Raw genomic sequence first — 55,172 nt, 5'->3', positions numbered from 1 at the left:
CATCCAGGAATAGCCTTTGTGCGCGCTCCACAGCGACCGGTACCCGTTGAAGAAGGAAGGTAACCGCCCCCTGCCCTGTTCACTAAGCGAGGTTTCCTGGTATACCGCATCCCTTCCCAAAACCAGTTGGGTACAGCAGCACTGTTCACCAGTTCAAGTCCCTGCTCACCAAACAGGAAATAAAAGGCTTTGGAGATCCCTTTACGGAAATTACTGTATTGCTGTACGTGCCGGTATTCATGCAAGGCCAACGTACGATGCCAGGAAAGACTGCCCAGGTCAAAACTGTTCTGCGGAGCAGTTAAATAAAACTCACTCCGCCACGGTCCCAGCCCCACATACCCATTCGAAATAGTCGTTTTCGGTTGTAATACAATGCTCACTTTCCGGATATCTTGCCCCAGCGTTTGCGTGGTTTGTTGCCCCAACCGGTGTACAATACCCGCTATGGCCGCAGCCTGTTGCCGGTAACCGTCCGGGAAAATGATACGTACCGTATCCGTATTGATCTGGTTCCAATGCGTACGCGTAGGATGACCGCCAAATTGCTGGGCCGGCAGCAATCCACTAACGAGCAGTCCCAGGGCCAACAGAAAACATCTAAGCATGTGCAGGAAATTAGCAGTATTGGGTTATGATTCCGGAAATTAAGTCTTTTTTGTACATCTTAAAGGGTATAGAGGTGACACCTTTCGTCTGCGTCGCGAAAGAAAGGTGTCACCTCTATTTCACAACAGGGTTTGAAATATGTGCTGCAGTCACAAAAAATTGGTACCGTTAAAGCCCGTGGTTCCGTATTTTTGAGTATGCTGTCTTTATTAGCATTATCCCTTGCACCTGGCATAGCCATCATCTTTTATATTTATTCCAAGGATAAATATGACCGTGAGCCGTTTGAGAACCTTTTTATCTCCTTCCTTTTAGGAGTCGTATGTACCGTGCCAGCTGCCCTCATTCAAAGAAACCTGCAACCCCAACTGGATCACCTGGTATCCCCGTTCTCTATTACCTATTACTTTATCTGGGCATTTATTTTGGTAGCTTTCAGCGAAGAAGGAAGCAAATTCCTCGTTTTGCGCTTGTACTCCTATCGCCAAAAGGCATTTAACGAGCCTTTCGATGGCATCGTATATTCCGTCATGGTCAGTATGGGCTTTGCTACCCTCGAAAATGTACTGTATGTATTCCATCACGGCTTTGCCACCGGTATACTACGTATGTTTCTCTCCGTACCAGCACATGCCTGTTTTGGCGTATTGATGGGATACCATACCGGGCTGGCAAAATTTGATCCCGAAAAGTCCGCCCTCCATTTATGGAAGGGCTTATTGCTGGCCGTATTCTTTCATGGCAGCTTTGACTTTTTCCTATTCCTGCAAAACAATCCCAATGTTACCCGGTATGTGTCAGAATCCTTATTGGTAGTGGGCGCCTTAATTTCCTATTGGATTGCCATCCGGCTATCCCTGCGTTCCATACGCCAGCACCAGGCGCTTTCAAACAGGTATTTGAAAACCCCAGAGATATACTTTAGTTTTGAAATATGAATGATGAGTTAATAATTCGCAGTGCCGGTATTGATGATCTCCCTGCAATTGGCTATCTCGCACAGCAAATATGGCCTGGTACCTACGGTTCCATCTTGTCCGCCGAACAGCTGAAGTACATGATGGACCTGATCTATAGCCCCGATTCCCTGCAACAACAAATGGTAAAACATAAGCACATTTTCCTGATAGCCGAATTAGATGAAGAGCCAGTTGGCTTTGCCTCTTATTCACCCCTGAAGGAACCTGGTGTTTATAAGCTCCATAAGCTGTACGTTCATCCCAAGACCCAGGGCAAGGGCATTGGTAAAACCTTTATTGATTTTATCATCGACCAGCTACCCGTTCCCGAAGCAACCACCTTGCGACTCAATGTAAACCGACATAATAAAGCCAGGCAGTTTTATGAAAAACTAGGCTTTGTGGTGACCAAAGAAGAGGATATTGATATTGGTCATCAATATTATATGAATGATTTTGTGATGGAAAGAAATCTCTAACCTACTTGTCCCGCATCGCAGCTTCCTTCATATTCTTAGCCAGGTCGTGACCCAGGTAACGTTCTATAATGCCATGTACAAGGTAAATGACCGGTGTCATGATAATGGCTATCAGGAACTTATACATATAGGCAGTGAGCGCCCAGGCCGTTACAGTAGCGAGGCTGAAGTCGCGGAAAAGGTAGAACGCCACAAACGTGACCACGATGCTGTCTATGAACTGCGAAGCAAGCGTACTGATCGTGGCCCGCATCCAGATGGCTTTTTCACCCGTTATTTTCTTAATCTTTTTAAAGATCATTGCATCCAGCAATTGCCCCAATAAGAAGGCCGTAATAGAACCGATAATGATGTTCATCCCCTGCCCTAATACCTGTACATAAGCAGCTTGCTGATCAGTAACCCCGGGAGAAAGTCCGCGGTAGCGCCAGCCATTATCCGGCACAGTATGGATACCCAGGTAAAAAACAATAAAAGCAAAAGCTATCAGCGCTACTGTAAGTATTGACAGGAACCGCACCCCCTTACCCCATAGTATTCATTAATAATATCCGTCATCACAAAGATCACCGGCCAGGGAATGACCCCTACAGTAAGACTGAAGGATAGCCCTTTTTCACCCAGCAGATCAATACTGGCCTTGGGAAAACCCAAAGTATCTTCCAGCGAAAATACCTTCACACCCGTTACCTCTGCCACGATAGCATTGGCAATAAAAAAGCCCCCAATATAATAAACAGGCGGGTGGGCTTATCTTTTATGATATTATGGATCATTTAAGCAAAAGGATTAGTTGAGCGATCATGAATAATACATTGGCTATTACCAGCCATGTCGGAATATGCACGGTTACAGCCTTTTTTTTTTTTGGAACAAGGCTACAATAATAAAAAAATTAATGATCACATTCAAGAACACAGAAAGGCCAATGCCCAGGATAACCACCGTGGATCCTATATGCCCCTGTTGCATGGGAGGTAAATACCGCATCAGCCAGGTAAGTAAGAAACAGATATTACAGATAAAGGCTACCCGGGAGAAAAATAATAGTTTCCGCATAGGTCAAGTTGCTGCAAAATTGCATTATTTTGCCCGATTATCGCAAAACAGCACAGACTTTAGCATTGAATAGAAGTATTAGCATTATTATCATTACTTACAATCGCCCAGCCGATTGTCTGGAATTGTTAAAGGATATCAGTCTGCTGAATTACATACAGGAAGCACTGACTGATGTAATTGTGATCAACAATGCCTCTACAGTTGATTACAGCGATATTAAAACGTTTATTGAACAAAATCCACACCTTCCTTTCCGTTACAAAGATGCTCCCTCCAACCTCGGCGTGGCCCGTGGCCGGAATTATGCGGCTGGATTTGCCCAGGGCGATCTCCTGGTATTTGTAGATGACGATGTGTTGTTAACTGATAAGGATATACTGCCCAAAATAATAGCTTCATTCGACAAAAAGCTCTCTCCAGACAGGGAAGTAGGGGCAGTCAGTTTTAAAGTATTATACCACAGCAATGGAGAAATGCAGGTCACTGCTTTTCCCCATAAGCAGTTCAATAAGTATAAAGATAAAAGCGAGTTCCTGACTTCCTACTATGTGGGTTGTGCACATGCTATTAAAAAACAGGTATGGTTACAGGCAGGTGATTATCCTGAGGACTTTTTTTATGGGATGGAAGAATACGACCTAAGCTACCGTATACTGGATGCTGGCTATGCTATCCAGTATGAAGCCTCAGTGGTGATCCTGCATAAGGAATCGCCATTGGGAAGGAAACCTGTAGCAGAGAAACTTAAAATGCAATGGGTCAATAAAAGTAAAGTAGCCTGGCGGTACCTTCCCAAACGCTACTTCTACACGACTGCGCTGCTTTGGAGCTTTGAATATCTAAAGAAGGCGGGCTTCCGTAAGGGGCTATACTTTTCGGCCTGGCGTGAAATTGCCCGCATCCCCGGGCTGAAAAACGCAGCCCTGTTTCTGACAGTACCTTGTCTTATCTAAAAAAAGTAGAAGCCAGGTTATGGTATTGAAAAATTACTCCGATTTGCTGTAAAATTGCATTATTTTGCCCTTCTGTTAACACATTCAACATGAACAAAACGCTCTGGCAACGACTAACGCCACATATCATAGCAATCGCTATTTTCTTTGTAATATCCTGTGTGTATTGCTTACCTATTTTTAAAGGTGAGGTATTGGGCGGGCATGATTCAGTAGGCTGGAAGGCTATGGCGCAACAGTCCTTTGAGTTCAAAGAAAAGCATGGTCATTTTCCGTTATGGACCAATAGCATGCTTAGCGGCATGCCTGCCTACCAGATAGCAATGGAATCCAAGTATAATATTACCATTGCACAACTTCATCACCTATTCACTTTCTTTCTGCCAGCTCCGGCCGGCCTCTTCTTTCTTTCCTGCATTGGATTTTATATTTTGTGCCTTGCCTTAGGCGTAAGAAACTGGATATCAATCCTGGGTTCAATAGCCTATGCTTTTGCTTCCTATAGTGTGATTATTGTAGCCGTGGGCCATATTACCAAATTTGCCTCCATGGGGTATGCTCCTGCTATGTTAGCAGGATTGATCCTACTATCAAAACGACAATATGTATTGGGCTTTTTGGTCACCCTTGTTTTTACGACCTGCCTTTTTACCAAAACCATATCCAGGTAGCCTATTATACTTTTCTTATCGCCGGGTTCCTGGGGCTCGCATATTTTATCCAGTCCATACTGCAAAAAACGATCAAACCCTTTCTGATCAGTATGGGTTTGGCTATTATCGCCGTAGGAATGAGTGTAGCCGCTTTTTCCATTATGCTGCTACCCACCAAGGATTATGTAAAGGAAACCATGCGGGGCGGTCGCTCAGAATTAACCCCACTGGATAAAAACAATAAATCCAAGGGTGGGCTCGACAAGGATTACGCCTTCAACTGGAGTTATGGTATTTCTGAAACATTTACTTTTATCGTTCCCCGGATATATGGAGGGAGCTCGCCAACCGTATTGGACAATCAATATGTCAACGAAATAGGCGATAACTCCAAAGTTGCACAGGTATTCGCTGAAAAACGGGCATGCCCGAAGAACAGGCCAATGAGTTTGCCAAGCAGTACTCGCCTTATTGGGGAGCCCAACCCAGCACTTCGGGTGCCGTCTATTTGGGCGCCATTATTTGCTTCTTGTTCATTGTAGGCCTGGTATTTTACCGCCAATGGCACCTGGCCTGGATCCTTGCCGCCACGTTGTTGGGTATATTACTGGCCTGGGGAAGCAATTTTAAAGCGTTTAACTACTTCCTGTTTGACCACCTGCCTTATTACAATAAATTTAGAGCACCTTCCATAGCCTTGATCATTCCGCAGTTAACAGTGCCATTATTGGCTGTATTGGGTTTAAATGAATTGTTATCCGATAAGTATGATCCTGTTGCCCGCTGGAAGAAATTCAAATGGTCCTTATATATTACCGGTGCAGTGATTGCCATACTGGCCATCATGTATACTTCCCTGGATTATACCGCGCCCAATGATAGCAAGATCGGAGAAAACCTTTCACAAGGTATGCTGCAACAATTAGCACAAGGGCAACAACCAACGCCCGAAATGCAGCAACAGGCCTCCGTTTTTGGCAGATCGGTAGTGAATGCCTTAAAAGATGACCGTCGCTCCTTGTTTGGAGGCGATCTGCTTCGGTCAGTCATATTCATATTACTCGCCGCAGGGCTCCTCGCCTATTACTTAAAGAAGAATATTTCCGCACAAATAGTGGCTATAGGCCTGGTTATTTTATCAACCATCGACCTGTTGGGGGTTGACTTACGGTATTTATCGCACAAAAACTATCACCCTGCAGATGAAAGCAGTGAATTGACGCCTACACGGGCCGATCTTCAGATAAAACAGGATACAGGTTATTTCCGTGTACTGGATCAAACCGGCGGCAATCCCTTTGTGGATTCAAGGGCTTCCTATTTCCACAATTCAGTAGGTGGCCAGCACCCTGCCCGCCTCGCGTTGTATGACGACCTTATTCAGCGCCAATTGAACAATGGCAATATGAAGGTGTACAACATGCTGAATACGAAATATTTTATCGGAACCAATCCACAAGACAGGCAACCCGTCGCCCAATTGAATCCGGAAGCATTGGGCCCTTGCTGGCTGGTTAAAACCATTAAGTATGTGAACAACGCCGATGAGGAGATGAATGCACTCGATACGTTCAATCCGAAAGATACCGTCATCATTGACAAGCGAGAGCAATCAAAAGTGCCATTTGCTCCCCAGTTTGATTCTACAGCGTCCATCAAACTGGTACAGAACCTGAATGATAAGATCACTTATGAGTTTAATGCCGCTTCCAACCAATTCGCCGTATTTAGCGAGATATATTACCCGGCCGGCTGGAAAGCCTTTGTTGATGGCAAAGAAACGCCTATCGTAAGAGTCGACTACGCATTGCGTGGATTACCCTTATCCGCAGGTAACCATGCGATCGAATTCCGCTTTGAACCAGAAGATTATGTTCTGGGAGACCGTATTTCTATGATCGTGGGTATTATTTCTATCCTGGTGTTGCTGGTGGGAACTTGGTATCTATGGAAACAATACCGAGCACCAAACCCAACAACAAAAGCATAAAATACGAAGGGGCTGCCTCACAAAGGTCAGCCCCTTAAAATTTAGAATATTTTATTCCTGCTATCTTATTTATCTCACTCTCCTACCGCAGCACTTTATAAAAATATGGCCTATTGCTTATGATGCGGGGAGCATAACTCCAAAGAATGGCAACGTTCCTACCTAATTTGGATGCCAGAGAAAGCTTGTTGAGGGGATTTTGTAACCTTACCAGGGACTCGATCAAGCCGCCTAGAAAAAATAGGGGCACTGCTACCGTATACATGAGTAAATGAAAAAGGAACCAGCCGGTCCCGAACTGCTTCCTGATACGTACAAAATTGGAAAGCATGATCTGTAATCCCTTCCTGTCGTAAAGGTTATAATATCCCTGTCCAGTTGATCCAAATGATTCATTGGCTGTTGCGCCTTGTAAATGAATTACCTTATACTGACCATAGATACAGAGTTTTCCCATTTTTCGCAAGCGGCTGCACCATTCTATTTCTTCAGCATACAGAAAAAGTCTTCGTCCAGTAATCCTGCCTTATTGATAGCCGCTTTCTTTACCATTAAAAGCCCCATTGATCCAATCTACTTCTACAGCTGATTGGGTATCGGGGATATTGGGCTTCTTTACTTTCAGCGAGTTTCCCAGCCACTTAATAAAATTGCCTATATAGGGAAGCGGCAACAGGTTATTCAAGCCGCCCCGCATGAAATAGTTGCCCGATATCTGGGGCGACCGGTCCAGGTTCAGCAATTGTACACCACAAGCTACATAGGCAGACTGCATAAACTCTTGATAGCATTCTTTTATAGCCTTGTTCTCTACAAGGGTGTCTGAATTTAATAACAGGAATACCTCCCCTTTGCCTGCCGAATACCTTCATTATTGGCACGGGCAAAACCACTATTGCTTCCCATTTGTATAAAACGCGTTTCCGGAAAACGCGCCTTGAGCATCCCTTCGCTGTTATCTGATGAGTGGTTATCTACTACAATTATTTCATAATCCCGATAACAATCATGGTCTGTTATAGATTGAATGCAATCAACTACCAGTGTAGGCGTCTTATAATTTACTATAATAATTGACAGACTCATACTGATGCCTCAAATGCTTTTGGAAGAGATATCCATTATAGATTTACTAAATGTACGTATTTACCGGTCACTTTCTGTTGACAATAAATATTGCCTGAACTTGCCGGCTCCGTTATCGAAACAGCTATCATAAGCCGCCTTGTAACTATTCAGGTGGTACTTATTATAATCCGCTTCAATGGCTTTGATCGCTTTGTAAATAGTGGCGGGTTCATAGTCGTCGATTAATATGCCCGCTTCATACGCTTCTATAAATTTAAAGGCAGGTATATTACATGCTATAACCGGAACACCCGCAGCCAGGTACATAAAAAGTTTGCCCGAAGGGGCAGACTGATAATTGAAATTACTCCTGATCAAATCCCAGCTATAAAAGCAAAAGCCAATGGCAAACTTTGACAGATAACCAATGAAATCTTCTGCAGAAAGGTAATCTTCATTGATCACGGCATTCCCCGATTGCACCAAATCCTTATAACCAGCCATTAGTTCACGCCTCGTTTGTTCATTAGCGGCCCCTTTTAATACAATTTTGTAGTCAGGGTATGCTTTCACAAAATCAAGGCATTTAAAAACAGCAAACTCCTTCACAATACTTCCAGCCCATAAGAGATAGCGTCTTTCTTCATGATTAACATGGATGTCTTTACAAAAGGGCGCATTCTGTATATAAAACGTAGGCAGGTCTTTCCCCTTAAACAAATAGTCGTACCGGCTTTTGTTTTGAATGATGACCGATTGTATTTTATCCTTGTCTATTTTTCTTAAATAACTATCATGTGGGAGGATTTCCAAAGACAGGAAGTGGCAGCGGTCCTGCACTTGTTGCGCAGCATAAAGCGGCATGATATCTACTGCTATGAGGTGGGAATAGCTTGCCTTTTCTAAGGCATTGATCAGGATATGGCTCTTTAAGCGTCTCACCAATTGAGACCGGAATTTAAACCTGAACAGGTGCTTGTCTATCCGTTTAAGCAGTGCATTTGTAAATAAGTCGATGGTCCTTGCTAATTTTCTTTTCCATTCTGGACAGGCCAGGTATACTACCCGCCTTGTTGTGTCTTTTTCTTGCCCAGAAAATTAGGCTCAAAACTAATGATGGTAACCTCGAAGTCTTTTTGTAGAAAGTCGTACAGATTTAGGATCGTTGGCTGATAAAGAATAAAATCGTCGGAGGAAACAATTAATACTTTTTCCATAAAACAACTAGGTTTTGGCCAACATCATTTCGGCCAGTTGATGAAGGGAAACAGCGGGCTGCCAACCAAGAGATAACAAGGAAGCCGGGTCTGATACCAATTGTTTGTATTCTGCTACAAAATTATCTTTGATAACCGTATGGTCCTCCCAGTTCTTTCCAACCAGGCCAAAACAGGTGTCTAACCAATCCTGGATTGAATACCCTTTGCCAGAGCTAATATTGGCCTCATATATAGCATCTTGTTGCACCAGTGTCCATATTCCATTCACTATATCTCCGGCAAAAGTCCATTCTTTGATCACGGATACATCACCAATTTCAAGTTTTTCCGTACTTCCCTGCTCAATCCTTTTTACCGCTTCTGCTATTTTTTTACTGATATGGCGTTCAGTTCTGCGTGGGCTTTCATGGTTGAAAAAAATAGCCCACATATACTTTTAATCCCAAGGTACGATAATACCTGGCTGCATAAACCGATTGGATACGGCTTACAGAATAGGCATCTCTGGCTTCAAAAGCATCCGTTTCTTTAATGGGGCGGCCCTCGTTTTTAAATTGCAGCCCACTGCCCGAAATAAATACTTTGGCTTGGGGCCATATTGTCTTTACTGCCTCCAGGATATTTAAAGTGCCTGTAGCAATGGTAGTATGATTCTCAAACAAGGCCTCATGGCGGGTAGTTGAATTGGCTGCCAGGTGAAACACATAATCCGGCTTGTGCTGCTGTATCAAGGATTTTACTGATTCAAAATCTGCCACATCCGTTTTTACCACATTTCCCTGCCGGGATACCGGAATTACTTGTAGGTTATTCTTCAATAACAATTCAGAGAGATAATAGCCATCCTGCCCATTAGCGCCAAATATAATTGCTGTCATTGTCTGAGCTATTTTATTTTCTTTACCACGAATGTCGCAAAGGAATATCGGTACTTGTCCATGAATAGGAAATCGGGATGGGGGCAGTCCCATTGAGGTTCGTCCACCAACCTGCAATCGGGCATAAACGACAATAGCCTGTTTCTTAGATCATTTTGTGTATAAAACCTGGCATCTACTTCTGGCTTGGGATCGCCGGGTTTCCAGTGGTCCTTATAATCACAGGTAATGATGGCAACCCCTCCCGGAGCCATTAGATCATGAATGCATTGAACAAAGGACTCGTCATCAGGATCATGCTCTATGACAGAAGTGGAGAAAACAATATCATACGATTGCTTTACAGTGGTAGGCTTCGTTGCATACTCCTGCAAATAGTAGTTCAAAACGGGGTCTATCTCTTCAACCTGATAGCCCATCCGGATCAACGACATAGCGGCTGTATCTTCATAGCTGCCCACACATAGGAGCTTTGGCTCTTTATAATCCTTCAAATACCGGTAAACCGTGTCAAAAACAAATCCCTGCTGTACGTTGGCCTCAGGTATTTTTTTCTGCATCGTTAAGGGCACCAACGCTTGCAGTTTATCAATAGCAGGCTTATACAAAGCCCGGGCATCATTGTCCAATATCCTGTTCAAAGGCGCCCCTGCCGGTAATACAACCGGTGTGTAGGTCTGGGTTGTATCAACAGTCAGTTTATCTTCAATGGCCTGGTTGGTGTTTCTGAGCCAGGAAAAGCCTTTGGGAGGCATGCCAAGCAGCTTACGTACCAGGTTTTTAAAATTAAGCACGTACGTGTGCAACCCTGGTTTCCCTTTCTGGCGCTCTCTTTTAAAACAGCCGCCACAATACGCTCATATTCCCATACCAGGTTGCTGGCATTCCACTCTTCCTTCAGCTTACCTAATGGCCCTACCCCATTTTCAACAATTTGCCTGATCGTATTACGGCCATAAACAATGGATGGTTCTACATTATGCAAATGCCTGAACATAACACTGTCCGAAACCACCAATGGCCTGTCTACACCTAATGCATAGTCTATCGTGCTGGATAATCCGCGCCCTTCCTTATCCTGGTAAAGGAATACATTGACAGTATTGTGCCCTAAAAATCCATTAATTGGCTGCGGGAAAAAAAAGTCATGCGTGATCTTCAACTCAATACCAGGCTTATGAATTAACCGGCGGCACTCATCGGCTATTTTCCTGGCATTACTACCTTCTTTATCACCAAAATCGGCAGAGGGGATGTTAAAACGAATAATGGCTGTATCATAATCCTGTTGTACAGCTTTCACCAATTCTTCAAATCCCTTATTGGCAGTGGCAAAACCGAAACTTCCAATAGTGGGTATCTCCGGAGCAGGAAAACGATTGGGGTATTCAACAATTAGCCTTCCTGTTTTAAATACAATGGGGTTCTTTAATAATAAAGTAGGATCAGCACCTATATGGTAATCAAAAGCGTGTTATCAACCCGGTCGGCCCAATGTTGGGTCACCTCATGCCGTATGCTGATCTGTGGTACTTTTATTTTCCTGTTCAGGGGTAACCTGAAATTGTGGACGACCTTACGGGTCAGCCAGGGCATGGTAGAGGGGTGATAATTATAAATAATGGCAACCGGTTTATGCGTATCAACAACTTGATACAAATCGGATATGCCCGAACATTCTATATAAGAAAACTTAAATTGTGTTGAACTCCTTAAAGCTTCTGCTACATTTTTCCCGAATTCATGAACACCACATTGCTTCTGCGAATGAGAAATAAACAAAACAGTTTCCATATAAAACCTTCAGTCATTAAAATAATTACACTTTCCTGCGAGTTATTTTTATAGATCTCGATCTTGGGTAATGGGAAGATCAATCCTATTCCTTTTTCAAGCGTTTCTTTCTCCCTTTCCAAAAACTCTGCTTTAAAATGCCAGGGCAACACCAGGTAATAATCGGGGTTCATAGCCCGGCTATCTGCTTCACTGATGATGGGAATATTGGTTCCCAGCGTCATAGCGCCGTATTTATCCGGGTTCCTTTCTGCTGCATAATCGATAATGGAATTGTCGATATTGCACCATTGCAAAATCGTATTGCCCTTGGTGGAGGCGCCGTATATATGTATCTTTTGCCTTCGCTTTTTAATTTCACCAACAGCGCATGCAGTTCTTCCTTTAACTTAACAATACGCTCCCAGAAAGCCTGGTAAGGTTTATCAGTATCCAGTTCCAGGTCAAACTCCTTTTGCCTGATCTCATTCAGCAATTGAATATCCTCGGGGCTATCATAAGCGATATTCGCATCGTGTGTGGCGAAACAACGGATACTGCCGCCATTGATATCATTGAAGGATATCTTAAACAGCCGCATACCCGCTTTCTTCAAAATTATTTCAAGAACAGCCAAACTATAATACTCCAGGTGTTCATGACAAATGGTATCAAAAGAGTCCAGTTGCAGCATGTCGGGCATATAAGACATTTCAAATACCCATACCCCTTTTTGTGAAAGCAATTGCTTGATGCCCTTTACAAACTCTACCGGGTTCTCCAGGTCATAAAACATGGCAATAGAAGTGATCACATCCAAAGTCTTACTGCCTAATACCTCTTCCAACTTCCTGGAAGGGAAAATATCCTGAACCACTGTGGCATCTTCATCTTTGATCTCCTGTGCTATATCCGAAGGGTCAATACCATACTTCATCACCCCTTTAGGATAAAAATTAAGCAGGGTACCGTCATTACAGCCAATATCCAAAACAATAGCATCTTTTTTTTTCTTTATGATCGGCACTACTGTATCTACTATGCCCTTAAGGTGATTGCGCATGGTATTATTCGTTCCAGAGCGATACCAATAAGCTGCATACAATATTTCGGGAGGAACAGAGTGTTCCATTTGTAACAAACCGCAGGCATTTTCGTCTTGTTCCGGATTACAGCGCACCAACGTACAAGGTATCTTACGCGTAGAGGGCATTTCCTTACCCGGTTTAATAAAGGAGCCCTGCAAATATTGAGGTCCAAGATCGATCACATTTTTTAATGACGAGGATCCGCAAACACGACAAGTGGTTCTTGTTTTAATATGCATAAAAACAATGGGTATTAGCTGTTCTTAACTTTTTAACAGGTCTATAAGCTGGTTTTTATAGAATCCACACCTAAGGCTACTGCCATTTTAAGCTTAAATGGTGTGCGAAACTAAGCATAAATAGCATTAAAATCTCATTATAGAACCCTAATTATTGAAACCTTAAAGGGCCTGCAAGGCCGGTCAATATATTGGTTCTAAACGGAATAATCAAGCAATGAAGTAAAAAAGACCTTAATACGCCCCCAGTGTCAATTTTACCCCCGTTGAAAACAATGGCATAATAAGCAAGCGGGTAGATTCCTGGTTTATCGGGAATGCCAGGAAGAGGCTCATACAATAAATACTGTATTTTTACCGCTAAACTACAGAGCAGGCAAAATAACCGGGCATTATCATGGGGCAGATACGCAAACAAGTCATTCAATCCTCTTTTTTATCATATATCGGTTTCGGAGTTGGCGCAATCAATACCTACTTTTTTACCAGACAAGGCATCTTTACTCCCGAGCAATATGGGCTTACACAGGTGATTATCAGTCTGTCACAGATACTGGCTCCCCTTGCCGGCCTGGGAATGACCGCCTTTATCAACCGCTTTTTCCCCTACTATTTTGGCCACCTGGAGCATCCTAAAAACGATATGCTCACCATCGCCATCATTTTTAGTGGTATCGGCGCCATACTTGTTTTTGGAGGGTGCATCCTGTTTGAGCCATGGATGATCGGAAACTTCAAGGCAAAATCTCCCCTGTTGGTCGAGTTTTATTACTGGGCGCTGGTTTTTGCCTTTTTCTATTTATGCTTTACCATCCTGGAAAGTTATATGGGCGCCTTGAAGAAAACCGTGCTGCCCAATTTCATGAAGGAAACAGCGTACAGGTTATGTGTTTTTGCACTCATTATATTGTACCTGTTCCAGGTGATCTCTTTCGGCGCTTTTGTAATTCTTTTTTGTTGTATTTACCTGCTCATCGTAACCATTATCGTTTCCTACCTGTTTTTTACCAAACAACTGTATATAGCTACCAGTTTTAGCCCTGTATCCAGGCGACTGAGGAAGAGTGTAAGGACCTATGTAGGCTATGTTTTTACAAGCACCGTCATTATTAATATGGCCCGCCAGGTGGATACACTTGCACTGGCAGGAAAACAAAACCTCGCTACTACAGGCATTTACTCACTGAATCAGTTTGCTGCAGCTATTTTACAGGTGCCTTTCCGGGGCTTACAGGCCATTGCCGGTCCGTTGATTGCAGAGCACTGGAAGAGTAAAAACCTTAAGGAAATTAAACGTATTTATGAGCGCTCGTCCATTAATTTGTTGTTGATTGGTAGTTTTCTTTTCATCAACATTTGGCTCAATTATGATGACGGACTCAAATTTTTGCATATAGATGGCAGGTTTGCCGACGGCAAAACTGTTTTTCTCTTGTTAGGCTTGTGCAACTTATATGAGTTGGGCACAGGTACCAATGCCATATTAATTATAACCTCTCCTGCCTGGCGGTTTGAGCTTTATGCTGGTGTAGTTTTACTGGCGCTTTCCATCCCCTTGAATATCTATATGGCTGCCCATGTAGGTATGGACGGGGTGGCATTGGCTACCGCAGGCACCCTATTTGTCTATAATAGTTGCCGGCTGGTGTTTATTAGGTATCGGTTCAACTTAACACCATTTACCATCAAAACCCTCTACGCTTTGCTGCTGGTTGCCGGTAGTTACCTGCTTACCTGGTTCTTATTGCAAAACATACATGGGCTCGTGGGTATACTGGCGCGGTCGGCCATGTTTTCCGCGCTGTTCTTTGCTGGCGTATTTTATTTCCAGCTTACCCCCGATCTGCCACAGTTTATAGCCGTGGTGAGGAAAAGGTTGAGCCGGAAAAATAACCTCCATACACAGTTATGCCCCAAATCTGCACACTTATTGTCCAAAACGACACAGTTACGAGTTGGATGAATACGGGTGCGTTTTTTTTATTATTTTGGGGCAAACACCCTAACCCTGCCCCTTCATGATGCGCTTTTCGTTTACGCTACTGCTTTTCCTGCTTTTTTATTCATTTTCCATCGGCCAGGTGGCTCGTTTTAGCACCCCCGACACGGTGTGCATCAATACGCCTGTTGATATTACGAATACAACCACCGGCGGCAGCAGTTACTTCTGGAACTTTTGCGTAGCCGATATTACCACCACGCCTGTAGGAAACAACCTGGGCAATATCAGCGGCGTCCTGGCCCAGCCTGTGTTCATGGACTATGTGTTGGTCAATAACAACTATTATGGCTTCGTGGTCAATCACCTGCCCGGTGGATTGGTGAGGCTGGATTTTGGCAACAGCCTGCTCAATACGCCCACGGCTGTCAACCTGGGTAGCTTTAACGGACTGATGTATGCAACGGGTGGATCTGAAGGCATCCGCGTCGTGCAGAACAACGGCAAGTGGTATGCCATCATCGTGGGAGGCTCCAGTGCCAACGCAACCCTCCCCAGGATATTTAAGGTCGACTTCGGCGCCAATATCACCAATCCTACGCCTGTAGCTACCGATTGGGGTAATCTTGGAAACATGGAACAGCCTGTTGATTTTGATATTTTCCAGGAAGGCAATAACTGGTATGGATTTACCATCAATGCAGTCAACAATACCCTCACCCGCTTTAACTTCACCAATAGTTTTGATAATACACCTACGGCTACCAACCTGGGCAATATCGGCGGTCTTAGTTATCCAACAGGTGTCTATACCATTAACGACAATGGCAGTTACAAGGTGTTTATAACCAACGCCGGGAATAATACCTCTTTAACCAGGCTCGATTTCGGATCCACGTTATTGAATACGCCTACAGGTGTAAACCTGGGCAATCCAGGCAATGTATTGTCTACTCCCAGAGACCTTACCATTATGCGCTCCTGTGGCCAGATAGTAGCTTTTGTGGCCAACGGCAGACCAGGTTATGGCAATATTGCCCGGCTCGATTTCAACAATGACCTTAATTCCATTCCTGTCCCCGCTTCCCTGGGCAATATCGGCAACCTCGATTTTGCACATTCCATCTCCAGGTTGTTCAGGGTAAATGAAGACATTTATGGCTTTGTGACCAACGTATCCAACCATACCATTACCCGCCTGCGTTTTCCCGGTTGCACCAATGCCAGTATCCCCAATTCTACCGCCCAAAATCCGCCACCGGTTAAATACAATGCCCCGGGTACCTATAATATTAACCTTACAGTAGATGATGGCCTGCCAACACAGACAGCTTTTTGTAAGCAGGTTGTCGTATTGCCTGGCCCGATAGCAGCACCAACTCAATTACTGACCCTCTGTAAAGGAGGACAAATCAAAATTGGAACAGCTACCAAAAATGCTTCCTATCTGTGGAATACAGGCGCCACCACCGATTCCATCAATATTACCAGCCCTGGCACTTATTGGGTAGAAAGCACCAGCTTCGATTGCAAGGCTACCGACAGCTTTAAAGTTTCCACCAGACTGGTATCGGATTTTGGCTTTCAGCAAGATGTATGCAATCCCTATTCCGTACAGTTTTTCAATGCGGGCACCGGCACAGCCGCCCCTTGGTGGGATATGGGCGATGGACAGATCATTACAGGAAGTACCAACCTGCAACACCAATACCAGGCATTGGGCAATTATACCGTACGTTTCAGTGTGGCCGATGGTACTTGTGTGGATACAGTAACCAAGGTCATAGCCGTTCAGGTGATCAAAGAAGACATTATCCTCACCCCCGATACCGTTATTTGTGATGGAGTTACCAAACAATTGAGGGCAAAGCCGGCTTTGACTTATTGCTGGTCACCCACTACCTACCTGGATAATCCAACTGCTCAAAATCCAATTACCAGTACGCCACAGGATATCACGTATTACCTCAATACCAAGATCACTGGCAATAACCTGATCACCAATGGTAATTTTTCTGCAGGCAATACAGGATTCAGTTCCGAGTATTTGTATTCAACCGGCAATAATACCATGGTTGGCGTATATGGCATCAACAGCGATCCGAATGCCTGGAATACCTGGGCCGCAAAGTGTACCGATCATACCGGCGCTAATGGCAATATGATGCTGTTTGATGGGGCTAATATTCCCGGACAAAAAGTTTGGTATTCCACCATTGCCATTACACCCAATACCAACTATGCCTTTTCCTGTTGGATACAATCCATTTACACCATCAACCCGGCCAGGTTGCAATTCTTTATTAATGGCAAGTTACTGGGCAATATTTTTAATGCCAGCTCTACAACCTGCCAGTGGCAACAATTTTATGAAACCTGGAATTCGGGCAATAGCACCACCGCCGAAATTGCGATTGTAAATCAAAATACCAATTCCCTGGGCAATGATTTTGCACTGGATGACCTGTCTTTTGCGCCTGTCTTTATTAAACAGGATAGCGTGGTTGTCAAAGTAGAGAAGCCAGTGATAAGAACAAACAACGATACCACCATCTGTAAAGAAAAGCCTGTTTACCTATCCACTACTGGAGCGGCTGTCTATAGCTGGTCGCCGGTGACCGGTTTGTCAGATCCTGCTATTGCCAATCCTATTGCGGCTCCTGCAAGCACCACCCAATACATTGTTACAGGAACTACTATTCATGGTTGCAAAGCCAAAGACACCGTGGTGATCAACACTTTTCCAAAACCTGTTATTACCAAAACAGCCGATACCCTGGTTTGCCGCAATACAACATTTCCCCTCTATATCACGGGCGGCGTTTCTTATAGTTGGTCGCCGGCTGGTCAGGTAAGTAATGCCAATACCGATCATCCCCTGGTCAGTGTAGGAACAGCAGCTATTACGTATCGCGTGGCCATCACAGACAGTTACAACTGTATTAATCTCGATTCCGTGCGTGTGGCGGTTCGCCCCTACCCGCTTTTACTGCTACCGGCAACCGGGCCATTTGCGAAGGTGGTAGCCAACCCTTGCAGGCCAGTGGTGGCGATTCCTACCAATGGGCTCCTGCCAACTTACTCAACGATCCCAGCTCACCAACCCCGGTGGCTACGCCAGCCTCCACTACCCTGTTCAGTGTGTATATGCAGGATGCCACCTGCGGTTTTGATACCACCATCAATATGCGGGTGACGGTAAATCCCAATCCCGTACTGACAGTTGAAAAAGCCAATGAGGTGAATTGTAATACACCTACCACACAGCTTAAGGTTACAGGCGCCATACGATATACCTGGAGCCCCGCCACCGGACTGGACGATCCTTCAAAAGCCAACCCTGTGGCAGCCATAGACACTACAACAACCTATGCAGTTAGCGGTACCAATCAATTTGCTTGTACTTCCACTGCTTTTGTAGAGGTTAAGGTGACCAAAGATGGTATTCCACGATTTATCACCCCCAATGCATTTACCCCCAATGGCGATGGCAACAATGATTGTTTTGGTATTAAACGATGGGGCAGCGCCATTGTACAGGAGTTCATCATCTATAACCGCTGGGGGCAAAAGGTTTTTCAGGCCAATACCCCAGGCCAATGTTGGGATGGCACTATGAGCGGTAAACCCCAGGATGCCGGCGGCTATATTTATGTGATCAGGGCAAAAACATTATGCGGCGAAGTAAGCAGGAAAGGAATGGTAATGCTGATCAGGTAATGAATGAAGGCTGGTTTAATCACATAGCTGTCTGTAAAGGAAACCGCAAGGTTACCCTCGTACCGGCAGGTTGGTGATTGATCTCCAGGTCGACTATATGGATCAATACAGGAGCTGCATTGTTTTTATTGAGCATTTCAATCCGTTTGGCCGTCAGTGTCATTCCCTTCGATTGGTATTCGATGGGCATTTCACTTTTGTACTGTCCAGCTTTTTTGCGGCCCACACCATTGTCTTCCACTTGGCAAATCAGGTATTGTTCATCCAGTCGAAAGGATACGTTGATATGTCCCTTCTTATCATGCCGGTAGCGTACCCCATGCCGGATACTATTTTCCACATAGGGTTGTAGTATCATGGGGGAATAAACCAATCAACAGTATCCATAGAGGGATCCACTACTATCCTATAGGAAAATTTGTCCTCGAATTTCGTTTTTCCAGTTCCAGGTAAGTGGTCAGGTAACTGATCTCCTCATAGATACTGATCTTAGTTTTAGAAGAAATATCGAGTGTTAACCTGATCAGCCGGGAGAATTCTGTAATGAACTTATTGGCGCCCAACAAGTCTTTATCAATAACATACTGCTGTACCGAGTTGAGGCTATTAAAGATGAAATGGGGGTTCATCTGTGCTTTAAGGGCCCGCTGTTCCAGTTCTGCCATCCGGTTATTGATCTGCAATTTTTCATCATTTTGCCTGCGCACTTTCTTAATACGCGTAGCTATAAAAAGCCAGATCAAGGCTGCGATGATCATCAGCACTAGTGCCCGGAACCATAATTTTTCCCATACCTGTTTTTCTACCCGGAATGGGATGCGGATGGTATTGCTTACCACCCCAAATTTGTTCGTAGCTGTTAATTGCAGCTCATAATCTCCCGAAGGTAGGGAGAGGTAGTTGAGTAAGGTTTCCCGGGTGCTCTGCCAGTTATCATTCAATCCCACCATACGGTACCGGTAAGTAATATCGCCTGCCGACCGGTAAGAGATGCCTACATAATCAAAGCGGATGACATTGTCTCTGGGCGCCAAAGTAAATCCTACTGTATCAGTAGGCCAACTCCTGCCGGAAACCTGTAGGTCAGTCACCCGCAATTGACAGTATGAATTCTGAGATATTTTATTGGCATCAAAGGTGGTCAATCCGGCAGGCGTGCCCACATATACTTGTGAGCCGTCTACATGAATGGCATTGATAATATCGGCAATTAGGCCATCTGCACTGGTAAAAGTCGTAATTCGGTAACGTCCGTTTTCCCATTGCAGCCTGTTAAGGCCTTTATCCGTCCCCACCCATACCTCCTTTCCGGTAATAAATATGTTGCGGCATATATCACTGGTCAATCCATCCCGTTGACGAATGTTGTATACTATCTTCCCCGCTTTATAGGCAACTATACCATTCCCATGCGTGGCTATCCATAAAGTACTGTCGGGCGCCCCTTCAATATCCGCTATCCTGCTGCGTAGTAGTACTTCCTTTTCACCCAGCCAGGTAGATTTTCCTGTACTGTCCAACTCATACAATCCCGTTAAGGTACCATTGTAGTAGATCTTATTTTGTACATATGAGCAGGTTGACCTAACTTTAAAGATAAGGTCCAGAAAATCAAGGTCTTTTGACCCCCTTAAAAGCCCGGAATGTAAACTGATCAACAATCCATTCCCGTCAATATGCATTGACTTTACATTAATTTCTGTCTTTCTCTTTGTATCTGGCCTGCTTAAGTCAATTATGCCTTGACTGGTTCCCAGCAAAATGCGTTTTGGCGATATCCTGAGAATGGAAATTATTTTGGTATTTATAGCGCCTTTTACCTCATAGTGAGGCCGGATTTTCTTTGTTTTGGTATCAATGGTGAAGAGAGATGATTGTTCTGATCCAACATAGACCAGCGAGTCAATTTTATTCACACTGAATACTGAAAGGTGATCTTTGTTATTTTTGTAAAGGTGAAGTTGCTGAACTCAAATGACCCTATCCGGAAGATTCCTGCTCCTGCAGTGAGGAACCAGTTATTCCCCTCTTTGTCCTGCAAAACAGTATTCACAGTTTTGCCCATTAAAGCATGTCTGAACACTTTGTTTTTCATTACATCATAGTAATAAGCGCCATTACTCGTACTGATGACACAAAGCGTATCATTGATCACAGAAAGGTTTGTAAAGTCAGTCGGCAATTCCAATGATTGCTGCCCCGACCTGTGGATGAATTGGATGCTATTGCCCTGCCTGTATGTAGTAAGATGCGGGGATAAGAAATTACATTGCTCCATCACCGGACCGTATGCGATTTTTTCCTTGCCAATCACCAATAACTTGAGTCAAATTCGAAAGTAAAATAATCTCTATTGGGCATTTCTGCTAAAACCGAAAAATTACCAGAAGCAGCTAAACCAGCTTTGCTGGCCCCAATAGTTTGCCCATCAAAATGCCTGATAACTTTAACCTGCTGATCTGGGCTGACAACATAAAGCGCCTTCTGATCCCTGAACAGCAAATTTCCCTTTCTGTCTTCTACAATATCTAAGATCTGGTTGACAACCGGTATTCTTTTTAATAAGGAATCGTTTTCCTGGTTATAGATCTTTCCTTTCCAATAATAACAAATAGCATTTCGGAACGGCATCATCCATACCCGGTTCTTTGAATCAACAAACAGTTTTATTATTTCATTATCAGGCAACCCATCTGCCAGGGTGAAATTCTTAAAATGGGTACCATCAAAGCGGCTCACCCCGGTTTCGGTGGCAAACCACAGGAACCCTTCTTTATCTTCCACACCATGGTATACCACAGAACCGGCCAGACCGTCTTTCACCTCATAACGGGCATAGCTGTATTCCTGGGCAACGCCAGTAAAAGAAAGGAGTAATAATAAAAGCGTAAGCCGTGGTTGGGTCATTCCTATGCTATAGAGGGTATACCATCATTAAATACCAAACCGGGCCATCAGTTCATCCTTGCGGCGGGTAGCTACTTCTATCAACGTTCCATCTTCCATTTCAATGTAACCACCCCTGCCCCGGTGGTATTTTTTAATATAGTTGAGGTTCACTATATGGGAATTATGTATACGAAAGAATACATCTTCGCTTAACATAGGTTCGTATTCCTTAATGCCTTTGGCAGAGATGACCTTCTCCATATCCTTAATATAAAAGTGGAATAACCATTTTTTGATTCACACCGTATAATGTCGGTCAGCAATACAAATACATACCCTTCTTTGGAAGGTAAGGCAATCTTTTGGATGCCCTGATTAGACCTTTTCAGGTTGTATAATAAGTTATCTATACGGGCATTTACATGCCGGGAAGCCACTTTTTCTTCGGCCTTCCCAACGGCTGCTATTAACTCATCAATATTCACCGGTTTCAGCAGGTAATCCAGGGCACTGTATTTAATGGCTTTTAGGGAGTAATTATTAAAGGCTGTAATGAATATCACCTCAAAGTTAATGGGCTTTAATTTGTCCAGCAGGTCAAACCCACTCCCATAGGGCATTTCTATATCCAGAAAACCAGGTCGGGCGCTGTTTCCTGGATCAGTTTTACGCCTTCTTCAGCATTGTCGGCTTGCCCCAATATTTGTACCTGGGGGCAAAATTCTTCAAGCATCAGTTTCAGGATGCGGTTGTTTTTGGGTTCATCGTCAATTAGTATGGCACGTATCATTTCAAAGGTTTAGCTGTTTCTGCCGGCATCTTTCAGGGGAACTGTAAGGTTACCCGTGTGCCAGCAGGTTGGTAATTGGTTTCCAGGTCTTCTATAGTGATCAATACAGGTATTTCATTGTTTTTGTTGAGCATTTCAATCCGTTTGGCCGTCAGGGTCATTCCCTTCGATTGGTACTCGATGGGCATTTCACTTTGTACTGCCCTGCTTTTTTACGGCCCACCCCATTATCTTCCACCTGGCAAATGAGGTATTGCTCATTCAATTGAAAGGAAACTTTAATATGTCCCTTTTTATCATGCCGGTACCGTACTCCATGGCGGATACTGTTTTCTACATAGGGCTGCAGGATCATGGGAGGGATAAACCAGTCGGAGGGATCAAGGTCCCCTACGACACCTATTGAATAGGAAAATTTATCCTCGAATTTCGTTTTTTCCAGCTCAAGATAAGTAGTGAGGTAGCTAATTTCTTCATAAATACTGATCCGGGTCTTGGAAGAAATGTCCAACGTCAGCCGTATCAGCCGGGAAAATTCCGTAATGAATTTGTTAGCCCCCAGCAGGTCTTTATCAATTACGTATTGCTGTACCGAGTTCAGGCTATTAAAGATGAAATGCGGGTTCATCTGGGCTTTCAGCGCCTGTTGCTCCAGTTCACTCATCCGGTTATTGACCTGCATCTTCTCATCGTTTAACCTGCGTACCTTTTTGATGCGGGAATTGACAAAAATCCATATCAGTATCCAGACTATTATTAAAGCCCCTATGCGGAACCAGTTTTTTCCCATAACTGCTTTTCAACCTGGAAAGGGATGGATATCATATCACTTTGTACTCCAAATTTGTTGGTAGCCCGTATTTGAAGTTCGTATTTGCCCGAAGGCAGGGACAAGTAATTAAGAAAGGTTTCCGGGTGCTTTGCCAGTTGTCGTTGAGCCCCAGCAGACGGTATTGATAGGTAATATCCCCTGCCGACCGGTAGGAGATGCCCACAAAATCAAAGCGAATGGCATTGTTAGTGGGTAGCAGGGTAAATCCGGAGGTATCATAAGCCCACCGCGTGCCAGCAGCATGGATATCTGTAATGCGCAATGTACAAAAGGATTGTAAGGATATCTTATTGGCATCAAAGGTGGTTAATCCTGCCGGAGTGCCTATATACACCTGGGAATCTTCCACATGGATGGCATAGGTGATGTCTGATAGCAGCCCATCTGCACTGGCAAAGGTAGTGATCTTGTAAGCGTCTTTATGCCATTGCAACCTGTTAAGCCCTTTATCCGTTCCTACCCATACCTCCCTGCCGGCAATGAACAGGTTGCGGCATATATCACTGGTCAGGCCATCTTTTTGGCGGATGCTGTGCAGTATCTTTCCATTTTTATACCCAATGACCCCATCGCCATGGGTGGCAATCCAAAGCATACCATCCGGCGCTCCTTCCAGGTCCATGATCCGGCCACGTAACAATGGCTCCTTTTCTCCCAGCCAGCTATCCTGCCCCAGGCTATCGCGGAGGTATAAGCCATTTAAAGTACCATTATAATAAACCAGCCCCTGTTTGTAAGAGCAGGTAGATCTTTGGTTCATCCAAAAATTTAAATAACTATGTTCTTTGGGTATCTTGACCAAACCTCTATGTGTACTGATAAAGACAGTATCTCCTTCCAATTGCATGGATTTCACTGATAGCGCCCTACTTTTACCCCATTCCTTACCAGAGGTGGTATAAACGCCATAATTGGTACCCAGCAGGATGGTTTTCGATGGAAGCTGAAGGAGGGAAAGTATCCTGAGATTAATCTCATCCTTAAAAATAGAATAGGATCTTACCTGCCTGTTTGGGTGGTTGATGGTAAATAACCATGATTTATCAGAACCTGCATATAAAAGGGAATCAAATTTATTCAGGGAGTAAATAGCCTGGTTATCCTTTTGGTTTTTCGAAAAGGTATAATTCATGAATTCAAAAGATCCGATCCGGAAAATGCCTGCTCCGGCAGTGAGTAGCCAGGTATTGCCCTCTCTATCCTGGAAAACACCATTGATGACCTTTCCTTGTAAAATATGTCTCGTTATAGCTCCTTTTTGCGTGTCATACAAAAAAGCCCCATTCCCCGTATTGATGGAACAAAGGGTATCGTTGATGATGGATAGGTTGATGAAATCCCTGGGTAACCCAATTTTTTTGTGTTTGCCCGGCAATAGTGACAAAAATTAGGCTATCCGATTGCCGGTATATGTTCATGGCAGGTGTTACAAGGTTAGAATAGGTTGGTCGGTACCGGACGGATTCTTTATGCTGCAATGCTCCCTGCCGGTCATACCTAACTTGCGAAACTGAGTCGGCACCTACTGTTAGCTGCACTGTATAATCGCCGGTTGCATTTAATCCGGCACACCCCGCTATAAAATCCTTCCCTTCAAATTGGTTTACTGTCCGAATTGACTGATGGGGGTGATAAAATTGAGCATTTTGGGATCCACCAGCAGTAAAGACCCATGCCGGTCTTCCACTACATCGGAAATCTGGTTCCTGATGGTCAATTGCTTTAATAGGGAGTCATTTTCCTGGTTATAGATCTTTCCTTTCCAGTAATAGCAGATGGAGTTCCGGAAGGGCATCATCCAAACCCGGTTCTTAGCGTCCACAAAAATTTGACTATTTCATTATCTGGAAGGCCATCGGCCCGGCTGAAGTTGCGGAAATGGGTACCATCAAAGCGGCTCACCCCGGTTTCAGTGGCAAACCACAGGAACCCTTCTTTATCTTCCACACCATGGTATACCACAGAACCGGCCAGACCGTCTTTCACCTCATAACGGGCATAGCTGTATTCCTGCCCGTGGGCGGTTAGGATACCCAGTAATATTAGGAAAAAAAAGGATAAACACGTGGTTCTTCCGGCAGGCCATCTACCCATAAGCAATAACTGAAATTGCTGGCTAAAATAGGCATTTTCAGGTCAGGGAAACCGCTAAATAATTGGAATCGATTGACCCTATTGTGCTGCAGCAGGTTTGGGCTGGGCAGTATGCAGTTGTAAAAATTTTTCCAGCCCTTTGCGCTTTTCGGCCGTCAACTCATAACTGATATAGCGGGTATAATAAGCGTGTAGATCAAATATTTTATAGGGAGTAGTTGCTACTACACTGGGAATGCAATTGACCCCGGCGGCATTGGCATCATTGAAGTCTGCTACAAAGTCGGCGGGTAACTTTTTATTGCTCACCCAGGCGGCAAATACAAAGGGCAAACCGGTCATTTGCTTCCAGGCCTCCCCCAGGTCATAAACGTAGGCCGATTTGTTGCGCTGCTCCAGCGCCCGGTCGCCAATCACAATACCGGCAGTGGCGCCCTTGATATCGGCCCTGAAATCAGCTTTTGTGTCGATCAGCCGGGGCGCTATCTTCCAGTGGTCGCGCAACAGTATTTTGGCCAGGGCTACAGAGGTACGGCTCTGGTAATCCAATAATACCGTTTCTATTTGATCAACCGGCACTTCACTGAACAAACAAACCGAAGCCACCGGTCCATCGCATCCAATACACCAATTGGTATTGATATAATGTTCTTTTAACAGGGGTATCACCGCTACCGGCACCAGGCCCATATCAATCTTTCCATCCAACAACAGGCGGGCAATATTGGCCGGATAATCGCCTAATAATTCCATACGCTCCATCACCGGCGACTGCTCTAAACCGTAAATCAACGGTTTGGTATTCAGATAATTCACGATTCCAACCTTAATCTTCTCCAATTCATTTAATTTTACGGCGCAAAGATAACAGAATATTGACATAACAATTGTTCATGGACTTACACGCACTGACAGCCATTTCTCCCATCGACGGTCGCTACCGTAACCAGGTACAGCATTTGGACGAATACTTTTCCGAATTTGCCCTCATGAAATACCGGGTGCTGGTAGAAGTAGAATATTTCCAGTTCCTGGCCGATAAAAATTCTTTTCCCTCACCGCCCCTATGCGGAAGGCTTTGCGTGAAATGGTGGACAATTTTAGCATTGAAGATGCCTTGCAGATCAAGGAAACAGAAAAGATCACCAACCACGATGTAAAAGCCGTGGAATACTTTATCAAAGAGAAATTAAAAGCGGCCAAAGCCGAGAAAGTAACCGAGTGGGTGCATTTTGGCCTTACCTCACAAGATATTAATAATACCGCTATCCCCCTTTCGTGGAAACATGCGGTAGAATTTGAATACCTCCCTTCACTGCTCAACCTCAACCGGCAATTGGAGATCCTGTCTGACGAGTGGAAAGAGATCCCCATGCTGGCCCGTACCCATGGTCAGCCTGCCAGCCCTACCCGGCTGGGTAAAGAGATCCGGGTATTTGTGGAGCGACTGGAAAACCAGGTAGAACAATTTATCTATATCCCTTTCACCGCCAAGTTTGGCGGGGCTACCGGCAATTTCAACGCCCACCAGGTAGCCTATCCTAAAAGGATTGGGTAAAACTGGGCAATGATTTTGTAGAAGGTGTATTGGGACTGCAACGCCAGCAATTCACCACCCAGATCGAGCATTACGATTTCCTGGCTGCCCATTTCGATGCCATGAAAAGGATCAATACCATCCTGCTCGACTTTTGCCGGGATATCTGGACCTATATCTCCATGGATTACTTTAAACAGCAAACCCGCAAGGGTGAAATTGGTTCTTCGGCCATGCCGCACAAAGTAAATCCCATCGACTTTGAAAATGCCGAAGGCAACCTGGGTATTGCCAATGCCTTGCTGGAACACCTGGCCGCCAAACTGCCGGTGAGCCGCTTGCAGCGCGACCTGACGGACTCTACGGTTCTTCGTAATATCGGCGTTCCTTTTGCCCATGTGATCCTGGCCATCAAATCCATTGAAAAGGGATTGGGTAAATTGGTACTGAATGACGAGCGCATTTATACCGACCTCGACAATAACTGGGCCGTGGTGGCCGAAGCCATTCAAACCGTATTGCGCCGCGAAAACTATCCCCAGCCTTATGAGGCTTTAAAGGAGTTGACCCGTGGTAAGAATGGCATCAATAAACAAACCATGCACCAGTTTATTGATGGCCTGAAGATCCCGGCTACTTTGAAAAAGAACTGAAGAAGATCAGTCCCCATAACTATTTCGGTACAAACCCGGATTAATTAGCTAATTAGATAATTTGAAAATGTGCTAATTTGAAAGTGGGGCTTTGCTCCCATACGCACCTGCTATTTAACAGCAACCAGGCATTAAAGCATTTTCAAATTCTCAAATTGCCACATTATCACATTTGTATTTCCACCAAATCATATTTCCCTTCTTTGTATAGGGAACAAAATTGTTTTTAATAGTACTTTGATGGAGGCCGCATTGGTTTCATCCGTTTCCGCCAGCATACATTGTACGTCCGGCCGTCCTTTACCCCAGCGTACCATACCTCCTACCGCTTCCGTCATGAAACCTTTGCCCTGGAAGGCCGGCATGGTGCCATAGCCTATTTCAATATCGCCATTGCCCGTAGGTTCGCCCTTAAAACCCAGTTCGGCCACGATAAGGCGGGTTGATTTTTCCACCACCACCCAAAATGTATAGAAGAGGTAATTGTCGGCCGTAGAGGCAGCCATTTGCGGGAGGGTAAACTTATTCATCATTTGCTGCACTGCCGGCACTACGATGCGGCCATTACAGGCCAGGCGTACCGACTTCTCAAAAGATCATCCGCCTGCAGGTACAGTTGCAATTGCTCCCTGGTCAGTGGAGTGATCCATAGGCGGGCCGTCTCAACCATGAGATGAAGGTAAAGCCTAGCCGGGAAATCAGGAATTTGAAATTGAATGATAGAAATAGTATGTTGTAAATCAGGTTATTGTTTGAGGTATTCCTCAATAAATCGCTCTGCGAAATGTGGGGTAATTTGTAGATGTTCATAAAGGTCCGACACGTTCTGGTGTAGGGTCACATCGGTAGTAATTAGTATTTTATGGAATGTACCACAGCATATTTTTACGAGATAAACGTCCTTTCTAGGTAAACCGGCTTCTACTTCCTCCGTAAACTCTTGGGTTTCTTCTACCCAATGGATCTTTAAAAGGTTTTGCAGGAATTGATTTTTCACAATACGGACCACCTGGCGTTGCTGGGGAGTCCATTTTCCCGATTCCTGATCCAATAAATAGAATTTACGGGCAAGGCGAGTGTCTTTTGCAAAACTATTTTATCACAGATTTCCAGAATTTTCATCAGAAATTTTGCGGCGAGCAGGTATTTGTTTTCATCCGCCATCCAGTGATAAAACCATTCATCAATCGTTAGTTGCTTCTTTTCTTCCATTCTGTTAGTTTATTATAAGCCTAACAGAGCCTTAAGATTTTCCAGTTCGCTTTCCATGAAGGATTGTAACCCACCCTCAATTTGTCCTTTCTCATTAATAGTTTGAGGAACAATTGTCGTTTCCCCTTCTTCAGACTTCGCCAGGTAGAATTGAACATCATCCGTTTTCAACTCACCATTAGCTATTTTCCTTAAAAAACCTGATACGATATTTTCACTATGCGTAGTCAGAAATATTTGCTTTTCTTCTTTTTGAGCAATTTCCGTGAAAACATCTACCAGTTTGTTTTGAGCGGAAGGGTGCAGATGTATTTCCGGTTCTTCTATAAATGCGAGGGATGTACTTTTCTTTAATAGATTGATAAGCATGTAGACCGCCTGATTTACTCCAAAACCTTCATTTACCAGGTCAACAGTAAATCTCTTATCGTTTTGTGTTCGCAAGTAAAAAGAAGAAGTACCTGGTATAGCAACAAAGCGAAAGGTTTTATTAAATATCTTTTTAAAGTAGTAATCAATTTTTGATTCGAAGTCCCTTTCCTGTTTTCGAATACTTAACGCAAATTCCGATTCTTCATTGGGTTGTTCTGTTGAAAATATGGCATTAAAGAACCCCCTTTTCACTGATATAACTTCTATATTTTTATGTCCTCATATACAGAATTAAACGCTGGTTCAAAATAAAATTGAACCCCTTTAACATGCTCAAAAGTTAATCCATTCCATAACATTTTAATCCCGCCAATATCAACTTCTTTCTTTTGAGTTAAGGAGTAGGGAAAATCTAGGTTGATGTACTTGATAATATCGTTAAACTTAAATACTATTTCCGATCCAGGAAATACATCCTTATCAAGGGTTAAAGAATATTTAAAGTCGAAGCTCTGGATTTTTAACTCCCTAGATTGAAGCCTGCTTTGCAAATCGACTATAAATGACACCTTTACAAGATGGTCAGTGTTTTGCTTAAAAGTTACATTTTCAAACCCTCCCAAATTGATGAACCCCAGGTTAAATAGGCTATCCAACCGTTGAGTTGGGTTTAAAAAGAAGTTTCTGAAAATATACGGGGCATACAATACAGAAGACTTACCGGATCCATTGGGCCCGTAGAGAATGTTGATCTTTTTAAGCGGAATGGATTGCTGCTTAATTGACCGAAAACCTTCTATATCAATCTGCTTAAACATGAAAGGATTTGCTTAAAGATAACAAAAGACATTACAATAAACTACGGCCCACACTATTCTTACCTTACACCGCCTCCTTATGGATCTCACTCGTAAAGTGAAACTCGATATCCGGGTTGTTCTGGCGCTCGGTATTGAGGAACCATTCACTTTGGGCCAGGTAGACCAGGTGGCCATCTTTATCCGTGGCGATATTGTTGCTCTTGAAGCGGGTGAAGTCTTCCAGCTTTTTGGGATCAGTACTCGTAATCCAGCAAGCCTTGTAATAAGGCTGCGCCCTGAACTCGCAAGAGGCCCCATATTCCTGTAAAAGACGGTATTGGATCACCTCAAACTGTAGTTCTCCCACACATCCAATGATCTTTTTATTGCCGCCAAACTGGGTAAACAACTGAGCCACCCCTTCATCAGTAAGCTGTAAAAGACCTTTTTCCAATTGCTTGGTTTTCATAGGGTCCTTGTTGACTACCTCTTTAAATATTTCAGGAGAAAAGGCAGGTATGCCGGTAAAGTAAAAGTCTTCCCTTCCGTCAGCGTATCGCCAATTTTAAAGTTACCCGTATCAAACAAACCCACAACATCGCCTGGATAGGCCGCCTCAATAACGTCTTTGTCCCTGGCCATGAAAGTATAGGGATTGCTAAAGCGTACATCTTTGTCCAGGCGCACGTGGTGGAAGTATTTATTGCGTTCAAACTTGCCCGAGCAAACCCGCAGGAAGGCGATCCGGTCGCGGTGCTTGGGGTCCAGGTTGGCATGGATCTTAAAGATAAAGCCCGAGAACTTGTCCTCGTCCGGACAGATTTCCCGGAGGGAGGTAGGCCGGCATCGGGGAATGGGCGCTACACGGATAAACGTATCCAGCATTTCCTTGACACCAAAATTGTTGATGGCGCTGCCAAAGAATACGGGGGCCACTTTGCCTCCCATATAATCCTGCGCATTCAATTCGCCATGCACCCCATCTACCAGTTCCACATCTTCCCGCAGCAAGGCAGCATCTTTGTCACCCAGGCGATCATCCAGGATGGGGTCGTCCAGGTCCGAAATACGGATGGAGTCATCCTCTGCGGCCTTGGTATTGGCCGTAAATAGCAGCAGGTTTTTATCGTGCAGGTTGTACACCCCCTTAAAGTCCTTGCCACTGTTGATGGGCCAGGTCATGGGGTGCAGGTGTATATTCAGCTCTTTTTCGATCTCTTCCAGCAGGTCAAACCGGTTTTTACCATCCCGGTCCATCTTATTGATGAAAACGATCACCGGCGTATCGCGCATCCGGCATACTTCCATCAGGCGGCGGGTTTGTTCCTCTACCCCATTCACACTATCCACTACCAGGATCACACTGTCTACAGCCGTCAGCGTGCGGTATGTATCTTCCGCAAAGTCCTTGTGACCGGGTGTATCCAGCAGGTTGATGAGGATGCCCTGGTATTCAAAGCTCATTACCGAAGTGGCTACCGAGATACCCCGTTGGCGTTCTATCTCCATAAAGTCACTCGTAGCATGCTTCTTGATCTTGTTGCTTTTTACCGCGCCGGCCGTTTGAATGGCGCCTCCAAACAACAGGAATTTCTCCGTGAGGGTGGTCTTACCGGCATCGGGGTGCGATATGATGGCAAAGGTTCTACGCTTCTGGATCTCGTTTAAATATTTCATTCTCTATTTTAGATTGGCCTGATTATGTGTTAATAATCAGCTTATTATTGTCGTTGTATTTGCGGTGTATTTTGAACGTAGCTACTTGAAAACCGCTGCAAAGGTATCATTTTGGAGGGAGATTCCGGGACTTTCAGGGTGCCCATTCCAGTTCGCTCCCATCAAAACAAGCTCACCGTCCAGGTACGGGTAAATACGGCAGCCGCAGGAAGTTTATTGATGCCTTCCTTCTCGGTTAGTTGCTGGTTGCTGCCTACCCCATCGGCTATGCCGCACCAGGGTTCCAGGCATACAAAATCGGCATGCTTCGCCGCCCAGATACCAAAGAAAGGAAACCCGGGGAAGTCCATTGTCAACCCATGGTTGGTTTGGTCCGACTTGATCGTGATGCGGGAGGATTTCAATCCTTTAACTACCAAAGCATCTTGTTGGAACAGGGCTTTGGTCAAAGGCAGCAGCTGCCCATCCAGGAATAATGGCGTAGGCTCGGCCTCAATGAGCCCATCGGGCGAAATGGGCCAGCGGGGAGTGTTTTCTTCCTGGTCCAATACCAGGTAGTAATTGTTGTAACTGGTGCCCTTTGTCAGGGGTATCTTAAAAGCCGGATGGCCGCCTACCGAAAAGTACATGTCTTCCTTGCCCGTATTGGTTACCTTATAGGTCACCGCCAGGGTATTGTCCAGTACAGTATACCGTATCCGGAACTCGAAAGTAAAAGGAAATACCTTCAGCGTTTCCTGATTGCTCTTGATCAAAAAAGTAATGGTATCGGTAGTTTGACTTTCTACCGCAAACTGCTGATCGCGCGCAAATCCATGCCGGGGTAAAGTATAGGATTGATCTTTATATATAAATTGGTTACTTTTTAAAGTACCTACAATCGGAAATAGAACCGGTGAATGTTTGCTCCAAAAAGCGGGATCACCTTCCCACATGTATTCCAAACTATTTTCTTTATGCACGAGGCTGGTTAATTCGGCGCCTTTGGGATTGATCACTGCTTTTACGAGGGGACTTTCAATGCTAAACATGGTAGATGATTTCAAATTGCTAAATGCCTTGCAAGATACGGAGGAAGTCGGGAAGTCGGGAAGACGGGAAAAGCCCGGAAGTCCGAAAGACCGAAAGTCGGGAAGTCCGAAGGTCAGAAAGACGGTAAGAAAAATTGAAGCACAGGGTATTACTTTCCGACTTCCGGACTTTGCTGACTTCCGGACTCTACTGCCTTTGCCGACTTCCGGACTTTCCGACTTTACTGACTCTTCTGTAATATTTTGTCCAGCCTACCTACCAATGGTCATATTAACGCTTCCGGTTAGCGGGAAAACATTAAATTTGATTCATGCGCCGCATATTTGAAATATTGGGCAGTAGCCTCAACCTTACCTGGCAGGAATTCAAATCCCATAAGATTCGCACCTTGCTTTCCCTAAGCGGGGTAGCTTTCGGCATCTTTTGTATCATAGCCGTACTGGCAGCGGTCAACAGCCTGGAATATGCCGTACAAAAGACATCAAGGCGCTAGGCACTAATACAGTATATATTGATAAGTGGGAATATGCCGATGGCGGCAATGATTATCCCTGGTGGAAATACGTAAAACGGCCCGATCCTGCGTATGATGAAATGATCATGTTGAAGAAGAAGGTGCCAGGCGCTGCCAATGTAGCCTTTAATATCAGTACCACCAATACCCTGGAAGTAGGCGATAACAGTATTTCCGGCGTCAACTACTATGGCGTTACCGATGAGTTTTCAATATACAGCCCATTGAAATACAAATGGGCCGTTATTTGCAGCCGTCCGACTTTGATTATGGCGCCAACGTATTTGTGATCGGCTATGAGGTAGCTGTCAACTTGTTTGGCAATGCCGACAAAGCAGTAGGGCAACTGGTGAAAATGAAGGAAGGAAAAAGAGGCCTGGTAGTGGGATTGATCAAAAAGCAAGGTAAAAGCATTGTGGGTGGCTGGGAATATGATAACAGCATCCTGATGCCCCTGGGTTTTATGCGGACGATGGTGCGTGAAAAAACAGCAGTCCCATCATCATGGTGCAAGGCAAGGAAACCGTACCCATGGCACAATTGAAGGATGAACTGGCCGGCGCCATGCGCTCCATCCGTAAACTGAAGCCTACCCAGGAAAATGATTTTTCCCTCAATGATATTGATGCCTTCAGCAGTTTTGCCAGCGATATCTTTGGCAATATCAATAAAGGTGGATGGGCCATTGCCGCCCTCTCACTGGTAGTGGGCATGTTTGGTGTAGCCAATATTATGTTTGTAACCGTGCGGGAACGCACGCCCCAAATAGGTCTCAAAAAAGCAATAGGCGCTAAAAGTTCCACCATCCTCACCGAATTTCTCCTCGAATCCGCCTTCCTCTGTATCATGGGCGGTCTGTTGGGCGTATTGGGTGTATTTCTGCTCACCCTGATCTCCACTGCCTTGGGTTTTACCGTGTTCATTGCCCCCAGCATTCTGGCATTGGCCATCGGTATTTGTATCCTTGTAGGCGTGCTGGCAGGTATTATTCCGGCATCCATTGCCGCCCGCATGAATCCCGTAGAGGCTATTCGCTCCAAATAGGTAGAATGGTTCATGAGTTGATTAGTTGACAGGTTTACAAGTTGACAGGGTATACGTATCTTTGCACCCCCTTATCCTTATCAACCTATTCACTTATCAATTGATCAAATAATCAACTTGTCAACTACAATCCTCGCCATAGAGTCTTCCTGCGATGAAACCTCAGCTTCCGTATGCCGGGATGGTCTTATTTTATCCAATGTCATTGCCAGCCAGAAGGTCCATGAACAGTATGGCGGTGTAGTGCCCGAACTGGCTTCCCGGGCCCACATGCAGCATATTGTACCCGTGGTTGATAAAGCCATGAAGGATGCAGGTTGCACCATGACCGACCTGGATGCCATTGCCTTTACCCAGGCGCCGGGCCTGATTGGCGCTTTGCTGGTGGGGGCGCAGTTTGCCAAATCCCTGTCACTGGCCCTGAATATACCACTCATAGCCGTACACCATATGCAGGCTCATGTAGTAGCCAACCTCATCCCGTCAGTCACCAATGGCCAGCCCGATGCCAAACCGGCCTTTCCCTTCCTTTGCCTTACCGTAAGTGGGGGCATACGCAGATCGTACACTGTGAATCACCTTTAAAAATGACCGTCATCGGCGAAACAATGGACGATGCCGCCGGTGAAGCCTTTGATAAATCGGCCAAATTACTGGGACTGCCCTACCCCGGCGGTCCGCTGATCGATAAATATGCCCGCCAGGGTAATCCCGACCGGTTCAAGTTTCCCGAACCCAAAATACCGGGCCTGAACTTCAGCTTTAGCGGTCTTAAAACCGCTATCCTGTATTTCCTGCAGGAGAACCTGGCTGCCGATCCCCAGTTCGTAGAAAAGAACCTCCCGGATATCTGTGCGTCCATTCAGCACCGCATTGTGACCATTCTCCTGAACAAGGTCAAAAAGGCGGCTATTCAAACAGGGATTAAAGACATCTGCATTGCCGGTGGCGTATCGGCCAATAGCGGTTTGCGCAAAGCCTTACAGGAATGGGGACAGCAATTCCGCTGGAATACCTTTATCCCGGCTTTTCAATACTGTACCGACAATGCAGCCATGATCGCTATGACGGCATATTATAAATTCCAGGCAAAAGACTTCAGCAATTTGTCGGTAGAGCCCACCGCACGTGCCGAATGGTAACGTAATTCTATGGCCTTCAAAAAGCCAGATTCAGGTACAACTACTGATGCCTGGTTTTGTAGTGAAATTTACCTTTAGGCCGTCAACCACCACCTGTATCTACTTTGCTGCCTATGGCCAATACTTACTTTCAATTCAAACAATTTACTATTCACCAGGATCAATGTGCTATGAAAGTATGCACCGATGCCTGCATCCTGGGCGCCTGGTTTGCCGCCAAAGTACCCGATTATTATAACATCCTGGATATAGGTAGCGGTACAGGCTTATTGATGATGATGTTGGCACAGCAATCCGAAGCCGAGATACATGGCATCGAGATCGACCTGGCAGCTTTTAAACAGCTCAAAGAAAACATAGGACAAAACAGTTGGAAAGAAAGGCTCCGCGTATTTCCCGGCGATGCGCGTACCTACTCCTTCCCGAGGAAGTATAATTTCATCATCAGCAACCCTCCTTTTTTGAGAATGACCTGCTGTCCGGATCAGATGAAGAGCAGGTAGCCAAACACAGTAAACTGCTGAAGCTGGACGAACTGGTACAAACTATTGACGACAACCTCGACAGCCAGGGTAGTTTTGGTGTACTACTCCCCTACCATCGCTGGACCTATTTTCATGAGCTGGCTACCCGGGCGGGCTTTCACCTGGTAGAGAACCTGTTTGTAAAGCAAAGTCCCCGGCATGCCAACTTCCGCTCTATCCTACATTATAGCCGCCATAAAGAAAACTTTGCCCCGAATACGAACTCATCATTCAAAAAAGAAGAAGGCGGGTATACCGATGATTTTATTGAACTGCTGAAAGGATACTACCTGCATTTGTGAGCAAGGAGAAAACGTGAGAGGTACCCGGAGAGAGGGTATTGATGGCGTCAGGGCCTTGTACGGCTTGAGCTCCACTACTGGCAGTTACATATTTTAATTGTTCATCAAGTAGTATCCAGTTAAGATAGGCCTTGGGCTTGGTAGATTGATCGGGATTGTTGCCGGGCTTAAAGGCATTTAATGGGCTTAGCAAGGGTTAGCGCCCCAGGCACAAGTACACTTCCACACATTTCCAACACCGCCTACTTGCGCCAGTTAAGGGGGCAAATATATATTTAATAGGCTTCTTGTTTTATTAAATCTCCCTTTTCTGAATAAAAGTACCAAGTGCCAGTTTTTTGATCATTGGTATGATTGCCTGATTCCTTTAGTATACCATTTTTCCAGTAATATTTCCAATAACCATTCCGGAGCATCAGCGTTTTTACAGTGTCCCATCTGATTTTTCTGTAGCAATATCTACAATCTCGATCGAATCTTTCTTTACTACCGCGGTTTTCATACCTTGAGATTCAATTAAGCCATTGTTATAGAAGTTGGTGACTTCTGCATTTAAACCTGTGGTATCAATATATATTTCCTTACTGATAATACGGGCACCTTGCCCTGCTGTAATGATCCAAATACCAACTTGCTTTCCATTAAGATAAACGCCTTCGTAGAAGGCTCTTTGATGCCCGGATGCGTCAGGGTATATCATTTACCAATATCCCTGAGGTGTATTATTTGTATCCCTGAGGTTTATTTTAATATTTGTATAAGGGGTTACTGCCGTTATATTTTGTGCACAAGCAGACTGCTGAATATAAAGCAGGCTCATGCAGAATAATAGGGTAATGTGCATACTATTTAGTTTATACTTAATCCAGGACAATTTGCCTTTTTGTCTAATATTTCCAGTTCTTTATTCTCTGCTGCAATATGATTATCACCATATCCCTGGTCTGAAGTCTTAAACCTTATTTTTTTGGCCATCAGGGGCAACCATATTGACAGGATCATTGGCTGCATACACATAGGGAGATGATGGGTCATATTTTTCCGCAAATGGATCCACCACATGCCACCTTCCTATCTGCGCCTCATACATCCTGGCCCCGTAATCATACCATTCCAGACCACTGCCATCACTAAACTCTTTTCTCTGTAATTCGGAGCCATTATTGCACTTATACATGTTTTCCAATTTACCAATGGCTTTTGAACTTATCCCCGCCATCGTCAACCCAAATGGATAATAATGCGTTTCCCCGGTGAGGGGGCCGGTATAGTGCTGCACCACCAGGTTATCAAAGAACATCCCGACAATTCCTGTCGGGACAAGCTATCCCAGTTCTGGGTTTCATTGCTGAGGTATACATAAAAATATCCGTTTTGGGCGATATTTACAATACAGGGCGATAAGGCATATTGAAAAACCATATCAGCTTATTTGCGGGATTACAAAGCCAGGCAGGCCTATGCTTCCTGAATATGACAAAGCCATCATACAGGCACAAGATACCATCACACAAACCCACCCCTCAATCTTGCGCCAGTGAAGGGGATAATTCGCCTGTTATGTCGCAAAAAAACAAACTCAGCAATCGCATTATTGAACTACGCAAGGCTAAAAACTGGTCGCAGACCGACCTGGCTGCCAAGGTGGGCGTATCTTATGCGCAGATAGGACGCTATGAGACAAAGGACGCCCAGCCGCCTGCGGCGGTGCTGAAGAAGATTGCCGATGCCCTCGATACAACGGTTGATTTTCTGGTGAACGGCAATACCAGCGATAAAGCCAATGCAGTGTTGCAGGATGCGGAGGTGATCCGCTATTTTATGGAAGTGGATGCGCTGCCGGTGGAAGATAAATCCGCCCTGCTGCGCGTGATCGCTGGATTTATCAGGGATGTAAAAACGAAGCAGGCGTATGCACAATAAAAAAGCGTAGGTGCAACCTACGCTCAGTAAGGGGTTCTGTTGGATAATTAAGTCACTTTATTCTATTTACTGCTACAATTCCATCTCCTCGTTCTAAAGGCTTAAAAGCCCAATAATGCAACAATCTTATTGTAGTGTCTTTAAAATATTCATCTTGCGTGAGCAATCCTAAAGACTTATCAAAAGGCCTATTGTCAACACCAAACTCCCATTCAAAGTTTTGATCAGGAATAAGCATTGTAGCTTGAACATTCTTAAATATTAAAATATTTCCTCCATGGGAAAAGACAACATCATATTCTCTTTGCTTTAGCTCCTTCGGTTTGATCAGATAACCAGCACTATCTAATACTACTTTTAATGTATCATTTTTATTCGCGAATACCAGGTTGCTATTTTGTCCTAAATACTGTTTAATTCCATCAATAACAAACAAAATCCTTATTCGATGATCTTCTAAATAGCTTGACTTAAATGAACTACTCAATACTATTATTAACAAAACCGTATATATACATGTATTACGTAACAAAGTTGCAATTATTTAATTGATCTAAACTTGTCTAATGGGAATGTTGCTACCTGAGTTGCCTTTATACCAGAGGAAAGAGCTAAAATGTAAACCGTATTATTACGAGCCCCCAAAACAAAACTATAACCTGTTTGACCTCTTATATTCGCATCTCTTTGGGTTACTACCAAGTCTTATTCTGAAGGCGGCTGTGCAAATACGTAACCTGGTCGCGATTCGCCACTTGGATGAGCATGATATGTACCTGAAATGGTCATGTCTTTATAGGTTTCCATATTCTTTAAAACATTTCCGTCACCTTGCGTGAAATCTATTTTTTGAGGATCAATACCAACCTTTGTATCTCCCTGTTGAAATACCGGGCCAGCTATTGCACTAAAAGCCACTTCATTACCGTTAGGGTCTGTGCCATGAATGCCCCCTCTTCGTGCCTACCGCCAGATATATCAGGCATTTCTGCAGTAAGACTTGGGCTCTTAGAACGATCTACAGATTCACCCATTTTTGTCTGACTCCATAAGATGGTAATTGTATAGCAGAAGTTACATCTTTTAGATCAATAGTTTCACCATTTTTACTTCTCACTTTAATCTCCTCTGCTTCAGACCTATTAGCTACAACGTAATTTTTACCATCATTTTTACCATCAGTCCCAATTTTATTCGCTTCTTGGTCATAAAAGTCACAACAGGGAGCATTCCATCGGGATCAATAAATCTAATCGGATTGTCAAATGCATAATTATAAGGGCTATGCCTTCTCATTTTATCCGTCAATGGGTCTACCACATGCCATCTACCAATTTGCGGATCATACATCCTTGCTCCGTAATCGTACCACTCCAGTCCACTACCATCATTGAACTCTTTTTCCTGTTTTTCTTTGCTATTGTACTCATACTTATTATCCAGCTTGCCGATGGCTTTTGAGCTTATCCCCGCCATCGTCAGTCAAACGGATAGTAATGGGTTTCCTCCATGATGGGACCGGTAATATGCTGTACACTCAGGGTATCAAAGAACATCCCGACAGTTACTGTCGGGACAAGCTATCCCAGTTCTGGGTTTCATTGCTGACGTAAATATACAGAAATCCATTTTTAGTCATGGGGATGGCGGACTGGGCCAGGGCGAGCACGGCATTGGCGCCGCCTACGGGAAGGGCCCCACTGCTGGCTGCTACATATTTTAATTGTTCATCAAGTAATATCCAGTTGAGGTAGGCCTTGGGTTTGCTGTTGCCAGCCTGGGAAGGCTGGTGAGCAGTCTGGAAACTGGTCACGGCGCTTGCCAGGGGCCGGGATTGGCACTGAGCTGGGCCAGGGTGCCCTTGGCCTGTCCTGCCGCACCCACGAGCAACGTGTACCTCCGAGTAGCTAAAAATTAAGATATTATAAAAAGTTTACTTTTTGGGCTTATCAAAAATGTAAACGTATGGAACAAAAGCAATCAAGTGGCTTATCGAAGGAGCAAAAAATGTTCGCGTTGATAGCTGAACATGAAGCCAGTTCGATGACAGTAAAAGATTTTTGTGAGTTGTATGATCTTTCACCTGGTACATATCACTACTGGCAGAAGAAATATCACGCCCGGTTGGAAGATAAGCCGATGGAGAATCAAAGTAGTTTCACTTTGCTAACAGTGACAGGGCAGCAAGAGGTTTCCATTTCCCAGGATCTCTTTGCGGAATACCGGGGCATCCGTTTTTACCGGGAGCCATCTGTGAGTTTTTAAAAGCTTTAATCAGTTAACTTATGTTACAGATCAACAACGGCACCCATTACTGGTTGTATCATAAGTGGGCGGATGTAAGGAAGAGTTTTGACGGTTTGAGCGGGCTTGTTACCAACGAACTGGGAATGGAAATTCAGACGGGTGATGTATTTATCTTTTGAACAAACGGCAAACGCACCTGAAGGCGTTAGAATGGGAAGGGGATGGTTTTAGCTTATACTATAAGCGATTAGAGGAAGGTACCTTTGAGTTACCGGCAGGTATTATGGAAGGCACTCACAGTAGTATTACGGCTAAACAATTAAGTATGATCTTACAGGGCGTTTCTTTGAAGAAAGCGTTTTTCGAAAGCGGTACATCGGTACGATGTAATCCTTATGGATCATGGGTTGAATATATTTGACGTTGCCATCGAAAAAATGGCAACGTTTTTTATTTTAAGAAAAACAGGCCGGGTTATCCACATTTTTGGTGCTGTTTTTAAAATCATTTTGAATGCGGGTTTATCCACGCATCGGCTGTATAACTTTCGGTTATACGATATAGCTTAAATGCATAGCCGGGCTATCTTTGTATAATGTCAGCAGCAGCAGAAAATATAGATTACAAAGCGCTCTATGAGCAACTGCTTCCAATGCTGCAACTACAGCAACAAAATAATGGACAATTACCACAAAACAACCAGGAGCTATTACAAAGCAATAAAAATTACGCGATCAGGTAACGCAGCTTCAATATCAATTGTATCAACTAACGAAGTTACTGGGTGGTTTTAAGACTGAGAAGTTTGTTCCTTCCCCTTTACAGCAACAGCAGGAATTAGGCCTTTCCTTTGAGCAGGGGTATAAAGCAACCAACCTTGCTGATGTTCAAAAGATAAGTTACGTAAAGCAAAAACAGGTTCAACGGGAAAACGGGTTAGCCAATGCCTTTCCGGATCATCTACGGGTGGAAGAGACCGTGATAGAGCCTCCGGAAGATGTGAGCGGATGCGAGAAGGTGGGAGAAGAAGTAAAGGAACAGCTTGGCTGGAAGCCGGGAGAAATATTTCTCCAACGTACTATTATCCCTCAGTATAAATGCTCTGTAGCAGAACGGCCTGATCAGCATCGTATAGTGCAGGCGCATCTTCCAGAGCAAGCCTTGTCTAAGAGCATTGCCACGCCGGAGTTGTTAGCACAGATCATTATAGATAAGTTTATAGATCATAAACCGCTGAATCGTCAGTTGGACTGCTTCAAGAGAAGTAATGTCACCATTGCTTATTCAACCATTACCGATTGGGTACGGCAGGTTGCGAACGTGGTAGCGCCACTGGGCCATCTGCACCTGCATGAGATGTACCAATATGATTATTGGCATGGTGATGAAACAACCATACAGGTTCTGGACAGGAATAAGAAGAAAGATACCCACCAGGGGTATTACTGGACGTACTTAACGCATAACGGGCAACTGATCTACTTTGATTATCATCGGGGAGGGATACATTGGCAGCCAAACATATCTTACAACATTTTAAGGGTCACTTGCAGGTAGATGGTTATGATGTCTATGAAGAGTTGGACATCAAAGGAATACATGTGTTCTTTTGTATGGCCCATGCCCGTCGTCATTTTTATGAGGCGAAAGGCAATGATAAAGTTCGGGCAGAATATGCTTTGACCGAGATAGCGAAGCTTTATAAGATCGAGGAGCAATGTAGAGAAGAGCAGCTCAACCCGGACCAGATCAAAGTGCGGCGGACAGAACAATCTGTGCCTATTTTAAAGAACTGGGAGAGTGGATGAAGCAGGGTATGTAAAGCTAAAACCGAAAAGCCCTATAGCACAGGCTATAGCTTACAGCATCAAACGCTGGGACGGCTTAAGTCTCTATGCCTCTACTAATCATTTGCATATTGATAATAATCCCATAGAGCGCTGTATGAAAAACCTGGCTGTCGGACGCAAAAACTACCTGTTCTGTGGCTCGCATGAAGCGGCCAAAGAGCAGGCCTCTTATACTCGCTGCTGGTTACCTGCAAACTTAATACCGTAAACCCTTATGAGTGGCTCCGCGAAGTGCTTAGTCATAACATCAACGAGATGACTACCGCGCAACTCAGGAAACTCTTACCCCACCAGTGGAAAAAAACACAAGCCATCACTAAGGCTTAAAGCAAAATTAGGCAACTAAACAATACGATTTTTAGGCTACTCGGAGACACACCGAGCAACTACAGGCCTGGGCACTGCTGTTGATTACCTGATCAGCGGGGATAAAACAGAGCAGGCTAAAGCATCACTGAAAAATTCTGAACTGATACAACGCTTTAAAGAAGTGGATGCCCTGCCCGAAGAAGAACAGGGGGTATTGATAAAAATTATCTCCGCTTACGTCAGAGACTACAAAACCAAACAGGCCTATGCTTCCTGAAAGGATAAAGCCACCAGTAAATAGGTGGCTTCAGTATTTTATACAGGCACAAGATGCTAACGCTCATGACCTACCCCTCAATCTTGCGCCAGTTAGGGGCCAGTTTTGGTTTTGTACCTGTTTTTGAGTCATATGTAATATCTTTATTGAACCTTTGCCATGCAACTATCAATGTAGGTTGTTGTCAGTTTACACTTATTTTTAGCTAACCAATTATTCCAAAATTTAATATCCATTAAGTAATCATCTTTACTTCTATAACCGATAGTACTGCTATAATCAGTTCTCGCCATCACTCCAGTAATTTTGCTTAAAAATATAATGGCTGCTCTGTAATCATCAATGAGTACTTGCATATTTGTCTCTTCCGCAGACCGTATTATATCTACATTTTTTGTAAATTTTTCAATATTCGCACTATTACCGGGACAATAGCTGGCCCTGCAAGCGGATAAAAAAGTATCACACAGTATATAAATAATTTATTCATTGACAATTATTGCACTTTATTAATTGATAACTTAATCGTACGCTTATTGACCTGCATATCTTTAGTATTGTTGGTTGTAGTCTCAATAGTGACCCCATTTTTTTCCCAAGTAGGTTTTAGTATAAGTTTTGTCACTAAATCTTCCTCCTTCCATATCCACCATGCGGATATTTCCATTCACTTTATTTTCTACCTCAATAGCTTTTCTGTGCATAGGCCTAAAGGCATCTAACTTAGCTTGCTCATCAGCCCTGTTTACATTTGATGTTTGTAGTTCATTCTGCTCAACAAGCTCATGAGCTAACAAACCTTCTCTTGTTGAACCTGACGGATTTTTGTCGTTGATGGAATTGAACTTTTGCATATCTCCAACATCAATAGTTCCTGAAGAAAATGAGCCAAAGTCAATCTTGTCATCATTCATGACAGCAATTATTGAAACATCTTTTGCTCCGGTCATAACACCATTAACGGCTTCATAAAATGCCTGCTGTTGCTCTGTCATCTGTCCTTCCTTACCAGTAGAAACTAAAGAGTAAGTACCGCTTTCATTCAGTTTTGTGGTATAGAATCCTCCCAATCCATCATTGACATTTTTTCAAAACCCTGTATTGCAGCATCCTTGCCTGAAACTATTAGACTATCTCCACTTACGTCAATAAACAAAACCGGGTTATTAGCTCCGTAATGATAAGGAGTTAATGAATGGTATTTGTCTGCGAAGCGATCTATTGCATGGAATCTCCCGATCTGCGGATCATACATCCTCGCCCCATAATCATACCATTCCAGTCCACTGCCATCACTAAACTCCTTTTCCTGCTTTTCCTTGCCGTTGTACTCATATTTATTATCCAGCTTGCCGATGGCTTTGGAGCTTATCCCCGCCATCGTCAACCCAAATGGATAATAATGCGTTTCCCCGGTGAGGGGGCCGGTATAGTGCTGAACAACCAGGTTATCAAAGAACATCCCGACAATTCCTGTCGGGACAAGCTATCCCAGTTCTGGGTTTCATTGCTGAGGTATACATAAAAATATCCGTTTTGGGCGATATTTACAATACAGGGCGATAAGGCATATTGAAAAAACCATATCAGCTTATTTGCGGGATTACAAAGCCAGGCAGGCCTATGCTTCCTGAATATGACAAAGCCATCATACAGGCACAAGATACCATCACACAAACCCACCCCTCAATCTTGCGCCAGTGAAGGGACTTCGCCACCAGTAATGCTAAATATTAAATCAAAGTAGTTTCAACGATTCAAAAATACAATCAGAAGTTGAACCATAAACTAACTTATCATCAATGTTTTTATCAAAAATCCATAATACAATTAATTTTTATCCTTGAAAAAAATATTCTGCTTGAATAAAATTTATCACCTGACTGCTCAACCAAGTATTTAATATAGCCAACCTTTATACTATCAATCTCCTTAATTGTTTCTGTGAGTAGCTTTTTGTTATTTAGCCCCCTTTCAACTTCTTGCTTTTGCAAGGAAGTTATTCTGGCTATATCTAACTGTTCATCTGCATAATCATTGTAGTCATCAATAAAAGCTACAACATTCAATAAACTATCAACAGACTTTATTTTATAATTTAAAATTGTTCTGCCTGACCCATACTTGGTCGTATCCATAATTTGATATGGAGGTATTTTAATACGAACATGAACAGGTTTCAAATCTAATCCTTCAAAATTACTGATCTCACACATCTGTTTTTAGAGTTGCAATTTGTCAGAAGAACACACAGAATTGGGATAATAATAATTCTTTTTATCATTGTTCAGTTTGTAAATTGGCTTTAGGTATATTGTTTCCAAACCGATGGGTATACGCATTTTTATGGAAAGAGAGGCCGCCGAGCCAGTGGATGATCTGCTAGTAGCTGATTGTTGATTAGCAGGTGATTTAATATAAGTCTGCAAAGTTTCAGGCCCAAAGAATCCAGACTCTATTCTTCCCACAACAACACCTCCATAACTCATGACATTGGGCGTACCTGGAACATAAACTCCTCCAGCTTGATAATTACCTTGGTCATCATACGCGTTATTATCTCCAGCATGTTGTAAATTAGAATTATGCCCAGCTCCATGATTTATTAAGAATCCAGCGGCTTCGGAAAATGTGGCTTTGGTGCCTCCTGCAAACTTCTTTGTAGCTTCTGTGCCTATGGCAATAATATTATCTCCATTACCGTTTCTCGGATTCTGACTATGCTCTGGGTTGATTAAACCACTACTTGAGCCAAAGCTCTCAGATTTAAGCTCTTTTGCAAAACCAGCGTTAAACCCCTCTATTGATTTAGTCACATTATCTCTATTACCAATCACAGCAACGGCATCTGTCTTATCCAGCTTGCCATAGGATGTTTTATCGAATTTTCCTTTAAATACTTTTACCTGAGTTTTTAATCCCATTTCTTTAAAATTAGCTGTCGATTGTTTTGCTATCTGCTTTAATTCCTTTTTACTAATGCTATTATCAGCAGCGTATAAGTATATAACATTATCTCGGCCATCCGGATCAATAAATAGCATGGGATTATTAAAAGCATATATATATGGCGAAAGAGTTGGGTATTTTCCAGCAAGTGGATCTACCACATGCCACCTCCCTATCTGCGCATCATACATTCTCGCCCCATAGTCATACCACTCCTGGCCACTGCCATCACTAAACTCCTTTTCCTGCTTTTCCTTGCCGTTGTATTCGTATTTGTTATCCAGTTTGTTCAAAGCTTTAGAACTAATGCCCGCCATGGTAAGCCCAAAAGGATAATAATGCGTCTCCCCGGTGATGGGACCGGTAATACAGGCACAAGATACCATCACACAAACCCACCCCTCAATCTTGCGCCAGTGAAGGGGTGTAAATTTAGGTAAAAAGCGGGCAAGTACACTTTAACCTATACCCACCTTGCGTACTTAAACCAACTGGGGCTATTGGGTATTTATTTTTAGATAATTTCTCCACCTTTCAACATCCTTATCCTTTCGCTCTCTTCGCCATTCATTCATTTTTGAGGTCGGGTAATATTTGAGCATAGTCGCATTCGTCTCGGTAATACTGTATAACAAAATATTGGCAGCCCAATCTCTGGTACTATCGGTCAACAATAAAACTAAATCTGGCACAAACTTTTTGCCATAATTTCTTACAATCTTGCTCATGTATTTATTTTCTAAAAACTATATTTCTTACTGCTATTACCTCACCTGTACTATCTTTAATCCGAACAGGATTGGTTACCCAAAAATCTGCATCCTTATTAGAAATTTTCTGCAACTCCTTCCAATATTCACCTTTTACAGATTCTTGCGCCTGTAGCAAAAAAACAAAATGGATAAAAACAATACATATTGAAAATCTCACTTTCATACTATTTATTATTTTCTTTTTTTCATCCTCTTCTTTCTTTTTATTTTCATCCTCGATGCCTTTCGTTCGGATATCCCCATAATCTAACTTATACCCTTGCACAATGTTGGGGCGAGTTTTCATACCGTAGTTTGCAATATTATTTATTAATTGCTCCATGGTCATTTCTCCGCTTTCCACTTTACCTAGATCGTCCTGGAACTTCCCCACTATATCCTTAAAATTACCACCATCAAGACCTAATTCATCATTTACTTTCATCATATTTACTGCGGCCTCTGCTTCTATTCTAAACCTTTCCGTAACGAATCCTTTCATGTCAATTCCTCCCTTTGCTGCCTTCTCATCGTTAGCATCCAATTTGCTCCTATTGGACACGTTTGAGAGTTCCCATACATAATCAAGGGCTGCACTTTCCGTTGTATTATTTGGCGATATTACAATACGTTCGTTGTTTCTGGTGGTTTTGCCTGAAACAGATTTGTCAACATCAGCTTTTATCACCTGTACTTTCGAGATATTTACCTTCGCTTCCAATCCCACTACAAGTGGTGACTGACGGGCAAGCTTTTGAACATCTTTTATCCTAAAGTCTCCGCCTTCTTGGCCATCAGAATCTATAAACCTGATTGGATTATCAAAGGCGTATACATAAGGACTCAATTGGGATATTTATCTGTCATCGGATCAACGACCATCCACCTCCCTATCTGCGCATCATACATTCTCGCCCCATAGTCATACCACTCCAGGCCACTGCCATCACTAAACTCCTTTTCCTGCTTTTCCTTGCCATTGTATTCATACTTATTATCCAGTTTGCCAACGGCTTTGGAACTAATCCCTGCCATCGTAAGTCCAAAAGGATAATAATTCGTTTCCTCGGTGAGGGGACCGGTATAATGCTGCACCACCAGGTTATCAAAGAACATCCCGACAGTTCCTGTCGGGACAAGCTATCCCAATTCTGGGTTTCGTTGCTGGGGTATACATAAAAATATCCGTTTGGGGCGATATTTACAATACAGGGCCATAAGGCATATTGAAAAAAACATATCAGCTTATTTGCGGGATTACAAAGCCAGGCAGGCCCATGCTTCCTGAATATGACAACGCCCCATACAGGCACAAGATACCATCACACAAACCCACCCCTCAATCTTGCGCCAGTGTGTGTGGGGCTTTATAGTTTACTTGTTGCTTTTCGAGGAAATAAGTTCTTCTCTTTCTCTTTTGATTTTATTAAATCCTGATACTATCGCTGTCTTTAAATAATCGGCAAGTTTTTTAAAGACATGTATGTTTTCTTTATTATCTCTCCTGATTTTAAAGTTATACCCCAAAAAATAAGAACTACAATCAAAACATGTCTTAGTAGTTAAAATACTATCCTGGGCAAGCAATTCTTTTGCCCTAATCTTTATTTCGCTCCACGCATGGTTGTCAACTTTAAAGCTATACCCTTCAAAAAAAAGCAGCTCTGATTTTTGATCAAAGTAATTTCAATGTCACTATGGAATGAAGGCAAAACCTCATAATAGACCCCTGATACCACCCCATTCATTTCTTTAAGATGCATAACAAAAGTCGTATCAAATGGCTTTGTGTAATAAAAAATAAAATTGCTGCTATCTAATTGGAGATTCTCATTAAAGGGTAGTGCAAATCTTTTTATGATCCCTTCTTCATTAAGATCAAATTGGACTGTGCCTGGTTGTTTTTCTTTGCCCTCCTTATTGCCACAACCAGCAAAAATATAAAGCAGAGTAATAAATATGCAAAGCATTTCATAGAACCTATTTAATTTGTTCATACCTAAACTGCTTCGCCCATTTCAGAACATACTCGTTCACTTGGCAACAAAACTTCAGAACTCATTTTATTTGCATCAAGCTTCTGACCTTTAGCGTGTTGTTGTCACTCTTGACTGATACTTTCTTGTTTCGCTTGTCCCAATATAGTTTTTCTTTATTCTGTTTATACCAGTTGCTCCATTTATCAAAATCAATCTTAGTAGGGTTTGATTTTGATTCCGCAATAAAAGGAGATTCTGATTCAATCTTTGTAAGCTTCTCCATAAAAGCAACTGCCTCTGCTCGCCTTAATGTAGAGTCTATTTCCTTTCCTTCAACAAAGTTTTGGATGATGTTTAATCTATTTTCTACTTCAGAACAAGCACGTTGGTTATTCTGACTAATGCCTTTGCATACAATAAACAAAAAGCAAAGCAATATCAATATTTTATTTTTCATTGTTGTGGGGTATATCTTCAACTTTGGTAATATTATTTTTGTCTACATAATCCCGAACAGTTACGGGTTTTCCATTTTTGATATAACGTATATCTTTCCATCCAGAATACAAGGGCCTGCCTTGAGGTGAACGGTCTACTTGTTTTAAATTAGATGTTGGAGCTATTCCGTTTACATCTTGTCTTACTGATCCGCTTATTTCATTTTCCGCCCCTACTCCAACACCTTCATGAGATTTGTAATACTGGTCTGTGCTATATCCTCCTTCACTTCTCTGAATGTCTGTTTGCTCGGCTACTTCATGTCCTAATTTTGCAATGTTATTGGCTACCTTGCTTGTCTCATATTTGTTTATGTCGGAAATATCAATAACTGCATTCTTAGGGTCAGCAGGATATTCATTTTGAGAACCCTTACTTATTGTTAATGTAACATCTGCCTTGTCCTTATTTGTAGCGTTTGCCATGACTTTATTGAATGCCTTCTGTTCTTTATTCATTTTACCTTTTGCATCCTTGTTTTTAGTCAGACTTACAACACCTGTTTTCGCATCTCTTGTTGCAGAATAAAAACCTCCCAAGCCTTTATTTGTAGTCTTTAAAAAATCATCCGTACCCTCGCCATTAACAATTAAATCTCGACCGTCAATATCAACATATCTTAACGGGTTATTGATTGCATAATTATACGGTGAAAACTTGTGCCACTTTTCAATGAGGGGGTCTGGGGTGTGCCATCTACCGATTTGATTATCATACATTCTTGCCCCAAAATCTGTCCATTCTACCCCTGTTCCGTCAGTAAATTCCTTTGATTGCAACTCTTTCCCTGTGAACTTGTTTTTGTTCTCAGGATTTCCAAACGCCAACGCCCTACTACTTATCCCCGCCATCGTCAACCCGAATGGATAATAATGCGTTTCCTCGGTGAGGGGACCGGTATGGTGCTGAACCACCAGGTTATCAAAGAACATCCAGATAGTTCCTGTCGGGACAAGCTATCCCAGTTCTGGGTTTCGTTGCTGGGTATACATAAAAATATCCGTTTTGGGCGATATTTACAATACAGGGCGATAAGGCATATTGAAAAAACCATATCAGCTTATTTGCGGGATTACAAAGCCAGGCAGGCCTATGCTTCCTGAATATGACAAAGCCATCATACAGGCACAAGATACCATCACACAAACCCACCCCTCAATCTTGCGCCAGTGAAGGTAAAGTTCTTGTCGTCTTAATGCCGCCTGCCCTGCAGCCAATAAACAGGTACCCGCTGCAGTTATCTTACCGGACGCAAGATTCCTTTAATTTTGACAGGGTCTGAACTGTTTCGACATGTCTTCAACGATTCGCTTCCGCTCAACTCCAATACACCGACCTGATGGTTCTCACCACCTTTTCTTCATTGCTCACCACCTCAACTTTTGATTGAAGCAGCATGAAGTGGTTTAGGCACTCAGCCTGTACAGCGTGCCTGAGAGGCCAACTCTCATCTATTAAACAGCATGTAAATGAGCCTATCTTTTACTTCTTGACACACCTTGCGCCAGTTAGGGGCTTTTGTGTTTTATTGATGCTGCACCACCTCTACTTTTTAGCAACAGACAACGCCGATACTAATTTACCAATATCATACTCAATCAGAGAAAATATTGGATGAGAAAAATATAACTTGTCGTTACTTTCCGCAATAAATTCAATCTTAAAATCTCCTCTTCGGTAAGGATAAATATTCTTCCCCTTATGTTCTATGGTATTGCCAATGAATCGAACATTGGTTAGCGTATCTCTTAATGGCTTGGCAATAAGAATAGATACGCCGCCAACAGTAACCGTATCTTTAGAAATCCCATCAACAAAAACATTTCCGCAAATGGTGAATATATTGCTTTTTTATCAAAGGTTATCGAATACATTATAACACTAAAAGGCATGCACTCTAATTTTATACCGCAGCCCAAATAGTCACCGTTTTCATTAACATATATAAGACGGGCTCCATTTTTCAAAGCATCTATTTTGTTAATGCTTAAATTTTGCGATTCCGATAGTAAAGGCGCAAAACAGCAGGCTAAAGCAAGCGATATTAATAGTCTTTTTTTCATAATTACTTATAATTTTCTGGTTCCTCGAGACCTACCTGGCTCCAAATCTCTTCTACGGTCTCCTACAGGTATAGATAATGTTGTCTGAACAGCAGCATTATGTGCTTCACCATAATTTTTTTTGTTTGTTGTTCTATCATAACTTTCGTTTAACTCATGAAGTACAACAGCCGGTCTCGATTTATCAACCATTCTAGAATTGTCTCTGTCCAACTCCGCTGAGCCACATTTCCGCTGATGGTAACCTCTGCGTCATATTGATTGCTTCCAGGAACAGGAGTTGCTCCAGGAATATTATTTCCCTGTTCATCCTTTCCCATAGGCGTTGTCGAAACATTTATTACTCCATCTAACCTTCCACTGGTTAAGTCGTAAGTAACAAGCTCCTTTTCTCCTGTTGGTCTGTTTATATTTGGGTCTACTTCTTGAAAACCTACAGTTGCATTATCTGCGACAGAGTATAAGTATTTTTCTTGGGCTGTCACTAAATTATTTAATGCTTTTACCCCAACATCATTTAATTGATCATCTGTTAGCCCTTTTGTATTAAAGGCGACTACTCCTGTTTCATTATTAACCGTAACACGGCCTCTTAAATTTTCAGGTAAAATACTCTTTACATCTTCTTCCGCTTTTGCCCTATCTCCCCTAAGGATAAATCAAGAGATGCCATTCCATCAGGATCGATAAAACGAAGCGGATTATTAAAAGCATAGGTATAAGGGCTCCATCTCCGACTAATATCACTAAGCGGGTCTACCACATGCCACCTGCCAATCTGAGCATCATACATCCTTGCCCCATAATCATACCATTCCAGCCCACTGCCATCACTGAACTCTTTTTCTTGTTTTTCCTTGCCGTTGTATTCATACTTATTATCCAGTTTGTCCATTGCTTTGGAACTAATGCCTGCCATTGTCAATCCAAATGGATAATAATGCGTCTCCTCGGTAATGGGGCCGGTGATATGCTGAATACTCAGGTTATCAAAGAACACGTCCCAGTTCTGGGGAAGCTGCAACCATTATTGCTAATAAGCATTGATCTTAAATATTAGCATTATTCATTGGGCTTATAATGAAGTTTAATACTATCAACTAGTTGCTTTTCCGCTCCCGTGCAAACATTCACAAATTTGACCTGTAGATAGCCACGTATATCCTTTTCATCATCTAAATCTTTGTAAAGATATTTAGCTACCTGCATGTTGGAAAACAGTGAATCATCAGTTGCAGATAAGGATATGCTATCTTTTGAATTGTGGAATAAGAGAATTGACTCGATTTTCTTATTTAATGAGAAAAAGTAAAACCTTAATTCAAGAGAATCACCGATAAGTTCTGCCTCTCTGTATACTAATGGGGTGCCGTATTGATATGCCAAATAACCTATGCTGTCAAATTGTTCCTTGTAATTCACAAGGTTACTATCTCTAAAAAAACTGTATTCTTTAATATTTCCATTTTTGTAGAATGAATAATACCCTCCAATAGTTGAATCTCTTCCTTTGTCTCTATAATCGTTAATAGCGCCGGAAGCAGGCACCTTTAAAATCTTACTACCAGAAGTCTCTTCTAATTCCTTGAGAGTAATTGCGCAAGTCGGAGGATCCGACTCACAAGAAACAAAAATAAGTATGGTTAAAATGTAATATAAGGTATACTTCATCAGTTCGGTTTTTTTCAAGATCGGCTGTATCTGTTGATGGCTCATTAGTTACAACCCCTCTTCCGTTAGTATTAACTATTTTAAAATTTATCTTGCAAACGCTACACGTAATTACACGCCCTTTTTTAAACAATACCCCATCCGGATCATCTTTTTTGTAGCTATATCTTTAGCTTTCCCTGCTAAAGTGGGAATTTTCTGAGGATCAAATTTTTGCATGTCCTTTATATCAGGAATGGTTTTGCCTGCGGCTATTAATCCGGACAGTTCCTGATATTCAGAAAAATTAACCGAGGTAACCGGCCTGTCAGGGTCTGCCTTCTCTCCCCAACCAGGATCTTCATTTCCAGATCCGAATACAACAAATTGCCCGACACCTTTTAAAACAGGTCCATCTTTACCGGTCACTTTAATCTTTAAGTATTCACCAAATCCAATCATTTTTGCATGATCCGAACCATAAAGAGTATTCTCGCTGCTTGTCACGACCTCCTTCCCAGACCTGAAATCCCGCGTAGTAAGTACTTCATAATCGTTCTTAGAGAGATAGCCTAAGCCGCCATAGGTAGCGTTATGAACGGCCTTGTATAAGCCTGTGGTTTGTTGAGTGCTGACTGTAACAGTACCATCCTTGCCGATAGTTCTAACACGTTCAATTCTATCTTGACCATCGGGATCAATAAAAGAAATAGGGTTATTTGCAACATAGCAATAGGGGCCCCATGAAATATTATTTCTATTATCTGCTTTGGGATCAATCACCATCCACCTCCCAGTTTGTGCATCATACATCCTGGCACCATAGTCGTACCATTCAAGTCCACTGCCATCGTTAAATTCCTTCTCCTGCTTTTCCTTGCCATTGTACTCATACTTATTGTCCAACTTGCCGATGGCTTTGGAACTTATCCCTGCCATAGTAAGTCCAAACGGATAATAATACGTTTCCCCGTTGATGGGACCGGTATAATGCTGCACCACCAGGTTATCAAAGAACATCCCGACAGTTCCTGTCGGGACAAGCTATCCCAGTTCTGGGTTTCATTGCTGAGGTATACATAAAAATATCCGTTTTGGGCGATATTTACAATACAGGGCGATAAGGCATATTGAAAAAAACATATCAGCTTATTTGCGGGATTACAAAGCCAGGCAGGCCCATGCTTCCTGAATATGACAACGCCATCATACAGGCACAAGATACCATCACACAAACCCACCCCTCAATCTTGCGCCAGTGAAGGGTGAACAACCCGTACAGGGTGATTTTGAGCAATCAGATCGTTCAGGTCAGGAGGCAGCAACATCCCCTGATTCTGGAAGTTTTGCTTGAAGACCACCTTTAATGTTTTACCTCTTGCCATACCAGACAAGCCACAAAAACAATACTAAAACACTCTTTTTATCAAGTCTTTTTATACATAATTGTGGATAACATCAGCCCGATATAAAATCAAGAGGCCGCCTCAGTTACTTTTGAGACAGTCTCCAGTATTTTCATACAGGCACAAGATGCCATCACACAAACCTACCCCTCAATCTTGCGCCAGTTAGGGGAAGATGGCAAGGCTGAATTGAGTAAGGTGATCAAACTGGAAGATCATTCCACAGGAGAGCCTTCCTGGCACCTGTATCCCACCAGGGTTTCCACCACCGTAAACCTGTCTGTCAAAAGCAATCAACAGGGCCCGATAACAATTCAGGTATTGGATATGAATGGTCGGGTGGTGAAAACAGAACAGCGGGAGGTAGTGAAAGGAGTAAATCTATTCACCCTGCTAGTGGCCAGCCTAACCCAGGGTATATACATCGTACACGGAACAGTGGGAGGCAACAAATTCAGTGAGCGGTTTGTGAAGGAGTAAGTATTTCATGAGAACATCTATAAATAAGAGGCGCCATAAGACAAGGCACCTCTTATTTATTTTTCAATTATGTAGTAGGTTAATTTATACACTTTTTTTCAAGGCTTTTTGTTCCCAGATAGGCTCAAAGTATCGGAAAACATCCTCTCTTCCCTGTACAGTTATTTACATATGTTACTTTCAGAAATCCATTCACTTTATAGGAGCTATCATATATCCATTTCAAGCATTAATTCGCAGGAAGAAAAAAATAGGTAATAAATAAGAAGCATAATCCAGAATGTAATAAGGCAAAGATAAAATGCGAGCAAAGCCCGGTTTGCCTTCTTAACTAAACTTAATTGTTCTTTTGGTACTTTCTTTTTACTAATTGGCAAAAATAATAAATATTCTCCACTTTAGGCAGTAAGAAAGAGGGTTTATTTAATTTATTGCTCTTCTTCATTTTACCATGCAAGTACACTTTATACATAAATAAAGCACCTGCAATTAATACAAATATTGGCGTAACCTCAATTATTGTCATATAACTACTTTTTAATTACTGGATCTGTTACCCATCGATACACCTGTGTACTTTCTGAAACATTACCATTTCTTTCGGGCGTAATATATCCAAGATCAGGCAAATTAATACTTAATGAAATTTCAAACCCTATATAAGCAGCTGCTTTTATATTTATCAAATTTACTTGCGTGCTTGATGAAATGGGCTTTCCATCCGGCGTTTGCTTAAACACACGAG

At 43.1% G+C, this 55,172-nt stretch carries 81 protein-coding genes and 2 pseudogenes (3 of these 83 only partly in view); 27 read left to right on the top strand and 56 right to left on the bottom strand.

Annotated features, from left to right (window positions below):
• Positions 1–3 carry the 5' portion of a hypothetical protein gene (locus tag RS881_RS28040; protein ID WP_315824137.1) on the bottom strand. It extends 756 nt beyond the left edge of the window, so only the first 3 of its 759 coding nucleotides appear in the window; the start codon lies at positions 1–3; the stop codon falls past the left edge of the window.
• Positions 1–608, bottom strand: the 5' portion of a protein-coding gene (locus tag RS881_RS28035; protein ID WP_315824136.1) for a hypothetical protein. The gene continues 1 nt to the left of window position 1, outside the view; 608 of the gene's 609 nt are visible here — the first part of the coding sequence; it begins with the start codon at positions 606–608; only part of the stop codon is in view: it crosses the left edge, with 2 bases visible at positions 1–2. Before RS881_RS28035 ends, RS881_RS28040 begins: the two co-directional genes overlap by 4 nt.
• A gap of 141 nt (positions 609–749) precedes the next feature.
• Here RS881_RS28035 and RS881_RS28030 point away from each other — a divergent pair, with 141 nt between their 5' ends.
• On the top strand, positions 750–1,547 hold the full coding sequence (locus RS881_RS28030; protein ID WP_315824135.1) for a PrsW family intramembrane metalloprotease: 798 nt from the start codon (positions 750–752) through the stop codon (positions 1,545–1,547).
• A complete protein-coding gene (locus RS881_RS28025; RefSeq protein WP_315824134.1) occupies positions 1,544–2,047 on the top strand; it encodes a GNAT family N-acetyltransferase in 504 nt (167 codons plus the stop codon). The genes RS881_RS28030 and RS881_RS28025 overlap by 4 nt, the downstream gene beginning before the upstream one ends.
• A gap of 1 nt (position 2,048) precedes the next feature.
• Here the strand turns inward: RS881_RS28025 and RS881_RS28020 are convergent, their stop codons facing one another.
• Together RS881_RS28020 and RS881_RS28015 are read right to left on the bottom strand one after the other, a co-directional pair.
• Complete coding sequence (locus RS881_RS28020; RefSeq protein WP_315824133.1) at positions 2,049–2,567, bottom strand: queuosine precursor transporter; 519 nt, start codon at positions 2,565–2,567, stop codon at positions 2,049–2,051.
• Positions 2,540–2,746 (bottom strand): hypothetical protein, encoded by a 207-nt coding sequence (locus RS881_RS28015; protein WP_315824132.1) that lies wholly within the window; start codon positions 2,744–2,746, stop codon positions 2,540–2,542. Before RS881_RS28015 ends, RS881_RS28020 begins: the two co-directional genes overlap by 28 nt.
• 199 nt (positions 2,747–2,945) lie before the next feature.
• On the opposite strand from RS881_RS28015, the gene RS881_RS28010 reads away from it, so the two are divergent.
• The 5 genes from RS881_RS28010 (at position 2,946) to RS881_RS27990 (ending at position 6,705) form a co-directional block, all read left to right on the top strand.
• A complete protein-coding gene (locus RS881_RS28010) occupies positions 2,946–3,179 on the top strand; it encodes a hypothetical protein (protein ID WP_315824131.1) in 234 nt (77 codons plus the stop codon).
• The gene (locus RS881_RS28005; RefSeq protein ID WP_315824130.1) at positions 3,172–4,062 is read left to right on the top strand and encodes a glycosyltransferase family 2 protein; all 891 of its coding nucleotides are present in this window, start codon (positions 3,172–3,174) and stop codon (positions 4,060–4,062) included. The genes RS881_RS28010 and RS881_RS28005 overlap by 8 nt, the downstream gene beginning before the upstream one ends.
• Before the next feature lie 89 nt (positions 4,063–4,151).
• A complete protein-coding gene (locus RS881_RS28000) occupies positions 4,152–4,733 on the top strand; it encodes a hypothetical protein (protein ID WP_315824129.1) in 582 nt (193 codons plus the stop codon).
• A gap of 92 nt (positions 4,734–4,825) precedes the next feature.
• Positions 4,826–5,257: a hypothetical protein gene (locus tag RS881_RS27995; protein ID WP_315824128.1), complete on the top strand. Its 432-nt coding sequence runs from the start codon at positions 4,826–4,828 to the stop codon at positions 5,255–5,257.
• Positions 5,140–6,705: a YfhO family protein gene (locus RS881_RS27990; protein ID WP_315824127.1), complete on the top strand. Its 1,566-nt coding sequence runs from the start codon at positions 5,140–5,142 to the stop codon at positions 6,703–6,705. Before RS881_RS27995 ends, RS881_RS27990 begins: the two co-directional genes overlap by 118 nt.
• Before the next feature lie 526 nt (positions 6,706–7,231).
• Here the strand turns inward: RS881_RS27990 and RS881_RS27985 are convergent.
• The 11 genes from RS881_RS27985 to RS881_RS27935 all read right to left on the bottom strand — a co-directional run bounded on the left by RS881_RS27985 (position 7,232) and on the right by RS881_RS27935 (position 12,914).
• A complete protein-coding gene (locus tag RS881_RS27985; RefSeq protein WP_315824126.1) occupies positions 7,232–7,480 on the bottom strand; it encodes a hypothetical protein in 249 nt (82 codons plus the stop codon).
• Positions 7,481–7,533: 53 nt separating this feature from the next.
• Positions 7,534–7,791, bottom strand: a complete 258-nt coding sequence (locus RS881_RS27980) for a glycosyltransferase family 2 protein (RefSeq protein WP_315824125.1) — start codon at positions 7,789–7,791, stop codon at positions 7,534–7,536.
• 60 nt (positions 7,792–7,851) lie between these two features.
• Positions 7,852–8,718 carry a glycosyltransferase family protein gene (locus RS881_RS27975; protein ID WP_315824124.1) on the bottom strand — a complete coding sequence of 289 codons (867 nt, stop codon included), beginning with the start codon at positions 8,716–8,718 and terminating at the stop codon, positions 7,852–7,854.
• A gap of 116 nt (positions 8,719–8,834) precedes the next feature.
• The gene (locus tag RS881_RS27970; RefSeq protein ID WP_315824123.1) at positions 8,835–8,990 is read right to left on the bottom strand and encodes a netrin-like domain-containing protein; all 156 of its coding nucleotides are present in this window, start codon (positions 8,988–8,990) and stop codon (positions 8,835–8,837) included.
• A gap of 7 nt (positions 8,991–8,997) precedes the next feature.
• Positions 8,998–9,423, bottom strand: coding sequence for a GDP-mannose 4,6-dehydratase (locus RS881_RS27965; protein ID WP_315824122.1), 426 nt, complete (start codon positions 9,421–9,423; stop codon positions 8,998–9,000).
• Positions 9,398–9,871 carry a GDP-mannose 4,6-dehydratase gene (locus RS881_RS27960; RefSeq protein ID WP_315824121.1) on the bottom strand — a complete coding sequence of 158 codons (474 nt, stop codon included), beginning with the start codon at positions 9,869–9,871 and terminating at the stop codon, positions 9,398–9,400. The genes RS881_RS27965 and RS881_RS27960 overlap by 26 nt, the downstream gene beginning before the upstream one ends.
• A gap of 8 nt (positions 9,872–9,879) precedes the next feature.
• Positions 9,880–10,626, bottom strand: a complete 747-nt coding sequence (locus tag RS881_RS27955; protein ID WP_315824120.1) for a class I SAM-dependent methyltransferase — start codon at positions 10,624–10,626, stop codon at positions 9,880–9,882.
• A complete protein-coding gene (locus tag RS881_RS27950; protein ID WP_315824119.1) occupies positions 10,566–11,174 on the bottom strand; it encodes a hypothetical protein in 609 nt (202 codons plus the stop codon). The genes RS881_RS27955 and RS881_RS27950 overlap by 61 nt, the downstream gene beginning before the upstream one ends.
• Before the next feature lie 149 nt (positions 11,175–11,323).
• The gene (locus RS881_RS27945) at positions 11,324–11,530 is read right to left on the bottom strand and encodes a hypothetical protein (RefSeq protein ID WP_315824118.1); all 207 of its coding nucleotides are present in this window, start codon (positions 11,528–11,530) and stop codon (positions 11,324–11,326) included.
• 65 nt (positions 11,531–11,595) lie between these two features.
• On the bottom strand, positions 11,596–11,994 hold the full coding sequence (locus RS881_RS27940; protein ID WP_315824639.1) for a methyltransferase C-terminal domain-containing protein: 399 nt from the start codon (positions 11,992–11,994) through the stop codon (positions 11,596–11,598).
• Entirely contained in the window at positions 11,886–12,914 is a 1,029-nt protein-coding gene (locus RS881_RS27935; protein ID WP_315824117.1) for a class I SAM-dependent methyltransferase, read from the bottom strand. Before RS881_RS27935 ends, RS881_RS27940 begins: the two co-directional genes overlap by 109 nt.
• A 454-nt stretch (positions 12,915–13,368) precedes the next feature.
• On the opposite strand from RS881_RS27935, the gene RS881_RS27930 reads away from it, so the two are divergent.
• The 3 genes from RS881_RS27930 to RS881_RS27920 are packed head-to-tail and all read left to right on the top strand — an operon-like array spanning position 13,369 to position 18,630.
• Positions 13,369–14,934 (top strand): lipopolysaccharide biosynthesis protein, encoded by a 1,566-nt coding sequence (locus RS881_RS27930; protein WP_315824116.1) that lies wholly within the window; start codon positions 13,369–13,371, stop codon positions 14,932–14,934.
• A 55-nt stretch (positions 14,935–14,989) separates the two neighbouring features.
• Complete coding sequence (locus tag RS881_RS27925) at positions 14,990–18,106, top strand: PKD domain-containing protein (protein WP_315824115.1); 3,117 nt, start codon at positions 14,990–14,992, stop codon at positions 18,104–18,106.
• Positions 18,019–18,630, top strand: coding sequence for a T9SS type B sorting domain-containing protein (locus tag RS881_RS27920; RefSeq protein WP_315824114.1), 612 nt, complete (start codon positions 18,019–18,021; stop codon positions 18,628–18,630). Before RS881_RS27925 ends, RS881_RS27920 begins: the two co-directional genes overlap by 88 nt.
• A gap of 19 nt (positions 18,631–18,649) precedes the next feature.
• Here RS881_RS27920 and RS881_RS27915 read toward each other — a convergent pair whose 3' ends face one another.
• The 13 genes from RS881_RS27915 to RS881_RS27855 form a co-directional block, all read right to left on the bottom strand.
• Positions 18,650–18,970, bottom strand: coding sequence for a LytS family sensor histidine kinase (locus tag RS881_RS27915; RefSeq protein WP_315824113.1), 321 nt, complete (start codon positions 18,968–18,970; stop codon positions 18,650–18,652).
• Positions 18,971–19,031: 61 nt separating this feature from the next.
• The gene (locus RS881_RS27910) at positions 19,032–20,546 is read right to left on the bottom strand and encodes a histidine kinase (protein ID WP_315824112.1); all 1,515 of its coding nucleotides are present in this window, start codon (positions 20,544–20,546) and stop codon (positions 19,032–19,034) included.
• On the bottom strand, positions 20,543–20,911 hold the full coding sequence (locus tag RS881_RS27905) for a hypothetical protein (protein WP_315824111.1): 369 nt from the start codon (positions 20,909–20,911) through the stop codon (positions 20,543–20,545). The genes RS881_RS27910 and RS881_RS27905 overlap by 4 nt, the downstream gene beginning before the upstream one ends.
• A gap of 29 nt (positions 20,912–20,940) precedes the next feature.
• Positions 20,941–21,537 carry a ligand-binding sensor domain-containing protein gene (locus RS881_RS27900; protein WP_315824110.1) on the bottom strand — a complete coding sequence of 199 codons (597 nt, stop codon included), beginning with the start codon at positions 21,535–21,537 and terminating at the stop codon, positions 20,941–20,943.
• Positions 21,538–21,564: 27 nt separating this feature from the next.
• Entirely contained in the window at positions 21,565–21,735 is a 171-nt protein-coding gene (locus tag RS881_RS27895) for a LytTR family transcriptional regulator DNA-binding domain-containing protein (protein WP_315824109.1), read from the bottom strand.
• Complete coding sequence (locus RS881_RS27890; RefSeq protein WP_315824108.1) at positions 21,729–22,139, bottom strand: LytR/AlgR family response regulator transcription factor; 411 nt, start codon at positions 22,137–22,139, stop codon at positions 21,729–21,731. Before RS881_RS27890 ends, RS881_RS27895 begins: the two co-directional genes overlap by 7 nt.
• A gap of 2 nt (positions 22,140–22,141) precedes the next feature.
• Complete coding sequence (locus RS881_RS27885) at positions 22,142–22,309, bottom strand: hypothetical protein (protein WP_315824107.1); 168 nt, start codon at positions 22,307–22,309, stop codon at positions 22,142–22,144.
• A gap of 32 nt (positions 22,310–22,341) precedes the next feature.
• A complete protein-coding gene (locus RS881_RS27880; RefSeq protein WP_315824106.1) occupies positions 22,342–22,497 on the bottom strand; it encodes a hypothetical protein in 156 nt (51 codons plus the stop codon).
• Positions 22,467–23,099: a sensor histidine kinase gene (locus RS881_RS27875; RefSeq protein ID WP_315824105.1), complete on the bottom strand. Its 633-nt coding sequence runs from the start codon at positions 23,097–23,099 to the stop codon at positions 22,467–22,469. The genes RS881_RS27880 and RS881_RS27875 overlap by 31 nt, the downstream gene beginning before the upstream one ends.
• Before the next feature lie 31 nt (positions 23,100–23,130).
• Positions 23,131–24,525 (bottom strand): ligand-binding sensor domain-containing protein, encoded by a 1,395-nt coding sequence (locus tag RS881_RS27870; protein WP_315824104.1) that lies wholly within the window; start codon positions 24,523–24,525, stop codon positions 23,131–23,133.
• A gap of 219 nt (positions 24,526–24,744) precedes the next feature.
• Positions 24,745–24,939: a hypothetical protein gene (locus RS881_RS27865; RefSeq protein ID WP_315824103.1), complete on the bottom strand. Its 195-nt coding sequence runs from the start codon at positions 24,937–24,939 to the stop codon at positions 24,745–24,747.
• On the bottom strand, positions 24,936–25,235 hold the full coding sequence (locus RS881_RS27860; RefSeq protein WP_315824102.1) for a hypothetical protein: 300 nt from the start codon (positions 25,233–25,235) through the stop codon (positions 24,936–24,938). Before RS881_RS27860 ends, RS881_RS27865 begins: the two co-directional genes overlap by 4 nt.
• A 78-nt stretch (positions 25,236–25,313) precedes the next feature.
• The gene (locus RS881_RS27855) at positions 25,314–26,075 is read right to left on the bottom strand and encodes a menaquinone biosynthetic enzyme MqnA/MqnD family protein (RefSeq protein WP_315824101.1); all 762 of its coding nucleotides are present in this window, start codon (positions 26,073–26,075) and stop codon (positions 25,314–25,316) included.
• A gap of 53 nt (positions 26,076–26,128) precedes the next feature.
• Here RS881_RS27855 and RS881_RS27850 point away from each other — a divergent pair, with 53 nt between their 5' ends.
• Genes RS881_RS27850 through RS881_RS27840 form a run of 3 tightly spaced genes read left to right on the top strand, consistent with a single transcriptional unit; the run spans position 26,129 to position 27,425 of the window.
• Positions 26,129–26,395, top strand: coding sequence for a hypothetical protein (locus RS881_RS27850; protein ID WP_315824100.1), 267 nt, complete (start codon positions 26,129–26,131; stop codon positions 26,393–26,395).
• On the top strand, positions 26,323–26,793 hold the full coding sequence (locus RS881_RS27845; protein WP_315824099.1) for a lyase family protein: 471 nt from the start codon (positions 26,323–26,325) through the stop codon (positions 26,791–26,793). The genes RS881_RS27850 and RS881_RS27845 overlap by 73 nt, the downstream gene beginning before the upstream one ends.
• Positions 26,794–26,822: 29 nt before the next feature.
• Complete coding sequence (locus tag RS881_RS27840; protein WP_315824098.1) at positions 26,823–27,425, top strand: lyase family protein; 603 nt, start codon at positions 26,823–26,825, stop codon at positions 27,423–27,425.
• Positions 27,426–27,613: 188 nt separating this feature from the next.
• Here RS881_RS27840 and RS881_RS27835 read toward each other — a convergent pair whose 3' ends face one another.
• The 7 genes from RS881_RS27835 to RS881_RS27805 form a co-directional block, all read right to left on the bottom strand.
• A complete protein-coding gene (locus RS881_RS27835; protein WP_315824097.1) occupies positions 27,614–27,976 on the bottom strand; it encodes a GNAT family N-acetyltransferase in 363 nt (120 codons plus the stop codon).
• A gap of 194 nt (positions 27,977–28,170) precedes the next feature.
• Entirely contained in the window at positions 28,171–28,476 is a 306-nt protein-coding gene (locus tag RS881_RS27830; protein WP_315824096.1) for a hypothetical protein, read from the bottom strand.
• A 173-nt stretch (positions 28,477–28,649) separates the two neighbouring features.
• Positions 28,650–29,261 carry an AAA family ATPase gene (locus RS881_RS27825; protein ID WP_315824095.1) on the bottom strand — a complete coding sequence of 204 codons (612 nt, stop codon included), beginning with the start codon at positions 29,259–29,261 and terminating at the stop codon, positions 28,650–28,652.
• An 11-nt stretch (positions 29,262–29,272) separates the two neighbouring features.
• Positions 29,273–29,827 carry an AAA family ATPase gene (locus tag RS881_RS27820; protein ID WP_315824094.1) on the bottom strand — a complete coding sequence of 185 codons (555 nt, stop codon included), beginning with the start codon at positions 29,825–29,827 and terminating at the stop codon, positions 29,273–29,275.
• A 64-nt stretch (positions 29,828–29,891) separates the two neighbouring features.
• Positions 29,892–30,278 carry a hypothetical protein gene (locus tag RS881_RS61725; protein WP_315824093.1) on the bottom strand — a complete coding sequence of 129 codons (387 nt, stop codon included), beginning with the start codon at positions 30,276–30,278 and terminating at the stop codon, positions 29,892–29,894.
• Positions 30,279–30,292: 14 nt separating this feature from the next.
• Complete coding sequence (locus RS881_RS27810) at positions 30,293–31,486, bottom strand: peptide chain release factor 3 (protein ID WP_315824092.1); 1,194 nt, start codon at positions 31,484–31,486, stop codon at positions 30,293–30,295.
• Between the two features lie 161 nt (positions 31,487–31,647).
• Entirely contained in the window at positions 31,648–32,517 is an 870-nt protein-coding gene (locus tag RS881_RS27805) for an aldose 1-epimerase family protein (protein ID WP_315824091.1), read from the bottom strand.
• Positions 32,518–32,941: 424 nt separating this feature from the next.
• Here RS881_RS27805 and RS881_RS27800 point away from each other — a divergent pair, with 424 nt between their 5' ends.
• The 5 genes and pseudogenes from RS881_RS27800 (at position 32,942) to RS881_RS27775 (ending at position 35,721) form a co-directional block, all read left to right on the top strand.
• Positions 32,942–33,322 carry a hypothetical protein gene (locus RS881_RS27800; protein WP_315824090.1) on the top strand — a complete coding sequence of 127 codons (381 nt, stop codon included), beginning with the start codon at positions 32,942–32,944 and terminating at the stop codon, positions 33,320–33,322.
• Positions 33,280–33,576 (top strand): ABC transporter permease, encoded by a 297-nt coding sequence (locus RS881_RS27795; protein WP_315824089.1) that lies wholly within the window; start codon positions 33,280–33,282, stop codon positions 33,574–33,576. The genes RS881_RS27800 and RS881_RS27795 overlap by 43 nt, the downstream gene beginning before the upstream one ends.
• The gene (locus tag RS881_RS27790) at positions 33,537–34,076 is read left to right on the top strand and encodes an ABC transporter permease (protein WP_315824088.1); all 540 of its coding nucleotides are present in this window, start codon (positions 33,537–33,539) and stop codon (positions 34,074–34,076) included. The genes RS881_RS27795 and RS881_RS27790 overlap by 40 nt, the downstream gene beginning before the upstream one ends.
• Positions 34,077–34,319: 243 nt before the next feature.
• Positions 34,320–35,218 (top strand): annotated as a pseudogene (gene tsaD / locus RS881_RS60065) (tRNA (adenosine(37)-N6)-threonylcarbamoyltransferase complex transferase subunit TsaD).
• A gap of 113 nt (positions 35,219–35,331) precedes the next feature.
• Positions 35,332–35,721: a tRNA1(Val) (adenine(37)-N6)-methyltransferase gene (locus tag RS881_RS27775; protein ID WP_315824085.1), complete on the top strand. Its 390-nt coding sequence runs from the start codon at positions 35,332–35,334 to the stop codon at positions 35,719–35,721.
• A gap of 285 nt (positions 35,722–36,006) precedes the next feature.
• Here the strand turns inward: RS881_RS27775 and RS881_RS27770 are convergent, their stop codons facing one another.
• From RS881_RS27770 to RS881_RS27760, 3 genes are all read right to left on the bottom strand, one after another.
• The gene (locus tag RS881_RS27770; RefSeq protein WP_315824084.1) at positions 36,007–36,237 is read right to left on the bottom strand and encodes a hypothetical protein; all 231 of its coding nucleotides are present in this window, start codon (positions 36,235–36,237) and stop codon (positions 36,007–36,009) included.
• 231 nt (positions 36,238–36,468) lie between these two features.
• Entirely contained in the window at positions 36,469–36,744 is a 276-nt protein-coding gene (locus tag RS881_RS27765) for a hypothetical protein (protein ID WP_315824083.1), read from the bottom strand.
• Between the two features lie 252 nt (positions 36,745–36,996).
• Complete coding sequence (locus tag RS881_RS27760) at positions 36,997–37,344, bottom strand: RHS repeat domain-containing protein (protein ID WP_315824082.1); 348 nt, start codon at positions 37,342–37,344, stop codon at positions 36,997–36,999.
• Positions 37,345–37,604: 260 nt separating this feature from the next.
• Between RS881_RS27760 and RS881_RS27755 the strand changes: the two genes are divergently transcribed.
• Entirely contained in the window at positions 37,605–37,967 is a 363-nt protein-coding gene (locus RS881_RS27755) for a helix-turn-helix domain-containing protein (protein ID WP_315824081.1), read from the top strand.
• A 52-nt stretch (positions 37,968–38,019) separates the two neighbouring features.
• On the opposite strand, the gene RS881_RS27750 is transcribed toward RS881_RS27755, so the two are convergent.
• The 4 genes from RS881_RS27750 to RS881_RS27735 all read right to left on the bottom strand — a co-directional run bounded on the left by RS881_RS27750 (position 38,020) and on the right by RS881_RS27735 (position 39,780).
• A complete protein-coding gene (locus RS881_RS27750) occupies positions 38,020–38,403 on the bottom strand; it encodes a hypothetical protein (protein WP_315824080.1) in 384 nt (127 codons plus the stop codon).
• Positions 38,404–38,672: 269 nt separating this feature from the next.
• Positions 38,673–38,885: a hypothetical protein gene (locus RS881_RS27745; protein ID WP_315824079.1), complete on the bottom strand. Its 213-nt coding sequence runs from the start codon at positions 38,883–38,885 to the stop codon at positions 38,673–38,675.
• 228 nt (positions 38,886–39,113) lie between these two features.
• A complete protein-coding gene (locus RS881_RS27740; protein WP_315824078.1) occupies positions 39,114–39,443 on the bottom strand; it encodes an RHS repeat domain-containing protein in 330 nt (109 codons plus the stop codon).
• Positions 39,444–39,531: 88 nt separating this feature from the next.
• Positions 39,532–39,780, bottom strand: coding sequence for a hypothetical protein (locus tag RS881_RS27735; protein WP_315824077.1), 249 nt, complete (start codon positions 39,778–39,780; stop codon positions 39,532–39,534).
• Positions 39,781–39,932: 152 nt separating this feature from the next.
• Between RS881_RS27735 and tnpA the strand changes: the two genes are divergently transcribed.
• The 7 genes and pseudogenes from tnpA (at position 39,933) to RS881_RS60060 (ending at position 42,391) form a co-directional block, all read left to right on the top strand.
• Complete coding sequence (gene tnpA, locus RS881_RS27730) at positions 39,933–40,232, top strand: IS66 family insertion sequence element accessory protein TnpA (RefSeq protein WP_315815413.1); 300 nt, start codon at positions 39,933–39,935, stop codon at positions 40,230–40,232.
• Between the two features lie 20 nt (positions 40,233–40,252).
• Positions 40,253–40,635 (top strand): annotated as a pseudogene (gene tnpB / locus RS881_RS27725) (IS66 family insertion sequence element accessory protein TnpB).
• A 174-nt stretch (positions 40,636–40,809) separates the two neighbouring features.
• Positions 40,810–40,956, top strand: coding sequence for a hypothetical protein (locus tag RS881_RS27720; protein ID WP_315824076.1), 147 nt, complete (start codon positions 40,810–40,812; stop codon positions 40,954–40,956).
• A 17-nt stretch (positions 40,957–40,973) separates the two neighbouring features.
• Entirely contained in the window at positions 40,974–41,771 is a 798-nt protein-coding gene (locus tag RS881_RS27715) for an IS66 family transposase (RefSeq protein ID WP_315815418.1), read from the top strand.
• Positions 41,762–42,022: an IS66 family transposase gene (locus RS881_RS27710; RefSeq protein WP_315824075.1), complete on the top strand. Its 261-nt coding sequence runs from the start codon at positions 41,762–41,764 to the stop codon at positions 42,020–42,022. The genes RS881_RS27715 and RS881_RS27710 overlap by 10 nt, the downstream gene beginning before the upstream one ends.
• Complete coding sequence (locus RS881_RS27705) at positions 42,015–42,272, top strand: IS66 family transposase (protein WP_315824074.1); 258 nt, start codon at positions 42,015–42,017, stop codon at positions 42,270–42,272. The genes RS881_RS27710 and RS881_RS27705 overlap by 8 nt, the downstream gene beginning before the upstream one ends.
• Positions 42,242–42,391, top strand: a complete 150-nt coding sequence (locus RS881_RS60060; RefSeq protein WP_350340256.1) for a transposase domain-containing protein — start codon at positions 42,242–42,244, stop codon at positions 42,389–42,391. Before RS881_RS27705 ends, RS881_RS60060 begins: the two co-directional genes overlap by 31 nt.
• 831 nt (positions 42,392–43,222) lie before the next feature.
• On the opposite strand, the gene RS881_RS27700 is transcribed toward RS881_RS60060, so the two are convergent.
• The 13 genes from RS881_RS27700 to RS881_RS27640 form a co-directional block, all read right to left on the bottom strand.
• Entirely contained in the window at positions 43,223–43,720 is a 498-nt protein-coding gene (locus tag RS881_RS27700) for a hypothetical protein (protein ID WP_315824073.1), read from the bottom strand.
• Positions 43,693–44,112 carry an RHS repeat domain-containing protein gene (locus RS881_RS27695; RefSeq protein ID WP_315824072.1) on the bottom strand — a complete coding sequence of 140 codons (420 nt, stop codon included), beginning with the start codon at positions 44,110–44,112 and terminating at the stop codon, positions 43,693–43,695. Before RS881_RS27695 ends, RS881_RS27700 begins: the two co-directional genes overlap by 28 nt.
• A gap of 349 nt (positions 44,113–44,461) precedes the next feature.
• Positions 44,462–44,866, bottom strand: coding sequence for a hypothetical protein (locus RS881_RS27690; protein WP_315824071.1), 405 nt, complete (start codon positions 44,864–44,866; stop codon positions 44,462–44,464).
• 6 nt (positions 44,867–44,872) lie between these two features.
• Positions 44,873–45,892: an RHS repeat-associated core domain-containing protein gene (locus RS881_RS27685; RefSeq protein ID WP_315824070.1), complete on the bottom strand. Its 1,020-nt coding sequence runs from the start codon at positions 45,890–45,892 to the stop codon at positions 44,873–44,875.
• Between the two features lie 439 nt (positions 45,893–46,331).
• Positions 46,332–47,198: a hypothetical protein gene (locus RS881_RS27680; RefSeq protein ID WP_315824069.1), complete on the bottom strand. Its 867-nt coding sequence runs from the start codon at positions 47,196–47,198 to the stop codon at positions 46,332–46,334.
• The gene (locus RS881_RS27675) at positions 47,195–47,467 is read right to left on the bottom strand and encodes an RHS repeat-associated core domain-containing protein (RefSeq protein WP_315824068.1); all 273 of its coding nucleotides are present in this window, start codon (positions 47,465–47,467) and stop codon (positions 47,195–47,197) included. The genes RS881_RS27680 and RS881_RS27675 overlap by 4 nt, the downstream gene beginning before the upstream one ends.
• Positions 47,468–47,955: 488 nt before the next feature.
• On the bottom strand, positions 47,956–48,348 hold the full coding sequence (locus RS881_RS27670) for a hypothetical protein (RefSeq protein ID WP_315824067.1): 393 nt from the start codon (positions 48,346–48,348) through the stop codon (positions 47,956–47,958).
• A gap of 61 nt (positions 48,349–48,409) precedes the next feature.
• The gene (locus RS881_RS27665; protein WP_315824066.1) at positions 48,410–48,787 is read right to left on the bottom strand and encodes a hypothetical protein; all 378 of its coding nucleotides are present in this window, start codon (positions 48,785–48,787) and stop codon (positions 48,410–48,412) included.
• Positions 48,777–49,760, bottom strand: coding sequence for an RHS repeat domain-containing protein (locus tag RS881_RS27660; protein WP_315824065.1), 984 nt, complete (start codon positions 49,758–49,760; stop codon positions 48,777–48,779). The genes RS881_RS27665 and RS881_RS27660 overlap by 11 nt, the downstream gene beginning before the upstream one ends.
• A gap of 1,280 nt (positions 49,761–51,040) precedes the next feature.
• The gene (locus RS881_RS27655; protein WP_315824064.1) at positions 51,041–51,376 is read right to left on the bottom strand and encodes a hypothetical protein; all 336 of its coding nucleotides are present in this window, start codon (positions 51,374–51,376) and stop codon (positions 51,041–51,043) included.
• A 131-nt stretch (positions 51,377–51,507) separates the two neighbouring features.
• Entirely contained in the window at positions 51,508–51,915 is a 408-nt protein-coding gene (locus RS881_RS27650; RefSeq protein WP_315824063.1) for an RHS repeat domain-containing protein, read from the bottom strand.
• Between the two features lie 38 nt (positions 51,916–51,953).
• Positions 51,954–52,562 carry a hypothetical protein gene (locus RS881_RS27645; protein WP_315824062.1) on the bottom strand — a complete coding sequence of 203 codons (609 nt, stop codon included), beginning with the start codon at positions 52,560–52,562 and terminating at the stop codon, positions 51,954–51,956.
• A gap of 111 nt (positions 52,563–52,673) precedes the next feature.
• Positions 52,674–53,561, bottom strand: a complete 888-nt coding sequence (locus RS881_RS27640; RefSeq protein WP_315824061.1) for an RHS repeat-associated core domain-containing protein — start codon at positions 53,559–53,561, stop codon at positions 52,674–52,676.
• Between the two features lie 542 nt (positions 53,562–54,103).
• On the opposite strand from RS881_RS27640, the gene RS881_RS27635 reads away from it, so the two are divergent.
• Positions 54,104–54,427, top strand: a complete 324-nt coding sequence (locus tag RS881_RS27635; RefSeq protein WP_315824060.1) for a T9SS type A sorting domain-containing protein — start codon at positions 54,104–54,106, stop codon at positions 54,425–54,427.
• Between the two features lie 530 nt (positions 54,428–54,957).
• On the opposite strand, the gene RS881_RS27630 is transcribed toward RS881_RS27635, so the two are convergent.
• Positions 54,958–55,172: the 3' portion of a hypothetical protein gene (locus RS881_RS27630; RefSeq protein WP_315824059.1), read on the bottom strand. 88 nt of this gene lie beyond the right edge of the window; the window shows 215 of its 303 coding nt (coding positions 89–303); the start codon falls outside the window, past its right edge — the gene reads right to left on this strand; it ends in the stop codon at positions 54,958–54,960.

Origin of the sequence: Paraflavitalea speifideaquila (assembly GCF_032395985.1) — a bacterium.
Classification (GTDB): domain Bacteria; phylum Bacteroidota; class Bacteroidia; order Chitinophagales; family Chitinophagaceae; genus Paraflavitalea; species Paraflavitalea speifideaquila.
The sequence above is the reverse complement of the archived record's forward strand: the minus strand, read 5'-3'. Positions and strand labels throughout refer to the sequence as shown.

Coding starts and splice junctions, on each gene's coding strand:
- RS881_RS28025 (WP_315824134.1), top strand. CDS start 1,544: ATGAATGATGAGTTAATAATTCGCAGTGCCGGTATTGATGATCTCCCT.
- RS881_RS28010 (WP_315824131.1), top strand. CDS start 2,946: ATGATCACATTCAAGAACACAGAAAGGCCAATGCCCAGGATAACCACC.
- RS881_RS28000 (WP_315824129.1), top strand. CDS start 4,152: ATGAACAAAACGCTCTGGCAACGACTAACGCCACATATCATAGCAATC.
- RS881_RS27995 (WP_315824128.1), top strand. CDS start 4,826: ATGGGTTTGGCTATTATCGCCGTAGGAATGAGTGTAGCCGCTTTTTCC.
- RS881_RS27990 (WP_315824127.1), top strand. CDS start 5,140: ATGCCCGAAGAACAGGCCAATGAGTTTGCCAAGCAGTACTCGCCTTAT.
- RS881_RS27985 (WP_315824126.1), bottom strand. CDS start 7,480: ATGCAGTCTGCCTATGTAGCTTGTGGTGTACAATTGCTGAACCTGGAC.
- RS881_RS27980 (WP_315824125.1), bottom strand. CDS start 7,791: ATGAGTCTGTCAATTATTATAGTAAATTATAAGACGCCTACACTGGTA.
- RS881_RS27970 (WP_315824123.1), bottom strand. CDS start 8,990: ATGGAAAAAGTATTAATTGTTTCCTCCGACGATTTTATTCTTTATCAG.
- RS881_RS27965 (WP_315824122.1), bottom strand. CDS start 9,423: ATGTGGGCTATTTTTTTCAACCATGAAAGCCCACGCAGAACTGAACGC.
- RS881_RS27960 (WP_315824121.1), bottom strand. CDS start 9,871: ATGACAGCAATTATATTTGGCGCTAATGGGCAGGATGGCTATTATCTC.
- RS881_RS27955 (WP_315824120.1), bottom strand. CDS start 10,626: ATGCCTCCCAAAGGCTTTTCCTGGCTCAGAAACACCAACCAGGCCATT.
- RS881_RS27930 (WP_315824116.1), top strand. CDS start 13,369: ATGGGGCAGATACGCAAACAAGTCATTCAATCCTCTTTTTTATCATAT.
- RS881_RS27925 (WP_315824115.1), top strand. CDS start 14,990: ATGATGCGCTTTTCGTTTACGCTACTGCTTTTCCTGCTTTTTTATTCA.
- RS881_RS27900 (WP_315824110.1), bottom strand. CDS start 21,537: ATGACCCAACCACGGCTTACGCTTTTATTATTACTCCTTTCTTTTACT.
- RS881_RS27895 (WP_315824109.1), bottom strand. CDS start 21,735: ATGTTAAGCGAAGATGTATTCTTTCGTATACATAATTCCCATATAGTG.
- RS881_RS27890 (WP_315824108.1), bottom strand. CDS start 22,139: ATGCCCTATGGGAGTGGGTTTGACCTGCTGGACAAATTAAAGCCCATT.
- RS881_RS27885 (WP_315824107.1), bottom strand. CDS start 22,309: ATGATACGTGCCATACTAATTGACGATGAACCCAAAAACAACCGCATC.
- RS881_RS27880 (WP_315824106.1), bottom strand. CDS start 22,497: ATGCCCATCGAGTACCAATCGAAGGGAATGACCCTGACGGCCAAACGG.
- RS881_RS27875 (WP_315824105.1), bottom strand. CDS start 23,099: ATGGGAAAAAACTGGTTCCGCATAGGGGCTTTAATAATAGTCTGGATA.
- RS881_RS27865 (WP_315824103.1), bottom strand. CDS start 24,939: ATGATGCCCTTCCGGAACTCCATCTGCTATTACTGGAAAGGAAAGATC.
- RS881_RS27860 (WP_315824102.1), bottom strand. CDS start 25,235: ATGGGTAGATGGCCTGCCGGAAGAACCACGTGTTTATCCTTTTTTTTC.
- RS881_RS27850 (WP_315824100.1), top strand. CDS start 26,129: ATGGACTTACACGCACTGACAGCCATTTCTCCCATCGACGGTCGCTAC.
- RS881_RS27845 (WP_315824099.1), top strand. CDS start 26,323: ATGGTGGACAATTTTAGCATTGAAGATGCCTTGCAGATCAAGGAAACA.
- RS881_RS27820 (WP_315824094.1), bottom strand. CDS start 29,827: ATGTTTAAGCAGATTGATATAGAAGGTTTTCGGTCAATTAAGCAGCAA.
- RS881_RS61725 (WP_315824093.1), bottom strand. CDS start 30,278: ATGAAAACCAAGCAATTGGAAAAAGGTCTTTTACAGCTTACTGATGAA.
- RS881_RS27810 (WP_315824092.1), bottom strand. CDS start 31,486: ATGAAATATTTAAACGAGATCCAGAAGCGTAGAACCTTTGCCATCATA.
- RS881_RS27805 (WP_315824091.1), bottom strand. CDS start 32,517: ATGTTTAGCATTGAAAGTCCCCTCGTAAAAGCAGTGATCAATCCCAAA.
- RS881_RS27790 (WP_315824088.1), top strand. CDS start 33,537: ATGGTGCAAGGCAAGGAAACCGTACCCATGGCACAATTGAAGGATGAA.
- RS881_RS27775 (WP_315824085.1), top strand. CDS start 35,332: ATGGCCAATACTTACTTTCAATTCAAACAATTTACTATTCACCAGGAT.
- RS881_RS27765 (WP_315824083.1), bottom strand. CDS start 36,744: ATGATATACCCTGACGCATCCGGGCATCAAAGAGCCTTCTACGAAGGC.
- RS881_RS27760 (WP_315824082.1), bottom strand. CDS start 37,344: ATGTTCTTTGATAACCTGGTGGTGCAGCACTATACCGGCCCCCTCACC.
- RS881_RS27755 (WP_315824081.1), top strand. CDS start 37,605: ATGTCGCAAAAAAACAAACTCAGCAATCGCATTATTGAACTACGCAAG.
- RS881_RS27740 (WP_315824078.1), bottom strand. CDS start 39,443: ATGGCGGGGATAAGCTCAAAAGCCATCGGCAAGCTGGATAATAAGTAT.
- tnpA (WP_315815413.1), top strand. CDS start 39,933: ATGGAACAAAAGCAATCAAGTGGCTTATCGAAGGAGCAAAAAATGTTC.
- RS881_RS27720 (WP_315824076.1), top strand. CDS start 40,810: ATGTCAGCAGCAGCAGAAAATATAGATTACAAAGCGCTCTATGAGCAA.
- RS881_RS27695 (WP_315824072.1), bottom strand. CDS start 44,112: ATGTTCTTTGATAACCTGGTTGTTCAGCACTATACCGGCCCCCTCACC.
- RS881_RS27690 (WP_315824071.1), bottom strand. CDS start 44,866: ATGTGTGAGATCAGTAATTTTGAAGGATTAGATTTGAAACCTGTTCAT.
- RS881_RS27675 (WP_315824068.1), bottom strand. CDS start 47,467: ATGTTCTTTGATAACCTGGTGGTGCAGCATTATACCGGTCCCCTCACC.
- RS881_RS27670 (WP_315824067.1), bottom strand. CDS start 48,348: ATGAACAAATTAAATAGGTTCTATGAAATGCTTTGCATATTTATTACT.
- RS881_RS27665 (WP_315824066.1), bottom strand. CDS start 48,787: ATGAAAAATAAAATATTGATATTGCTTTGCTTTTTGTTTATTGTATGC.
- RS881_RS27660 (WP_315824065.1), bottom strand. CDS start 49,760: ATGTTCTTTGATAACCTGGTGGTTCAGCACCATACCGGTCCCCTCACC.
- RS881_RS27645 (WP_315824062.1), bottom strand. CDS start 52,562: ATGAAGTATACCTTATATTACATTTTAACCATACTTATTTTTGTTTCT.
- RS881_RS27640 (WP_315824061.1), bottom strand. CDS start 53,561: ATGTTCTTTGATAACCTGGTGGTGCAGCATTATACCGGTCCCATCAAC.